Source organism: Paenibacillus terreus, from assembly GCF_042138595.1.
In the GTDB taxonomy this organism is placed as follows: domain Bacteria; phylum Bacillota; class Bacilli; order Paenibacillales; family Paenibacillaceae; genus Paenibacillus; species Paenibacillus terreus.
In genome coordinates this window covers 1-57671 of record NZ_JBHIRX010000030.1, presented here as the reverse complement: position 1 = coordinate 57671, position 57671 = coordinate 1, and the positions used below count along the sequence as shown (strand labels likewise).

The 57671-nt window shown below is 50.8% G+C and carries 58 protein-coding genes and 1 riboswitch (1 of these 59 running past the window's edge); of the genes, 56 read left to right on the top strand and 2 right to left on the bottom strand.

All coding sequences use genetic code 11. From position 1 onward, the window contains the following. From ACE5KN_RS30245 to rsmI, 9 genes are all read left to right on the top strand, one after another. Window positions 1-562: the end of an aminotransferase class I/II-fold pyridoxal phosphate-dependent enzyme gene (locus ACE5KN_RS30245; RefSeq protein ID WP_375528205.1), read on the top strand. The gene continues 947 nt to the left of window position 1, outside the view; 562 of the gene's 1509 nt are visible here — the last part of the coding sequence; the start codon falls outside the window, past its left edge; its stop codon occupies window positions 560-562. A 199-nt stretch (window positions 563-761) separates the two neighbouring features. Beyond that, entirely contained in the window at window positions 762-1403 is a 642-nt protein-coding gene (gene tmk / locus ACE5KN_RS30240; RefSeq protein WP_375528200.1) for a dTMP kinase, read from the top strand. An 83-nt stretch (window positions 1404-1486) separates the two neighbouring features. Beyond that, window positions 1487-1816 carry a cyclic di-AMP receptor DarA gene (darA, locus tag ACE5KN_RS30235; RefSeq protein ID WP_355325804.1) on the top strand — a complete coding sequence of 110 codons (330 nt, stop codon included), beginning with the start codon at window positions 1487-1489 and terminating at the stop codon, window positions 1814-1816. A gap of 274 nt (window positions 1817-2090) precedes the next feature. Continuing rightward, window positions 2091-2534 carry a YaaR family protein gene (locus ACE5KN_RS30230; RefSeq protein WP_375528199.1) on the top strand — a complete coding sequence of 148 codons (444 nt, stop codon included), beginning with the start codon at window positions 2091-2093 and terminating at the stop codon, window positions 2532-2534. Window positions 2535-2671: 137 nt separating this feature from the next. After that, on the top strand, window positions 2672-3667 hold the full coding sequence (gene holB, locus ACE5KN_RS30225; protein ID WP_375528198.1) for a DNA polymerase III subunit delta': 996 nt from the start codon (window positions 2672-2674) through the stop codon (window positions 3665-3667). A gap of 118 nt (window positions 3668-3785) precedes the next feature. Further along, window positions 3786-4586, top strand: coding sequence for a PSP1 domain-containing protein (locus tag ACE5KN_RS30220; protein ID WP_375528197.1), 801 nt, complete (start codon window positions 3786-3788; stop codon window positions 4584-4586). 66 nt (window positions 4587-4652) lie between these two features. After that, window positions 4653-4997, top strand: coding sequence for an initiation-control protein YabA (locus ACE5KN_RS30215; RefSeq protein WP_375528196.1), 345 nt, complete (start codon window positions 4653-4655; stop codon window positions 4995-4997). 292 nt (window positions 4998-5289) lie between these two features. Further along, a complete protein-coding gene (locus ACE5KN_RS30210; RefSeq protein WP_375528195.1) occupies window positions 5290-6075 on the top strand; it encodes a tRNA1(Val) (adenine(37)-N6)-methyltransferase in 786 nt (261 codons plus the stop codon). 45 nt (window positions 6076-6120) lie between these two features. After that, the gene (gene rsmI / locus ACE5KN_RS30205; RefSeq protein WP_375528194.1) at window positions 6121-7014 is read left to right on the top strand and encodes a 16S rRNA (cytidine(1402)-2'-O)-methyltransferase; all 894 of its coding nucleotides are present in this window, start codon (window positions 6121-6123) and stop codon (window positions 7012-7014) included. Window positions 7015-7144: 130 nt separating this feature from the next. Here rsmI and ACE5KN_RS30200 read toward each other — a convergent pair whose 3' ends face one another. After that, window positions 7145-7399, bottom strand: coding sequence for an AbrB/MazE/SpoVT family DNA-binding domain-containing protein (locus ACE5KN_RS30200; RefSeq protein ID WP_018888060.1), 255 nt, complete (start codon window positions 7397-7399; stop codon window positions 7145-7147). A gap of 326 nt (window positions 7400-7725) precedes the next feature. Between ACE5KN_RS30200 and ACE5KN_RS30195 the strand changes: the two genes are divergently transcribed. The 13 genes from ACE5KN_RS30195 to ACE5KN_RS30135 all read left to right on the top strand — a co-directional run bounded on the left by ACE5KN_RS30195 (window position 7726) and on the right by ACE5KN_RS30135 (window position 20454). After that, window positions 7726-9006 carry an HD domain-containing protein gene (locus ACE5KN_RS30195; RefSeq protein ID WP_375528204.1) on the top strand — a complete coding sequence of 427 codons (1281 nt, stop codon included), beginning with the start codon at window positions 7726-7728 and terminating at the stop codon, window positions 9004-9006. Between the two features lie 114 nt (window positions 9007-9120). Further along, the gene (locus ACE5KN_RS30190) at window positions 9121-9912 is read left to right on the top strand and encodes a TatD family hydrolase (protein ID WP_375528193.1); all 792 of its coding nucleotides are present in this window, start codon (window positions 9121-9123) and stop codon (window positions 9910-9912) included. Window positions 9913-10098: 186 nt separating this feature from the next. Next, window positions 10099-10357, top strand: a riboswitch (cyclic di-AMP (ydaO/yuaA leader). A gap of 281 nt (window positions 10358-10638) precedes the next feature. Beyond that, window positions 10639-11778 carry a resuscitation-promoting factor gene (locus tag ACE5KN_RS30185; RefSeq protein ID WP_375528192.1) on the top strand — a complete coding sequence of 380 codons (1140 nt, stop codon included), beginning with the start codon at window positions 10639-10641 and terminating at the stop codon, window positions 11776-11778. Window positions 11779-11905: 127 nt separating this feature from the next. After that, a complete protein-coding gene (rnmV, locus tag ACE5KN_RS30180; protein ID WP_375528191.1) occupies window positions 11906-12451 on the top strand; it encodes a ribonuclease M5 in 546 nt (181 codons plus the stop codon). A 5-nt stretch (window positions 12452-12456) separates the two neighbouring features. Beyond that, window positions 12457-13341 carry a 16S rRNA (adenine(1518)-N(6)/adenine(1519)-N(6))-dimethyltransferase RsmA gene (gene rsmA, locus ACE5KN_RS30175; protein ID WP_375528190.1) on the top strand — a complete coding sequence of 295 codons (885 nt, stop codon included), beginning with the start codon at window positions 12457-12459 and terminating at the stop codon, window positions 13339-13341. 86 nt (window positions 13342-13427) lie between these two features. After that, window positions 13428-14318 carry a sporulation peptidase YabG gene (gene yabG / locus ACE5KN_RS30170; RefSeq protein ID WP_375528203.1) on the top strand — a complete coding sequence of 297 codons (891 nt, stop codon included), beginning with the start codon at window positions 13428-13430 and terminating at the stop codon, window positions 14316-14318. A 252-nt stretch (window positions 14319-14570) separates the two neighbouring features. Then, on the top strand, window positions 14571-14840 hold the full coding sequence (gene veg, locus ACE5KN_RS30165) for a biofilm formation stimulator Veg (RefSeq protein ID WP_355325838.1): 270 nt from the start codon (window positions 14571-14573) through the stop codon (window positions 14838-14840). 153 nt (window positions 14841-14993) lie between these two features. Further along, window positions 14994-15179, top strand: a complete 186-nt coding sequence (locus ACE5KN_RS30160) for a small, acid-soluble spore protein, alpha/beta type (protein WP_355325841.1) — start codon at window positions 14994-14996, stop codon at window positions 15177-15179. A 142-nt stretch (window positions 15180-15321) separates the two neighbouring features. Further along, window positions 15322-16176, top strand: a complete 855-nt coding sequence (gene ispE / locus ACE5KN_RS30155; RefSeq protein ID WP_375528189.1) for a 4-(cytidine 5'-diphospho)-2-C-methyl-D-erythritol kinase — start codon at window positions 15322-15324, stop codon at window positions 16174-16176. A gap of 229 nt (window positions 16177-16405) precedes the next feature. Beyond that, on the top strand, window positions 16406-17230 hold the full coding sequence (gene purR / locus ACE5KN_RS30150) for a pur operon repressor (RefSeq protein WP_375528188.1): 825 nt from the start codon (window positions 16406-16408) through the stop codon (window positions 17228-17230). A gap of 167 nt (window positions 17231-17397) precedes the next feature. Continuing rightward, complete coding sequence (spoVG, locus tag ACE5KN_RS30145) at window positions 17398-17682, top strand: septation regulator SpoVG (protein ID WP_305756792.1); 285 nt, start codon at window positions 17398-17400, stop codon at window positions 17680-17682. Window positions 17683-17991: 309 nt separating this feature from the next. Then, window positions 17992-19389: a bifunctional UDP-N-acetylglucosamine diphosphorylase/glucosamine-1-phosphate N-acetyltransferase GlmU gene (gene glmU, locus ACE5KN_RS30140; RefSeq protein ID WP_375528187.1), complete on the top strand. Its 1398-nt coding sequence runs from the start codon at window positions 17992-17994 to the stop codon at window positions 19387-19389. A gap of 111 nt (window positions 19390-19500) precedes the next feature. After that, window positions 19501-20454, top strand: a complete 954-nt coding sequence (locus tag ACE5KN_RS30135) for a ribose-phosphate diphosphokinase (protein ID WP_355325854.1) — start codon at window positions 19501-19503, stop codon at window positions 20452-20454. 78 nt (window positions 20455-20532) lie between these two features. On the opposite strand, the gene ACE5KN_RS30130 is transcribed toward ACE5KN_RS30135, so the two are convergent. Further along, window positions 20533-20736 (bottom strand): hypothetical protein, encoded by a 204-nt coding sequence (locus tag ACE5KN_RS30130; protein WP_375528186.1) that lies wholly within the window; start codon window positions 20734-20736, stop codon window positions 20533-20535. Window positions 20737-20844: 108 nt separating this feature from the next. On the opposite strand from ACE5KN_RS30130, the gene pth reads away from it, so the two are divergent. The 34 genes from pth (at window position 20845) to ACE5KN_RS29960 (ending at window position 57297) form a co-directional block, all read left to right on the top strand. Next, window positions 20845-21405, top strand: coding sequence for an aminoacyl-tRNA hydrolase (gene pth, locus ACE5KN_RS30125; RefSeq protein WP_375528185.1), 561 nt, complete (start codon window positions 20845-20847; stop codon window positions 21403-21405). 96 nt (window positions 21406-21501) lie between these two features. Beyond that, a complete protein-coding gene (gene fin / locus ACE5KN_RS30120) occupies window positions 21502-21732 on the top strand; it encodes an anti-sigma-F factor Fin (protein ID WP_375528184.1) in 231 nt (76 codons plus the stop codon). A 120-nt stretch (window positions 21733-21852) separates the two neighbouring features. Continuing rightward, window positions 21853-25377 carry a transcription-repair coupling factor gene (mfd, locus tag ACE5KN_RS30115; RefSeq protein ID WP_375528183.1) on the top strand — a complete coding sequence of 1175 codons (3525 nt, stop codon included), beginning with the start codon at window positions 21853-21855 and terminating at the stop codon, window positions 25375-25377. Further along, on the top strand, window positions 25364-26512 hold the full coding sequence (locus tag ACE5KN_RS30110) for a peptidylprolyl isomerase (protein WP_375528182.1): 1149 nt from the start codon (window positions 25364-25366) through the stop codon (window positions 26510-26512). Before mfd ends, ACE5KN_RS30110 begins: the two co-directional genes overlap by 14 nt. Before the next feature lie 458 nt (window positions 26513-26970). After that, window positions 26971-27513, top strand: a complete 543-nt coding sequence (spoVT, locus tag ACE5KN_RS30105; RefSeq protein ID WP_355325872.1) for a stage V sporulation protein T — start codon at window positions 26971-26973, stop codon at window positions 27511-27513. A 149-nt stretch (window positions 27514-27662) separates the two neighbouring features. Next, window positions 27663-29423: a putative polysaccharide biosynthesis protein gene (locus ACE5KN_RS30100; protein WP_375528181.1), complete on the top strand. Its 1761-nt coding sequence runs from the start codon at window positions 27663-27665 to the stop codon at window positions 29421-29423. A 105-nt stretch (window positions 29424-29528) separates the two neighbouring features. Then, on the top strand, window positions 29529-31028 hold the full coding sequence (gene yabN, locus ACE5KN_RS30095) for a bifunctional methyltransferase/pyrophosphohydrolase YabN (protein ID WP_375528180.1): 1500 nt from the start codon (window positions 29529-29531) through the stop codon (window positions 31026-31028). Window positions 31029-31517: 489 nt separating this feature from the next. Further along, a complete protein-coding gene (locus ACE5KN_RS30090; RefSeq protein WP_355325878.1) occupies window positions 31518-31790 on the top strand; it encodes an HU family DNA-binding protein in 273 nt (90 codons plus the stop codon). Next, on the top strand, window positions 31790-32068 hold the full coding sequence (locus ACE5KN_RS30085; protein WP_375528179.1) for an RNA-binding S4 domain-containing protein: 279 nt from the start codon (window positions 31790-31792) through the stop codon (window positions 32066-32068). Before ACE5KN_RS30090 ends, ACE5KN_RS30085 begins: the two co-directional genes overlap by 1 nt. A 188-nt stretch (window positions 32069-32256) precedes the next feature. Beyond that, on the top strand, window positions 32257-32541 hold the full coding sequence (yabP, locus tag ACE5KN_RS30080) for a sporulation protein YabP (RefSeq protein ID WP_355325881.1): 285 nt from the start codon (window positions 32257-32259) through the stop codon (window positions 32539-32541). Continuing rightward, window positions 32538-33116: a spore cortex biosynthesis protein YabQ gene (gene yabQ, locus ACE5KN_RS30075; protein WP_375528178.1), complete on the top strand. Its 579-nt coding sequence runs from the start codon at window positions 32538-32540 to the stop codon at window positions 33114-33116. Before yabP ends, yabQ begins: the two co-directional genes overlap by 4 nt. Window positions 33117-33119: 3 nt before the next feature. Further along, window positions 33120-33452: an FtsB family cell division protein gene (locus ACE5KN_RS30070; RefSeq protein WP_375528177.1), complete on the top strand. Its 333-nt coding sequence runs from the start codon at window positions 33120-33122 to the stop codon at window positions 33450-33452. Window positions 33453-33574: 122 nt separating this feature from the next. Beyond that, window positions 33575-34066: a S1 domain-containing RNA-binding protein gene (locus ACE5KN_RS30065; RefSeq protein ID WP_375528176.1), complete on the top strand. Its 492-nt coding sequence runs from the start codon at window positions 33575-33577 to the stop codon at window positions 34064-34066. Window positions 34067-34448: 382 nt separating this feature from the next. Continuing rightward, window positions 34449-36950: a stage II sporulation protein E gene (spoIIE, locus tag ACE5KN_RS30060; protein ID WP_375528175.1), complete on the top strand. Its 2502-nt coding sequence runs from the start codon at window positions 34449-34451 to the stop codon at window positions 36948-36950. Between the two features lie 140 nt (window positions 36951-37090). Then, window positions 37091-37840: a vWA domain-containing protein gene (locus tag ACE5KN_RS30055; RefSeq protein ID WP_375528174.1), complete on the top strand. Its 750-nt coding sequence runs from the start codon at window positions 37091-37093 to the stop codon at window positions 37838-37840. Continuing rightward, the gene (locus ACE5KN_RS30050; RefSeq protein WP_375528173.1) at window positions 37824-38762 is read left to right on the top strand and encodes a serine/threonine protein kinase; all 939 of its coding nucleotides are present in this window, start codon (window positions 37824-37826) and stop codon (window positions 38760-38762) included. The genes ACE5KN_RS30055 and ACE5KN_RS30050 overlap by 17 nt, the downstream gene beginning before the upstream one ends. 44 nt (window positions 38763-38806) lie before the next feature. Beyond that, window positions 38807-40273 carry a tRNA lysidine(34) synthetase TilS gene (gene tilS, locus ACE5KN_RS30045; protein ID WP_375528172.1) on the top strand — a complete coding sequence of 489 codons (1467 nt, stop codon included), beginning with the start codon at window positions 38807-38809 and terminating at the stop codon, window positions 40271-40273. Window positions 40274-40317: 44 nt separating this feature from the next. Next, the gene (hpt, locus tag ACE5KN_RS30040) at window positions 40318-40857 is read left to right on the top strand and encodes a hypoxanthine phosphoribosyltransferase (RefSeq protein WP_355325902.1); all 540 of its coding nucleotides are present in this window, start codon (window positions 40318-40320) and stop codon (window positions 40855-40857) included. 97 nt (window positions 40858-40954) lie between these two features. Further along, window positions 40955-42988, top strand: coding sequence for an ATP-dependent zinc metalloprotease FtsH (ftsH, locus tag ACE5KN_RS30035; protein WP_375528171.1), 2034 nt, complete (start codon window positions 40955-40957; stop codon window positions 42986-42988). 245 nt (window positions 42989-43233) lie between these two features. After that, complete coding sequence (locus ACE5KN_RS30030) at window positions 43234-44001, top strand: type III pantothenate kinase (RefSeq protein ID WP_375528170.1); 768 nt, start codon at window positions 43234-43236, stop codon at window positions 43999-44001. A 148-nt stretch (window positions 44002-44149) separates the two neighbouring features. Next, entirely contained in the window at window positions 44150-45034 is an 885-nt protein-coding gene (gene hslO / locus ACE5KN_RS30025; protein WP_375528169.1) for an Hsp33 family molecular chaperone HslO, read from the top strand. Between the two features lie 61 nt (window positions 45035-45095). Next, a complete protein-coding gene (locus ACE5KN_RS30020) occupies window positions 45096-46022 on the top strand; it encodes a peptidylprolyl isomerase (RefSeq protein ID WP_375533316.1) in 927 nt (308 codons plus the stop codon). Window positions 46023-46181: 159 nt separating this feature from the next. Further along, on the top strand, window positions 46182-47120 hold the full coding sequence (cysK, locus tag ACE5KN_RS30015) for a cysteine synthase A (protein WP_375528167.1): 939 nt from the start codon (window positions 46182-46184) through the stop codon (window positions 47118-47120). A gap of 113 nt (window positions 47121-47233) precedes the next feature. Then, window positions 47234-48781 carry an anthranilate synthase component I family protein gene (locus ACE5KN_RS30010; RefSeq protein ID WP_375528166.1) on the top strand — a complete coding sequence of 516 codons (1548 nt, stop codon included), beginning with the start codon at window positions 47234-47236 and terminating at the stop codon, window positions 48779-48781. A gap of 26 nt (window positions 48782-48807) precedes the next feature. Then, window positions 48808-49383 carry an aminodeoxychorismate/anthranilate synthase component II gene (pabA, locus tag ACE5KN_RS30005; protein ID WP_375528165.1) on the top strand — a complete coding sequence of 192 codons (576 nt, stop codon included), beginning with the start codon at window positions 48808-48810 and terminating at the stop codon, window positions 49381-49383. Beyond that, complete coding sequence (locus ACE5KN_RS30000) at window positions 49384-50271, top strand: aminotransferase class IV (protein ID WP_375528164.1); 888 nt, start codon at window positions 49384-49386, stop codon at window positions 50269-50271. Then, the gene (gene folP / locus ACE5KN_RS29995; protein ID WP_375528163.1) at window positions 50268-51125 is read left to right on the top strand and encodes a dihydropteroate synthase; all 858 of its coding nucleotides are present in this window, start codon (window positions 50268-50270) and stop codon (window positions 51123-51125) included. The genes ACE5KN_RS30000 and folP overlap by 4 nt, the downstream gene beginning before the upstream one ends. A 75-nt stretch (window positions 51126-51200) precedes the next feature. After that, window positions 51201-51563, top strand: a complete 363-nt coding sequence (folB, locus tag ACE5KN_RS29990) for a dihydroneopterin aldolase (RefSeq protein ID WP_375528162.1) — start codon at window positions 51201-51203, stop codon at window positions 51561-51563. An 11-nt stretch (window positions 51564-51574) separates the two neighbouring features. Further along, window positions 51575-52123, top strand: a complete 549-nt coding sequence (gene folK, locus ACE5KN_RS29985; RefSeq protein WP_375528161.1) for a 2-amino-4-hydroxy-6-hydroxymethyldihydropteridine diphosphokinase — start codon at window positions 51575-51577, stop codon at window positions 52121-52123. Then, window positions 52075-52305 carry a helix-turn-helix domain-containing protein gene (locus tag ACE5KN_RS29980; protein ID WP_375528160.1) on the top strand — a complete coding sequence of 77 codons (231 nt, stop codon included), beginning with the start codon at window positions 52075-52077 and terminating at the stop codon, window positions 52303-52305. The genes folK and ACE5KN_RS29980 overlap by 49 nt, the downstream gene beginning before the upstream one ends. A 3-nt stretch (window positions 52306-52308) precedes the next feature. Beyond that, window positions 52309-53301: a tRNA dihydrouridine synthase DusB gene (dusB, locus tag ACE5KN_RS29975; RefSeq protein WP_375528159.1), complete on the top strand. Its 993-nt coding sequence runs from the start codon at window positions 52309-52311 to the stop codon at window positions 53299-53301. A gap of 275 nt (window positions 53302-53576) precedes the next feature. Further along, entirely contained in the window at window positions 53577-54053 is a 477-nt protein-coding gene (greA, locus tag ACE5KN_RS29970; protein ID WP_375528158.1) for a transcription elongation factor GreA, read from the top strand. 105 nt (window positions 54054-54158) lie between these two features. Next, window positions 54159-55685, top strand: coding sequence for a lysine--tRNA ligase (gene lysS / locus ACE5KN_RS29965; RefSeq protein WP_375528157.1), 1527 nt, complete (start codon window positions 54159-54161; stop codon window positions 55683-55685). A 274-nt stretch (window positions 55686-55959) separates the two neighbouring features. Beyond that, entirely contained in the window at window positions 55960-57297 is a 1338-nt protein-coding gene (locus tag ACE5KN_RS29960) for a TrkH family potassium uptake protein (protein ID WP_375528156.1), read from the top strand. The last annotated feature ends 374 nt before the right edge of the window (window positions 57298-57671 follow it).

Below are 57671 nucleotides of genomic sequence, written 5' to 3'. Positions count from 1 at the left end.
ACCGAATAACGAAGGTTATGCCCTGCAGGATCCGTTTAAGGTTGTGGTTTGGGACAGCTATGGCTGCTTGAGCGGATATGAGCTGCAGCGAAGGCTTGAGGAGCAAGATTGCGTTCCGGAGATGAGTGATGAGCGTTATGTTGTTCTTTTATTCACACTGGGCACTACTCAAGCGGACGCTAATCACCTGGTGCAGGCATTTGTGCATATACATAAGCAAGATAAAAATCCGCCAATACCTAGTGCCTTTCCGGAAATACATTCTTATGACAGGAATGTTTCCACGTGGAACAATACACCCGCATGTATGGTCTCCAAACCGGTATCGTTTCGTTTAACCCCTGTATCCCCGGAAAAAATGAAAACAGTTCCCATCGAGGCCAGTGCCGGATATATATCTGCAGAAATGATCATCCCATACCCTCCAGGCATTCCGCTTCTCTACCCAGGCGAAAAGATTGGCAAAGAGACGGCCGCACGGCTTCAACTGCTTCGTGATCTGGGGGCGAAATGTCAGGGAGCTGCCGATGAGAAGCTTAACACGATTCGGGTATATCTTTGATGTAAGACGGGACAAATGTATACTATAATAAGAACAAGCATGTTGAGCTCTCTCACCATTGAAGGTAGTGGGAGATTGCTCACGTAACGACAGCTTGGCTTCCGCTTTTCCACGCCGGAAGTCAGATAGTTGTATGATTTACGATGCTGTAAAGGATGAGAACTTTCTCACATCTAAAGATAAAGAAAGCAGGGAACGTATGAAGGGCAGAGGCAGATTTATCACATTGGAAGGGGGCGAGGGTTCCGGAAAAACAACGATGATCGGGCAGCTTGCCAAGTACCTGGATAGCCGGGGCTTGCCTTATATGTCGACCAGGGAGCCGGGTGGCATTGAAATAGCAGAGAAAATCCGGTCTGTAATTCTCGACAGAGCGCACACCAATATGGATGCCCGTACCGAGGCTCTGCTGTATGCAGCGGCCCGCCGCCAGCATCTGGTGGAGAAGGTCGCACCTGCCGTTGAATCCGGGATGCTCGTGCTGTGCGATCGCTTTGTAGACAGCAGCCTGGTTTATCAAGGCTACGCACGTGGACTGGGCATGGAGGAGGTAGGCTCCATTAACCGTTTTGCCGTAGATTCCTGGCAGCCTGATCTCACCTTCTATCTGGATATTGAACCGGAGGTTGGACTGGCCAGAATAGCTGCTCACCGGGAAAGTGAAGTGAACCGGCTCGATTTGGAGGATATATCATTCCACCATAAAGTCAGAGAAGGTTATCTGCATCTCGTCGATCAGTATCCGGAACGCATCGTTGTTATTGACGCAGCACAGCAGCCTGAACAGGTTTTGCAGCAGATGACAGAGGTCCTTGCCAAGCGGGTCTTGGAGGATTATTAAGCATCTTTGTTTAATTATATAAGTATAAGGGACAAAATGCGGTTGATTCGTTCCTTGTAACGAATTTAAGGAGGGAAAACAGGATGAAACTGATCATTGCGATTGTACAGGATAAAGACAGCAACAGACTGTCCAGTGGACTGGTTAAGGCGAACTTCCGCGCGACGAAGCTTGCCAGTACAGGCGGTTTTCTGCGGGCCGGGAATACTACATTCATGATCGGGGTAGATGACAGCCAGGTTGAAGCTGTAATGGAGGTCATCCGCAGCAGCTGTAAGGTACGGGAACAGCTGGTCACACCGGTCACCCCGATGAGCGGAACCACCGACTCCTATCTGCCGCTTCCTGTAGAAGTTCAGGTCGGAGGAGCTACTGTGTTCGTCATGCCTGTCGACCGTTTCGAACATTTCTAATCTATAAATGGATGTTCAAAAAGTCAGGTTTTCAGCACCGAAGCCTATGCTGAAGGCCCGGCTGAATTCAAGATTCGATGTCGAGTCCGCTTCCTGACTTCCTTCGTGATCAAAAGATGACTTTTTGAACTACCTCTATAAAATTTACTGCTGTTATGCCGATATCTTAGGCATACAGCGTAATATGCATCCCCAAAGCTGTTTATGCGGCCTGATTTCCAATTCACGCTGTTGCTGCCGCATGAATGAAGCAGGAGAAAGCAGGTCAATTGTTATGAAAATCAATCCAGGTTACCGCCCGCTGCAAAGCAGCCTGTCATCCAGCGACTCGACTTCCAAGCCTGTTCAGAGTAAAAGCTTCTCCGATATTATGCACAAGAATGGAGAGCAGGCTACTCAGGAAGAACTGAACCGTCGCTTCAAGGAAATACAAATGCAGGGAGACAGGCTGGCCCGATCCATGACAATTCGTGAGCTGAAGGCGTATAAAATGCTCGTCAAGCGTTTTCTGGAGGATACGGTTCGGCGTGGAGTAACAATGAAGGATACGCGTGGATGGGACCGGCGGGGACGGAGCAAGCGCTACAAATTGATTGACGAAGTTGACTCCATTTTATTGCGTATGGCCGAGGAATTATTAGAGACAGAGCAGGGAAAAATTGAACTATTGCAGGGAGTCGGAGAAATTCGCGGTCTGCTGATCAATCTTGCTTTCTAGAATTTCCCTCTTATATTTTGTTTAACGGTCGGCTTTGACCCGTTACCAGTACAATCTGCTTGCCTGTCGGGTCGGCAGATTATTTTTTGCCGAGCATATCGGATCACTGATCCGTTCGCGGAAAGCGAGGATATAGAATGTCTTTTCAACAAATTGTCGGACAGGAAGTGCCCAAGCGGTTGCTGCAAAATGCGCTCCGTACCGGAAGGGTAAGTCATGCCTACCTGTTTAGCGGCCCGCCGGGAAGCGGGCAGATGCAGATGGCGGTTACTTTTGCCCAGGCTTTATTTTGTCGGGAGCTCAAGGATGATGCCTGCGGGCAATGTCTGGAGTGCAGAAAAATTGAGCACGGCAACCATCCTGATCTTTTTGTTATAGAACCGGATGGAGCAAGCATAAAAATAGATCAGATACGAGAGCTGCAGCGGCTTTTTTCTTACCGTGCCGGAGCCGAAAATCCAAAAGTCTATATAATCAGTCAAGCGGATACGATGACTGTTCAGGCAGCCAACAGTCTGCTGAAATTTCTGGAAGAACCCCAGGTGCCGGCAGTCGGCATTTTGATCTCGGATAATGGACAGGCTCTTCTTCCCACGATTCAATCGAGAACGCAGCGTGTTCCATTTTCACCGTTGTCACCTGAAATGTTGATGCAGGAGCTGATTAGGGAGGGACATCCTGCTGCGTTGGTACGCTGCGCCGTTCATTTGGCTTCAGGACTGGACTCCTGCAGAGAAATTATCCAGCAGAATTGGTTTGCAGAAATTAGAAATGTAGTGTTACAATTAGTGAAGGAGTCCATGAGCAGAGGAAATTCATCTATTATACTTGCTCAACAGAAGATTTTTAAAACAGGACTCTCCGAGCATCTGGACGCTTTTTTTCAGGTGTTTCATTTGCTGTTCAAGGATATGCTGCACTTCCGGTACGGAAGGCAAGAAAGCATTGTTTTCATAGATCACTTGGAGAGCATCTCCAAGCTGGCAATCACCCGCAGCACCGAACAATGGGTCTCGTATATGGATTTGGCGGCGGAATGCAGGAAGAAGCTCCGCTACAATGTCAACGGTCAGCTGTGTGTGGAGCAGCTTCTGATCGGGATGTCGGATTCAGGCGGTACAATTACCGCCTAAAGACAGCGGACTCTTCGTATGTGACGGAGCTGGTAATAAGGCAACGTTAAACTTTCCATGGCGGCCATTACGTTACGACTTCAGTTAAGGTACCAGTGGCATACAAGGAGGTTTATTTTTGTATAGTGTAGTGGGTGTCCGCTTTAAAAAAGCGGGTAAGACGTATTATTTCGATCCGCTCGAGCTTCCTTTGGAGAAGGATAACTGCGTGATCGTAGAGACGGCGCGCGGCATCGAATATGGCAAAGTGGTTGTAGGCAAGAAGGAAGTAAATGATTCGGACGTCGTACTGCCCCTGAAGAAAGTAATTCGTATTGCCGGAGAAGCGGATGCGCTGGTTGTTGAAGAGAACAAACGAGCGGCACAGGAAGCATTCGGTATTTGTTTAAATAAAATTAAAGACCATGGCCTTAAAATGAAGCTTGTTGACGTTGAGTTTACATTTGACCGCAATAAGATCATCTTTTACTTTACGGCCGAGGGAAGAGTTGATTTCCGCGAGCTTGTAAAGGATTTAGCCAGCATTTTCCGTACGCGTATTGAGCTGAGACAGATCGGTGTTCGGGATGAAGCCAAGATGCTTGGAGGCATAGGGCCCTGCGGACGCGTGTTGTGCTGTTCATCATGGCTGGGTGATTTTGAACCCGTGTCCATCAAGATGGCCAAGGACCAAAGTTTGTCCCTGAATCCGACCAAAATTTCCGGTCTGTGCGGCAGATTAATGTGCTGCCTCAAGTTCGAGCATGATAACTATGAGAGTGCCAAGGAAGAGCTGCCACAGGTTGGCAAGCTGGTCATTACTTCTCTTGGAGAGGGCAAGGTTGTCGGTATAAATGCAGAACATCGTACGGTGCATGTACAGCTATTCGAGATCAGCAAGGTCAAGGAACTTCCAATGGACGACGTCGTCGTCAAGTAAACCATTAGGTTGCTTCGGGGTGGAATCTTGGATAAAAAACTAAATGTTTTTGCGCGTATTCACGAAATGGAAACACAAATGGGACAGATGCATAATGACCTGGGTGAGCTGAAGCTTGCAGTGAAGGAACTGCTGGAAGAGAACCAGCGGCTTACGATTGAAAACGAACAGCTGCGCAAAATGCTCATGCGCGATAACGTAAGAGCGGAAGAGCCGGAAACGGAGCAGCCTGTACCCCTTTCCGCGGAGGACGCGGAGACTGAAGAGTCCGGGTCGGGAGAGGTTGTGGGTGAAGGCTATGATAATTTGGCAAGGCTGTATCATGAAGGATTCCATATATGCAATGTGTATTACGGACATTTACGGACAGAGGGTGACTGCCTGTTCTGCTTGTCATTTTTGAATAAATAAATACAAAGCCGTAGGGCACGTGCCTGCGGCTTTTTCTTTAGCCATATTGTTAAAAGTGTGAGTTCAAAAAGTCAGGTTTTCAGCACCGAGAAGATTGGATGAAGCAGGGACTGAGGAGCGGAGCGTACTTGGGGTACGTGAGCACCTGAAATGTTTCCGCAGGAAACATGCTTCGTAAGCATCCGCTTAGTCCCGGCTGAATTCAAGATTCGATGCCGAGTCCGCTCCCTGATTTTCTTCGTGATCAAAAGATGACTTTTTGAACAACCTCTAAAAGGATGGATAAACCGGAATGATGGAAGAAAAGAATAAATCCGAAAGGATTGACGATCTGTTAACTCATAATTTGCGCATTATCCAAAGTGATGAAGTGTTCAGCTTTTCCATGGATGCTGTGCTGCTGGCCAGATTTGCGGGTATACCCGTGCATGGAAAAATACTCGATTTGTGTACAGGCAACGGCGTGGTGCCTCTTCTGCTGACAACAAGAACGAAGGCAGCCATCGAAGGGATTGAAATTCAGCCCCGTCTGGCGGATATGGCGCGCCGCAGCGTAGCCATGAACGGATTGCAGGGCAGGATTACGATCCGTGAGGGGGATTTGAGAACCCTGTTTGAAGTAACAGGACACGGGGTATATGATGCGATAACGGTCAATCCGCCCTATATGCCGCTGAATGGCAGCGATATCAAACTGAACCCCCATCAGGCCATTGCAAGGCATGAGCTGAACTGCACGCTGGAGGAAGTGATTTTGGCCTGTACCCGTTTGATCCGGACCGGGGGCAAGATCTCCATGGTGCATCGTCCGCAGCGGCTTGGTGAGATTATATCTCTTATGCGTATACACAGACTGGAGCCCAAACGTATCCGCTTCGTGCATCCACGAGCTCATCTGGAAGCCAATATGGTGCTTATTGAGGCCATGCGGGACGCCAAGCCGGATGTACGCCTGCTGCCGCCGCTGATCGTGTACGAAGGCAACGGGCGCAATCAATACACAGCTGAAATGCAGGAAATATACTTTGGCAAGGATTCAGGAACACAAGCGGAAAGCAAACCTGACATTGAAGGGTAGGCTGCATAAATAAAACTCCAAGGAGACATAGGGAGACATATGGACATGAAATTAGCAGTACAAAAAAGCTACTCAAATCGCCCTGCGGGATATGGAACATTATTTCTGGTAGGTACGCCGATTGGCAATCTGGAGGATATGACATTCCGCGCTGTAAGGACACTGCAGGAGTGCAGCATCATTGCAGCTGAGGATACGAGGCAAACCCGCAAATTGCTTACTCATTTCGACATCATTCCGGAGAAGCTGTTCAGCTACCATGAGCATAATAAGACGGCAAGCGGGCCCGAACTGATACGCTATATAATGGAAGGAAAAAATTTGGCGCTGGTCAGCGATGCCGGCCTGCCGGCGATTTCGGACCCGGGGGCCGATCTCGTCCGGCTTGCACTGGATGCGGGGATTGCCGTTGTCCCGATACCGGGGGCCAATGCCGCTCTGTCGGCACTTATTGCCTCCGGATTGAATACGGAACGGTTTACTTTTGCCGGATTTCCGCCACGGGAACGGAAGGAACTGCTCTCCCTTCTGGAAACATTTGAAGCTTCCCATGGCACGTTGTTGTTTTATGAGTCGCCGCATCGGATTGTCAAGACGCTTGCCACCATTCAGGAGGCATATGGGAACCGTCAAGTCGTGCTTGCCAGAGAGCTTACAAAACTTCATGAGGAATGGGTGAGAGGGACTGCCGGGGATTGTCTGGCCTGGCTGGAGGAGCATCCGCCTCTGGGGGAATACTGTTTGGTTGTTGAAGGAAAGAGCGCACAGGAAGAAGCTGAGGAGAAACAAGCATGGTGGAAAGAGCTAACACTGCAGGAGCATGTACAGCATTATGAGTCTGAGGGAATCAACAGGAAAGAGGCCATGAAACGAACGGCCGCAGATCGCTCCCTTTCAAAAAGGGATGTGTATAATGCACTGCTGTCTTCCGGGGAATAAATGAATTTTAGCTATATTATATGCAAAAAAGAACCTTCCGACGGCAGGGATCAACCGCGGAAGGCAGCAAGGAGATATGAAAAGGTTAGAATTAACAGTTGTTTGTTGTTTTTATTATATACTATAAATCTTATTTTGTCACAGGTGTTGGGATTTCGGAAATACATTCGTTGCAAACAATTTTGCCTTTGAAATAAGTAACATTTTCAGCATTGCCGCAGAAGATGCACGCAGGCTCGTATTTTTTGAGCATAATACGCTCGCCGTCAACGTAAATTTCCAGAGCGTCCTTCTCACCGATGCCCAGTGTACGGCGCAGCTCGATTGGAATAACAACACGTCCAAGCTCATCAACTTTTCTTACAATACCAGTAGATTTCATCATAATAAATCAGGCTCCTCTCGCCATATAAAAAATTTCAATTGTCATCATTCGACATAATTTTCTGTTTTCTGATTTTAACTATACCAACGATTCCCAAATCAGTCAACCTAAAAGTTAGGCATGAAACCTAAATTTTCAAAATCAAACCTGCTAATATGACTAGAAATCAACAATTAATATCATTAAATGAGTTTAAATGAATTTGTCGATTTGGAAATCAAAATCAGCATAAATACGACGTAATTCGACATTTATGTCGAATTGTATGTGATCCAGTCCGCTTTACATATACAATATTTTGAAGGAGCTGAGGCCAAATGAATTTCATGCAGCAGCCGCTTACGGAAGAGAAGGTATTTAAAGATCCGGTCCACAATTACATTCATGTTCAGGATGTTGTCATCTGGCGGTTAATTAATACTCCCGAATTTCAAAGGCTGCGCCGTATTCGCCAGCTGGGAACTTCCTATTTGACCTTTCATGGAGCTGAACACAGTCGTTTCTCCCATTCTCTGGGTGTATACGAGATTACGCGGCGCATTATTTCCCAATTTGAACGCGGTGAGTATTCAGACTGGCCCAAGGAAGAAAAACTGGTCACCCTGTGTGCCGCGCTGCTGCATGATGTAGGGCATGGGCCGTTCTCCCATTCCATTGAAGAAGCTTTCGGCATGAATCATGAGGATTGGACCTGCCGCATCATTTTGGGGGACACGGAGATCAATACAGTCCTCCGCCAGGTGGAACCCGGGTTTCCGGAGAAGGTTGCAGCCGTGATCTCAAAAACCTACGACAAACCGATTGTAGTCAACCTCGTAACGAGTCCGCTTGATGCGGACAGAATGGATTATCTGCTGCGGGATGCTTACCAGACTGGCGTAAATTACGGTACCATCGACCTTGACCGCATTCTGCGCTTGCTCCGCCCTCATAAGGGCCGGATTGTCGTCAAGGATTCAGGAATGCATGCCGTGGAGGACTACCTGATGTCCCGCTACCAGATGTACTGGCAAATTTATTTTCATCCGGTAACCCGCAGCTCGGAAATCATACTGCGGCTAATTTTCCGGAGGGCCAAGGAACTTATGGACCAGGGCTATACGTTCGGATTTCTGCTTGATCCTCTTCCGGATTTAATCCGTGGCGATCTGACAGTCAGCCAGTACCTGCTGCTGGATGAATCCCTGATACAAACCGTATTCAATCTATGGAAGAAAGAAGAGGACCCTGTCCTGAGCGACCTGTGCTCGCGTTTTATAGATCGTAGACTATATAAATATGTACAAATTGATTCCATGGATATGGGCATGATTGATGAATTGCGGAACGCTCTGGCGAAGGCCGGGCTGCACCCTGAATATGACCTGGAAATTGATTTTCCGACAGACCTTCCTTATGATGTATTCCGGAAGGACGGATCGACAGAGAACCAGATTTTGCTGCTTGATCGGGAGGGCGGTATACGCGAAATTTCCGAAGTATCGGATATTGTCCGCTCGATCAGCGGTATTCACCGGGGGAAATACCATCTGTATTACCCGCAGAATAAATTGGAGCAAATCAGGGATACTCTGCCGCCGGATGTTCAGAAGTTGTTTGTAAAATAATCTTCAAGTCATTTGTTTTAGCCTTAAGCATCATGATATAAAAGGTTGCAAAAATAGAAAATTGCCAAAGAAAGAAATTAATCTAAATTAAATCCAATTAAGGAGGAACAATCCTTGGAATTATTTGATACACACACTCATCTAGATTCGCCACAATTTAATGAAGACAGAGAGCAGATCATATCAAATGCCGTCGAAGCGGGAGTTACGCGAATGATCAATGTCGGTTTTAATAGAGAGACTATTCCCAGTACAATGAAGCTTGCCGAAACGTATGATTTTATTTATGCGGCTGTCGGATGGCATCCTGTGGATGCCATCACCATGCAGGATGGAGATTTGGAATGGATTGCATCGCTTTGCGAGCATGAGAAGGTCGTGGCCATTGGAGAAATTGGGTTGGATTACCATTGGGATACTTCTCCAAAGGATGTTCAGCAGCGAGTATTGCGCCAACAAATCGGACTTGCCCGGGAACTGGGAATGCCTATTGTCATTCACAATCGGGATGCGCACGAGGATATCGTGAAAATTTTGCGTGAGGAGAAAGCGCATGAGGTTGGAGGAGTAATGCATTCGTTCTCCGGCAGCTGGGAAATTGCTAAATTATGTCTGAATATGGGATTTCATTTGTCGTTTGGCGGACCGATTACGTTCAAAAATGCGCGTCAGCCGAAAGAGGTTTTGGCGCAGGTGCCGATGGACCGTTTATTGATTGAGACCGATTCCCCTTACTTGACACCACACCCCTTCAGAGGCAAACGAAATGAGTCGGCTTATGTGAAATTGGTGGCTGAAGCGGCTGCCCAAATTAAGGGAATTTCCGTGGAGGAATTGGCGGCTGTCACGACCCAAAATGGGCTGGAACGATTTTACATCAAGAGGAAACGTGAGATAAACCGTTAAAAAAGTAAGACAGACGGAGTTAATCATAAAAATGTTTCAGGAAAACGGCGATTATTACAATATTTTAACCGATTATTTAGAGAAAAACACTTGAAACCTGCTTTACAACATGCATATAAACAGGATATCATCGTTTCAGTGAATTATTGAGGCCGTGTAAAGGGGCAAATCAATAGTTCATTTCATGGACCAGTCTCGCTTAGTCTCCGTCATGGAGAACGGGGGAACCGATATGATGGCAGGCCGAAAGGGAGCTGCAGCGGAAGCTTACAGACATAGACACGCCGCTGTGCGCTGTTCCTTTGCTGACATCATAGTTCGATTTCTTTTCTGGGTCTTAGGGGTGAATGTGAAGGCAGCCGCCATGAGCGGGTGACTGGAACTAGGGCGACTCTCTACGTCCGAACCCGACAGCTAACCCCGTAAGCGTATCAAGAGAGAAGCTGCCTCGTGCATGGATTTTCCGCGTAATCATTGACGGAAGCCGCGAAAGAGCTCTCTTAACTCTTTCCTGGCTTTTTTAGTTTATGAATATGGGAGAACTTGCCCACATACTGTTACATAACGAAGTTATGAACCAGTAAAGGGGGGCGCCATGCTGCGAAGACGGGAACATGATGCAGGGCAGGCTGCAGTCAGGCTTGTCTTGTAGAAAATCTGGTATAGTCGCGTCAATTTCAATCATGCATTACTCTAGACGGCGAGGCTATGAAGGAGGACGGAGAAGTGGGAATTTTCCAGCAAGGGGATGCCCATGAGTCACGCTCATCCAGCATGTCTTACGCGTTGCGATGGAAGCATGAAAAATTGCGCCACGCATCACTGGTCGCTATTTTTCTAATCGCACTAACAATCATGATCTCTATTCTGGTGTACACACAGACAAAGAAGCAAGTGGTTCTGGTCATCGATGGCCAGACAAGAGCGGTGGAAACCCGCGGAGAAAGTTTGCAGGATGTTCTGGAGGAGCATTCCATTACACTGGCACCCCATGACAAGATTTCCATGTCGGTGAACGGAGCTATCCAGGATGGCGACCGTGTAGTCATTAAACGGGCTACCCAAGTGAATGTATCCGCAGGTTATGAAACCAAGAAGCTGTACACCACCGAAAATACAGTAAAAGACGCTGTTCAAACCTTAGGCTATAATTTGTCACCTGAAGATAAGGTTTCCCCTTCGCTCGACACCAAAGTCTCTTCTAACATGGATATAAAAATCGTCCGTGTAACGAAGCAGCAGGTTCAGCAAAAGGCCGAAATCCCTCACAGAGTCGTCAAGACGGCTGATCCAAGCTTGTACAAGGGAGATAACCGTGTTCTGGTGAGCGGTAAAGACGGGGTCATGATTCAGAATATCGAGAAGGTGTATCATGACGGGAAACTGGTTTCAAAGCGCATGGTCAGCAAAGAGGTCGGTACGAAGCGTGTTGATAAGGTTATTGCAGTAGGCACAAAGAAGAAGCCTGTTGTACTCGCGGCATCAACCGGGCCTTCCGATTCCGCAAGCACGGCCAGCGCCAATACGACTAGCCGGGCAGGAATAGAATTTAAGTATACAAAAGTGTTAAACGATGTATCCATGACAGCTTACTCCGCACAGGAACCTGGCATTGGCACCCGGACATCCTCCGGTACGCGCGTAACCGAAGGCCGGACCATTGCTGTGGATCCCGACGTGATTCCAATCGGCTGGTGGGTATATATTGAAGGCCTCGGCTTCCGCCGTGCGGAGGATACTGGCGGCGCCATCAAAGGCAATAAAATCGATGTGTATTATGAGAGTTTAAACAAAGCGTTGAACTTTGGCCGTAAAAGCGGGATGACGGTATATGTCATCGGGCCGGTCAAGCCGGAATTGAATTAACCATCGGCAGATTGAAGGTTGTATTTCAATCGATGATTAGGATAGTATTAAGATCATAAAGATGCCATGCTAAGAAGAGGATGATCATCCTCTTCTTATTTTTTGTTCAGGAAGGAAGAAAGAAGCAATGATCAAGGAAGTCATCGTCGTGGAAGGCCGTGATGATACGGTTGCCGTTAAAAGGGCGGTTGAAGCCGACACCATTGAAACCGGCGGCTCTGCCATCAATGCCATGACCATTCGCAAAATTGCCATGGCCCAGAAGCGGCGCGGTGTCATTATACTGACCGATCCCGATCATGCCGGGGAACGGATACGGAAGATTATCGCCTCCAAGGTGCCGGGCTGTAAGCAGGCCTTTATTCCGGAGGCGGAAGCGACCCGAAAAGGGGATATCGGGGTGGAGAATGCTTCCCCGGAAGCAATCCGCCATGCGCTCGCCAGGGTTCACACGACGGTGGAGGGTGCCAGCCCCCTGATCGATTGGGAAGACCTTATCGACGCAGGCCTGATCACGCATCCAAGGGCAGCCTCCCGCCGGATGGCTTTGGGTAATATACTGGGCATCGGTTACTGCAACGGGAAGCAGCTTCACAAGCGTCTGACGATGTTCCAGATCAGCCGCGAGGAATTCGCGGAAGCATTACAGCAAATTGAAAATGAAGGATTGTGATGGGCATGAAGGGGTTTGAAGATATTGCGACTCCCCGCCGGACCAAGGAGATCATTCAACGGCACGGTTTTTCGTTTAAGAAGAGCCTGGGCCAGAATTTTCTGATTGATCAGAATATACTGCAAAAAATCGTAGATGCCGCCGGTCTGGATGAGACGAAGGGAGCGCTTGAAATCGGTCCGGGGATTGGAGCGCTGACGGAGCGGCTGGCCCGTTCCGCCAAATGCGTAACGGCTGTGGAGATCGATCAGCGGCTATTACCCATTCTGGACGAAGTTTTGGCCCCGTACGACCGCGTGCGTGTGCGTCATGGGGATGTGCTGAAGCTGGACCTTAAAGAGGTGTTTGAAGAGGACTTTGCGGATGTGGACAAGGTTAGTGTGGTGGCCAATCTGCCTTATTACGTTACAACTCCCATCCTGATGAAGCTGCTGGAGGACAAGCTGCCTCTGGAGAATATCGTCGTCATGATTCAAAAGGAGGTGGCTGAGCGAATGGCCGCTTCCCCGGGCTCCAAGGATTATGGCAGCTTGAGCATAGCGGTGCAGTATTACAGTGAGCCGGAGCTGGTATGTATTGTGCCGCACACGGTATTCATTCCGCAGCCCAATGTGGAATCGGCAGTCATCCGCCTGCGTGTAAGACCGGAGCCGCCGGTCCTTGTGCCTGACGAGAAGCATTTTTTCGAGGTCGTGCATGCTGCCTTTGCCCAGAGACGCAAAACGATTGCCAATAACCTGAAGAGCCGCTTCTTCACAAAAGAGAATAAGGACGCGTTAGAGCCGCTGCTGCAGTCTGCAGGCATTGAACCCTCCAGAAGGGGAGAGACGCTCAGTATCGGGGAATTCGCGCGTCTGAGCACGCTGCTGCTGGAAGCAGGCTATAGATAACCACCGACCCCGCCCCGCCTGATTTCAGACGACCGGAACCAAAGCGGGGTATTGCCCATACGATGGAGCAGGGGTGATACACATTGATGATCATTGGAGACTTGGTCGTTCGTAAATCGTACGGCGGGGACGTGACGTTCCGCGTAGAGGAAGTCTGGCGCAATAATGCCGTTATTAAAGGGACAGAGTTCCGGCTGCTGGCAGACTCTCCTATGAGCGATCTGGTCAAAGTGCCGGCCGATCCGATGAACGGCATAACCAAGCAGGCGCAAATTAAAGCTCACCAATCCCTCTCTTCCCTGAAGCAGGAACGGCTGCAGCAGGCGGAGCGGGGGCATGAGCTGCTGAGCCAAAGTCAGACTGCGAATGCATCCTATTTTGAAATGCCCGGCAAGGTACTCCATTTGGACGGGGATGCCAATTATCTGCATAAAAGCATGAGGCTGTATGAGCAGCTCAGGGTTCCGGCCGAGGGGTATCATGTGCATGAGTCCGCCATGGCGGACGCTCTGCTGAAGCTGCTGCCGCGCTCGCGCCCCGATATTGTCGTCATCACCGGGCATGACGGTGTGCTCAAAAAGCGTCAGCCTTATGATTTGTACAGTCTGTCCAGCTATAAAAATTCACAGAACTTCGTATCCGCCATTCAGGTGGCAAGACAGTACGACAGGAATCTGGACTCGCTTACGATTGTAGCAGGGGCATGCCAATCCCATTTTGAGGCGCTGCTCCGGGCAGGAGCGAATTTTGCCAGCTCCCCGGGCCGTATCCTGATCCATGCCTTGGATCCGGTATACGTTGCGGCCAAGGCTTCCTTTACATCGATAAAGGACACGGTCAATATGGGGGATATATTTAACCATACGATCAGTGGAAGCCAGGGAGTGGGGGGAGTGGAGACGCGGGGAAGCTACCGGATGGGACTGCCGCGCCTGGAAAACCTGTCGACATTGAAGGTGACTCCTTCCGCAATATAAGTGCGAGTTCAAAAAGTCAGGTTTTCAGCACCGAAGCCTATGCTTCCGAAGTGCGTTTTTTCCTCTATAAGATGTATAGGGCTTGAAACCGGCATGTGCCGCACCCCTGCTTGCAGGGGCTTTTTTGTGTATTATTTTTCAAAAAAAATTAAATTGACAATACATTTTGTCTGCTGTTATAATTAATTCCTTTGGTTTGACAATGACCGCCAAATCCATTATAATGGGCTAGGAAAGAGGTGGTCGTTAACAATGGCTAAAAATGCGCTATTGGATATCAAACGCAGTCTCGATGCACATGTAGGGCAAAAGATTTTGCTGAAGGCTAACGGCGGTCGCCGCAAGACCGTTGAACGAACTGGTGTATTGGAAGAAACGTACCCTTCTGTTTTTATTGTGAAGCTTGACCAAGAGCAGCAAAGCTGTAAGCGCGTTTCTTACAGTTATGCGGACATCCTTACAGAATCCGTGGAAGTTACCATTTACGATGCCGATGGACCGATGGTCGTCGAGTTTCGCTAATGCAGCTTACCATTTATCACAAACAAGCGGCGTGGCTTATGGCTTCGCCGTTTTTTGCTGTCTGATGCATGCTCAGGATAGGATATCGCCGCAGGGTGCATACTATGAACGGGAATATTCACCCTGTTTCCATTTTCAAGGAGGCGGTTACGAATGAGCCGAAGAAAAAGAGGAATCATGTCAGAGGAGCTGAAGTACGAGCTCGCCAAGGATTTGGGGTTTTACGATACCGTGCGTGAGGAAGGCTGGGGCGGTATTAAAGCCAAGGATGCCGGCAATATGGTGAAAAGAGCGATCCAGCTTGCAGAACAAGCTGCTTCACGCAATCCGCGGCAGTAACAAAGCAGTATGCTCCTGAAGCGGGGGGATTTGGCAGGGTGCCGGATTCCCCCGCTTTTTACCTGTTCCTATGCTTGACACGCTCGGTTTGATATAATATGTTAAATTGTCTTGAGCGAAACAGTAAGGATGGGTGAACTCCTTGAGAATATACGAGAAGGCTCCGGCTAAAATCAATTTAATGCTTGATGTGCTGCGTAAACGCCCCGACGGATACCACGAAGTGGAAATGATCATGACCATGGTTGATCTTGCGGACAGGCTGGAAATGTCCGAGCTGCAGCGCGACACCATTATCATATCAAGCCAGGCCGGTTACATACCGCTGGATGAGAAGAACCTGGCCTTTCAGGCAGCAAGGCTAATTAAGGACAGATATAACGTAAATAAAGGTGTTTATATTCACCTAGATAAAAAGATACCCGTCGCCGCAGGCCTTGCAGGAGGCAGCAGCGATGCGGCCGCCACGCTGCGCGGACTGAACCGTTTATGGAAGCTTGGCATATCCGATGAAGAGCTGTGTGTGCTTGGCGCCGAGCTGGGATCGGATGTGCCCTTCTGCGTAACCGGAGGCACAGCGCTTGCGACTGGCCGCGGAGAGGTGCTCACCCCGCTGCCTAATCCGCCGCAATGCTGGGTTGTATTGGCAAAGCCGCCGATCAATGTATCCACCGCGGATGTCTATGGAAGAATTCGGGCTGATCGGATACAGCATCATCCTTCCGCCACGAGAATGGAACAGGCGATACGTGGGAATTCGTTTGCGGCTGTCTGCAGAGAGCTCGGCAATGTGCTCGAGGATGTGACCCTGAAGCTGTACCCGGAAGTACAACAGTTGAAAGAATCCATGATCCGGTTTGGGGCTGATGGTGTACTGATGTCGGGCAGCGGTCCAACGGTTTTCGGCCTGGTCTCGAAGGAGGCCAAAATCCCACGAATCTATAACGGGCTGCGGGGCTTTTGCAAAGAAGTGTACGCAGTACGGCTTTTAACATAATCATAGGGTGGATTTAAAGGATTTTTCTGGATTAACCTTGTGTATATACGTACAAAAATGGTATATTTTAATGAGAATATTCGGTTTTATGAAGATTCCAAAAAGTACGAACTTCTTGGAATAAGCTTCCTGGAATCGCAAGAAAAACTACTGCTAAACGCGGTCTGTCTTCTGTGAATGTACGTCGATAGATGTTTTTCTTAACAATCGCAGATAGCGAGGAATTGCTGTGAAAAAATTAAAACGAAGCGCACGCCTGGTTGAGATGACTCAATTTTTATTGGCAAGGCCGCATACACTTGTGCCCCTTACTTATTTTGCAGACCGTTATGGGGCTGCCAAGTCGTCCATCAGCGAGGATTTGGCCATTATCAAAGAAGTCTTCGAGGAAGACGGAACTGGAGAGCTGCAGACGTTGGCGGGAGCGGCTGGCGGGGTAAAGCTGATTCCCAGACTGTCCAGAGAGCATGCGCTGGCATTTGCCGAATCGCTTTGCAAGCAGCTGGAGCAGCCTGACCGGATTTTGCCGGGTGGGTATTTGTATATGTCCGATTTGCTTGGACAGCCTGCCACGATGAATGAAGCGGGTAAAATCTTTGCCACCGCCTTTGCGGATCGTGCCATTGATGTGGTCATGACGGTGGAAACGAAAGGGATTCCGCTCGCATACGCAACAGCTGCACAGCTGAACCTTCCCGTTGTTCTTGTACGCCGCGACCATCAGGTGACCGAGGGCTCGGCTGTGAGCATTAACTATGTGTCGGGATCTCAGAAGAGCCTTCATACGATGTCCCTTTCGAGAAGAGCGCTCCCTGAGAAGTCAAGAGTTCTGATCGTGGATGATTTCATGAAAGCGGGTGGAACCGTTCAGGGAATGGTCGATTTGCTGGTGGAATTTAATGCTACGGTATCAGGAGTAGGGGTGCTTGTAGAATCAGGTGAAGTCGATACAGAAGAAAGGCTTTTGCATGATTATGTATCGCTCGCGAATCTAACAGCGGTCGACTCCAAAAGCAAACAGATAAAAGTGAAACTTGGGAACTACTTCTGCTGACAATAAGTTAACATATTTGAAAAAACCGCATGAATTCAATAAAAATTTAGTGTATTGAAAAAATTACCTTAATCCAGGATACAAATTGTACAAAAAAAGAAGGATTTTGATTCGTTGTGTGGAATTATACACCAAGTCCTCAATGGAAAAAGGTGGTGAATACACACATGCAAATTACGGATGTCAGACTCCGCCGAGTAAACTCCGAAGGGAGAATGAAAGCGATAGCCTCCATCACCATTGATAACGAGTTTGTCGTACATGACATACGGGTTATCGACGGAAACAATGGGATGTTCGTTGCGATGCCAAGCAAACGGACTCCGGATGGAGAGTTTCGCGACATTGCTCATCCGATTTCTTCAGGCACACGCGAGAAAATTCAGGATGCCGTGCTCGCCGAGTACGAACGCGCTGCCGTCGAGGAAGAAGTGATTGAAGAAGGCGCTTAAGGGTAACTTGAGACGCGATTGGGGTTTTAAAGAAAAGAGAGCCACTAACTGTGGCTCTCTTTTCTTTTTCTCTAGAATAAGATATATTCTTAATGGAGTTGTAAACTCTATGCAAATTTCAATAATGCCGCAAGGCAGTGACGACATAGTTTGCCGCCGGCATCGAATGACGCGGGCGGAAATGACAGCAGTCCGGCACAATCAATGTGGTTTCTTATTTAGCAGGAGGTCCAGCACAAAGCTGGTCTGAAAACCAGGCGACGCTGAACAAGAGATGCCGGTTGTTTTCAGAATAGGAGGGTAATTCTTTTGAAAAGGTTGGCTGTAATCCTTGCCGCAGGGCAGGGAAAGCGTATGAAATCCAAACTTTATAAGGTGCTGCATCCGGTATGCGGCAAACCGATGGTTGGCCATGTCAGCGATACAATTCGTCAAGTAGGCGTCTCCCGCAGCATTGCCGTTGTCGGTCATGGGGCGGAAGCCGTTAAAGCTTATTTGGGCGATGCGGCTGAATATGTTTTGCAATCGGAGCAGTTGGGGACCGGTCATGCGGTGAAAATGGCAAAGGAACTGCTGGCACAGGAGAACGGAACGACGATTGTCATTTGCGGAGACACACCGCTTGTGACGGCGGAAACGCTGGAGAGCCTGATCCGGCTGCATGAAGAGCGGGGGGCCGCGGCCACGATTTTGACCGCACACCTCGATCAGCCTCATGGATATGGACGAGTGATCCGGGATGCGTCCGGTTCGGTTGCCAAAATTGTGGAACAAAAGGACTGCTCGCCTGAAGAAGACCGCGTTCAAGAGATCAACACGGGAACGTACTGCTTTGACAATGCCAAGTTGTTCAGCGCCTTAGATCGAATTACCAACCAAAATGCACAGCAGGAATACTATCTGACGGATGTCGTTGGCATCATGCGCGGTGATGGAGATAATATCGAAGCTTATATGACGAATGATCCCGCAGAATCCATTGGTGTGAACGACCGGGTTGCCCTTTCCGAAGCAGAGCGATTAATGAGGGAACGCATCGTACGCCGCCATATGTTGAATGGGGTGACCGTAATTGATCCGTCGTCGACATATATCGGGAGCGATGTGGTGATCGGTTCGGATACAGTCCTATATCCGGGTACTGTTTTATCAGGCGGCACCCAAATTGCCGAAGATTGCAAAATTGGACCGAATGCCGAACTGACGGACACCATCGTTCATAGCGGAGCCGAGATCAAATATTCAGTGCTGTCAGAGGCTGAAGTCGGTGAAAATACCTCCGTTGGTCCATATGCTTACTTGCGTCCGGGAGCCAAGCTCGGAAATGATGTAAAAATCGGCGATTTTGTAGAAGTGAAGAACGCCACGATTGACGATCATTCGAAGGTTTCTCATTTGAGCTATATCGGCGATGCCAGAGTGGGTAAACATGTAAATATAGGATGTGGAGCAATAACGGTCAATTATGATGGTTATAATAAATCCATTACCGAAATCGAAGATCATGCGTTTGTAGGCAGCAATGTGAATCTCATTGCACCGGTCAAAATCGGGCAAGGAGCGTACGTGGTTGCAGGCTCAACCATTACGAAGGATGTTCCTGACAATGATATGGCGATTGCCAGACCACGCCAGGAGAACAAGACGGGCTATGCCGACAAACTCAGGGCACGGGCCAAGGCGAAGAAAGACAGGCTGAACGGTTAGCAGGCGTAACATTCATCTTATCCATATTATTGCCCCGGATTTCCCGGATATGCCGTCGACGAAGCGGTAATAAGGTTCCCATGGACGAACCAGCACGGAGGGTTTCTATTAATGACTTATTGTGATTCCAAACTTAAGATTTTTACCTGTAACTCCAATCCGAAATTAGCCCACCAGATCGCGGACTATATCGGAATCCCTATGGGGGAATCCCATACGACGTCCTTCAGCGACGGTGAAATTCAGGTTAAACTGTCAGAGAGTGTGCGGGGCTGTCACGTATACATTATTCAGTCCACCTGCCTTCCGGTGAACGACAACCTGATGGAGCTTCTGGTTATGGTGGATGCACTCAAACGGGCATCAGCCAAAAGCATAAACGTAGTCATCCCGTACTACGGATACGCGCGGCAGGACCGTAAAGCACGCAGCCGTGACCCGATCACAGCCAAACTGGTGGCGAACCTGATCGAGACAGCAGGAGCCCACCGGGTCATTACAATGGATTTGCATGCCATGCAGATTCAAGGCTTTTTCGATATTCCAGTGGATCATCTGCTGGGTGTTCCCATTCTGGCTCAGTATTTCCGTTCCAAGCAGATCGAGAATCCTGTTATTGTGTCCCCTGACCACGGTGGTGTGGTACGCGCGCGGAAGCTTGCTGATTTCCTGAATGCTCCCCTGGCTATTATCGATAAGCGCCGTCCGGAGCCGAATGTCAGCGAAGTGATGAACATCATCGGTAACATTGAGGGCAAAACAGCGATCATTATTGATGATATTATCGATACGGCGGGAACCATCGTGCTGGGGGCCAACGCATTAAAGGAAGGCGGCGTGAAAGAAGTATACGCATGCTGTACGCATCCGGTATTGTCCGGACCGGCTATGGAGCGTCTGGAGAACGCGCCGTTGAAGGAAGTCGTTGTTACCGATACCATCCCTATTGTACATCCTAACCCTACAAGCAAGCTGAAAGTGCTGTCCGTAGCACCTTTGATGGGTGAGGCTATTATTCGCGTCCATGAAGAACTGTCTATCAGCAAGCTGTTCGAAATAGAATAACCTGTCGGCAAAAACATAGAGGGGTTACCTTTTCCATACGGAAAAAGTAACCCCTGTCGGCATGTCCGGCCTGTTTCTTCAGTACCCCGGACGTGACACAAAGGTGAAGCGCAGCCGGTTGTACAAGGTATTGTCAATTTCGACGAAATGCTCATTAAAACGGGCGACAAGCCCAATACCGACGTGCGCACCAGTCTGATCGTATACCTGTACAGGAACGGTCTGTTTTAAGTGGTACAGAAAATGGCTGTCGTAAATTAGAACATCTCCCTGATCACGCATAGATCGGTTTCACCTTCCTCATTTCAGAACAGCGCAATGGTTAGGGATTTTTATATTATCCATTATTTTAACAAAAAAATGAAAACTGCACAGAGAGGTGAAGCCGCGATGAAATGGATTGTCGGTCTCGGCAACCCGGGTCCCCAATACGAGAAAACGAGACATAATGTCGGTTTTATGGCTCTCGATCAGCTGGCTGCACGGCACGGGATAACCATAAATCAGAGCAAATGCAAGGCTTTGATCGGTGAAGGCATAATTGACGGTGTGAAAACGGTGCTGATCAAGCCTATGACCTATATGAATTTATCAGGTGAATCGGTGCGCGCCTATATGGATTATTATAAGGCCGATTTAAATGATTTAATCGTCGTTTATGATGATCTGGATACCGAGGTCGGGAAAATCCGTCTCCGCTATCAGGGCAGCGCAGGCGGCCACAACGGGATCAAATCGCTTATTCAGCATACGGGAACCCAGCAGTTCAACCGGATTCGCATGGGCATATCGCGGCCTGAGCCCGGATACGCGATCGTGGATTATGTGCTGGGCGTTTTCCCGAAAAAAGAGAAGGAAGCTCTGGAGGGCATGATCAGCGAAACATGCGATGCTTTGGAGTACAGCCTGAACAATACGTTTGAAAGAACGATGGCCAAGTTTAATAAATAATAGACGGCCTCCCGGCAGAATTTCCCTGTATCAGGGCTAAATGAAGCCTGACGGGGACATACTGAGAGGAATAGACCACTTTCGGGAGGCATATAGATGGCAGTAAACTATGTATGCAGGCATTGCCGGACCTTCATTGGCCGGATTGAGTCGGATCATATCAGTGAGGAAAAGCTGGGCTTTCATTTCTTGACCCCCGACGAGCGGCGGGATATAATAGCCTATAATTCAGGCGGAGAGATTACGGTCCGGATTACCTGCGATTATTGCACAGAGGCGCTGAAGTCCCACCCGGAGCTCAGCCTGCTGGGAAATCCGCTGCAGTGATATAGGCTGTTAACAGCTTTATAATTGGCCTTGTGGAGCCTTGGCACGTTGCTGAGGCTTCTTTTGCAGTTTACACATAGAATGGATTTTGAAATCAAGAACGCAAAAGGGGTGCCTTTTTTGTTACAAGCACTTATTCAGGAAATTTCCAAGGACGCGGATTTCGGCTCGATCACAGCCGGAATCGCATCGGGTATGAAGGAGCAGCTGATTTCAGGCTTGTCCGGTTCGGCGCGTCAAATATTGATGGCTGCGATCGCAGAGCAGACGCAGCGGCCCCTTCTGGTGTTAACACATAATATGTTCGCTGCCCAGAAAATCGCGGATGATTTACAGGAAGCGCTTACTTCAGACCGGGTGCTGCTCTATCCGGCTAATGAGCTGGTAGCGGCGGAAGCTGCAGTGTCCAGCCCTGAAACGGTGTCCCAGCGTATCGAGGTGCTGATCAAATGCGCACAGGGCTTTCGCGGCATTGTGGTTGCGCCTTTTTCGGGTGTGCGCCGTTATTTGCCCGACCCTCGGGTTTTTGCAGATGGTCAGATTCATCTGGAAACTGGCAAAACCATGGAGGTCGAGCCGTTTCTGCTGCGTATGATTGAACTCGGCTATGAACGGGTGGAGCGGGTCGAGTCCAGGGGAGAAATGAGTGTACGGGGCGGAATTATCGACTTCTACCCGATGACAACAGATCTGGCTTGCCGTGTGGAGCTGTTTGATGACGAAATTGATTCGATCCGTACCTTTGATCCTGCGGATCAGCGCTCGGTTGAGAAGATTAAAGAAATTACGGTAACTCCATGCAGAGAGCTGATTGCCGCCAGCAGCCGTATGGATAAGGCGGCCGACGCAGCGGTCCAGCTGCTGGAGGAGCAAATCGCGAAAACGACGGACCGGCAGGCGAAACTGCGGCTGAAGGAGGAAATTCAGCGCGAAATCGAAATGCTGCGTGAGCATGTCTATTTTGATGAAATCTATAAATATATCGGACTTTTATATCCTGAATGCACAACGCTTATGAACTATATGGCAGAGGATACGATCCTGTTCATTGATGAACCTGCGCGGATGCTGGAGACGGCCAAGCAGCTTGAACGGGACGAATCGGAGTGGAATCTGCATCTTCTGCAGAACGGGAAGACATTGCCCCAACTCGTGCTGTCGGCCGATTCGGAGAGTATTTTGCACCAGCGTTCTTTCCAGACGCTGTTTATGTCTCTGTTTTTGCGTCAGGTTCCCCATACCCAGCCGCAAAATATTCTGAACTTCATCAGCAGAGGGATGCAGGATTTCCATGGCCAAATGAATGTGTTGAAATCGGAGATGGAGAGATGGACTAAAGCGGGTACCAGAGTCATCATGCTGGCGGGCGGAGAAGACCGGCTTGACCGGATGCGGAGAGTTTTGCAGGACTACGACATTCCCGAGCCGACGATGATGATCGGCAGCCTGCAGGGCGGCTTTGAGCTGCCTTCCATTCATCTTGCCGTCATTACCGAAGGGGAAATGTTCTCGCAGAAGCAGCGCAGAGTCCGCAAGCAGGGACGGAACATGGACAATGCGGAACGGATCAAAAGCTATACGGAGCTTAAAGTCGGCGATTATGTCGTGCATCAGAATCATGGTATCGGCAAATACATGGGCATCGGCACGCTGGAAGTGGCGGGAATCCACAAGGATTATATGCACATTATGTACGCGGGCGGCGACAAGCTGTCTGTGCCGATCGAGCAAATTGATCTGATTCAGAAATATGTGGGCTCGGAAGAGAAAGAGCCGAAAATTTACAAGCTGGGCGGCAACGAGTGGACGAGGGTAAAGAACAAGGTCCGCAGCTCGGTGCAGGATATTGCCGACGATTTGATCAAGCTCTATGCCGAACGCCAGTCAACGCCTGGATACAAATTTGAAAAAGATACGCCTGAGCAGCAGGAATTCGAAGCCATGTTTCCTTATGAGGAGACAAGGGACCAGATCCGGGCCATTGAAGAAATCAAGAAGGATATGGAAATGGCCCGTCCCATGGACCGGCTTCTGTGCGGCGACGTAGGCTACGGCAAGACGGAGGTGGCGATCCGGGCGGCGTTTAAATCGGCGATTGAGGGCAAGCAGGTAGCTGTGCTCGTTCCGACCACCATCCTGGCCCAGCAGCATTATGAGACGTTCCGCGAGCGGTTTGCCGGCTATCCGTTCAACATTCAGGTGTTAAGCCGTTTCCGCTCTCGCAAGGAGCAAAATGAGACCACAAAAGGACTCAAGCTGGGGACAGTCGATATCGTGATCGGCACCCATCGTCTGCTGTCGCAGGACCTGGTGTTCAAGGACCTCGGGCTGCTGATTGTGGATGAAGAGCAGCGCTTCGGTGTAACCCATAAGGAAAAGCTGAAAAGGCTGAAAACGAATGTGGATGTGCTCACCCTGACGGCAACTCCGATTCCGCGTACGCTGCATATGTCCATGCTGGGGGTCCGCGACCTGTCGGTCATCGAGACACCGCCGGAAAACCGTTTTCCTGTGCAGACCTATGTTGTGGAGCACAGTCAGGCTCTCGTCAGAGAGGCTATCGAGCGCGAAATGGCCCGTGGGGGACAGGTATACTATCTATATAACCGGGTGCAGGGGATTCAGGAAATGGCTGCCGAAATCAACGCGCTTGTCCCTGATGCGAAAGTAGGAATCGGGCACGGGCAGATGTCGGAATCCGAGCTGGAGAAAACGATCCTTGATTTCCTGGATGGCGAATATGATGTGCTGGTCAGCACGAGCATTATCGAAACTGGCGTGGATATTCCGAACGTGAACACGCTGATCGTCCATGACGCGGATAAAATGGGTCTTTCCCAGCTGTACCAGCTGCGCGGAAGGGTTGGGCGTTCCAACCGTATCGCATACGCCTATTTTACCTATCAGCGGGATAAGGTATTGACCGAGGTGGCCGAAAAGCGTCTGCAATCCATCAAGGAGTTTACGGAGCTGGGCTCCGGCTTCAAGATCGCGATGCGCGACTTGTCCATCCGGGGGGCGGGCAACCTGCTTGGCGCCGAGCAGCACGGGTTCATCGCTTCTGTAGGATTCGATCTGTATTCGCAAATGCTGGCCGAGGAGATCAACAAACGGAAAATTACGATGTTTGGCGAGGGAGCAGTTCCGGCAGAGCACTGGAAGACGTCCATCGATATTAATTTTGATGCTTATCTTCCAGCAGACTACATTTATGACAGCATCCAGAAAATTGAGATTTATAAGAAAGTAGCTGCGATCGGCTCTTTTGAAGAAGCAGCGGAGCTTGAGGAGGAGCTTGTTGACCGCTTTGGCGATCTGCCGGAGGCGGTGAGCAATCTGATGGCAGTGGCCCGTATGAAGGTGTACGGCAAAATGTATGGAATCGAGTCCATTACCAAGCGCAAGGATGAGGTGATCGTCCGCTTCTACGAAGGGCAGGAGCAGTCGGTGCAAACTTCCAAACTGGCGCAGGTTGGCAATCGGTTCGAAAGACGTGTACAATTTGAACAAGGGACGCCAATAACAGCCCGTATTCAGGGCCGGGGTCTCGAGGATGCTCAGCTTGTAGGACTGCTCGAGCAATTTCTGGAAGCATTGAAAGATGCTTTTAAATCGAAGGAGGAACTTCAGGATGTTGCCAAATAAGGCCGGCTCTTGGAAAACACTGCTGCTGAGCTTGGCAGTTGTACTGACTGTATCTCTGCTCGCGGCATGCGGCAAGAGCGGCGGACAGTCTGCGGACGAGAAGCAAAAGGACACCAGCAAGGTGGTCGCTACTTATAAGGGCGGGGAAATTACAGAGAAAGAATTCGATCGGGAGATCGGTATGATGAAGCTGCTGTATCCTGGCTATGAACAAGCGCTGGATACGGATGAAATGAGACAAAACATTGTCAAACAGGAAATTGCATATGAATATTTGGCAACCCAGGCTAACGACGCTGCCAAGACGGCTGGCGCGAAGAGCGGACAAGAGCAATTTGACCAGTTCAAGAGCTCGGTGGGGGCAGACCAGTTCAAAACGATGCTGGATAAGCAAAAGCTGACGGAAAATGACGTTAAGGATTACCTGACCAACATCATGACCGTTACGGAAAGCGAAAAGGCCAAAGTGACGGACGAGCAGTTGAAGGCCGAATTCGAGAAAAACAAGGATCAGTTTACAACGGCTACCGTCCGCCATGTCCTGATCAACTTTACGGACCCGAAAACCAATAAAAAACGGACCAAGGAAGAGACTCTGAAGCTGGCTAAGGAAGTGGAGGCCAAGCTGAAGAATGGAGCCGATTTTGCCGAGATTGCCAAGAAATACTCGGAGGATCCGGGTTCCGCATCGGAGGGCGGGCTGTATAAGGATACGCCTGTCGGCCAGTGGGTTGATGCATTCAAAGAGGCTGCCAAGACCCAGCCGATCAATGAAATTGGCAATCCGGTGGAAACCGAATACGGGTATCATATCATTAAAGTGGAATCCCGTACGATGGCTGATTACGCGAAGCTGACAGCTGCGCAGAAGGACAGTCTCATGAATTCAATCGTCTCCGGGAATGTTTCGAATTTCATGTCTAAAGACCTGGATGCCCTGATTACGAAAATCGATCTTCCTGCTGTACCTGCGGCTGAAAAGGGTACGAATGGGACCAAAGAAGGAACACCTTCCCAGGAAGCACCTGCAGCAGACAATAAAGGAGCAGATGCGGGTACGGGCTCATCGAGCGGATCGGCAGACCAGAAATCCAACAGTTCTGAAGGCGGCAGCGCTGCTACGGACGGCAAATAAACGCGATACTGGAACCAGGGAAAAGACGCTGAACTCAGCGTCTTTTTCTATATTTTATTATAATTGTATATTTTCGGATAAAGTGGTCAATTCTATAGCTCCCGGGAAAATATTTGTTAAAAATTAGGACTGGTGTCACACCCGCTGCTTGTATTGTTCCTGGACCTGCCCTGCTGTGAATAAGAAACTGGGAGCCGATGAATACTATGGTCAGAAATCACAACGATGGTCTTGAGCAATACGTCCTTTCCTCCGTAGGAGGGCGGAACCATACTTCTTACCGGCGATTATGGTAAAATTGTACTCGCCGTTTACGGTATATGGATGAAGCGGGTCCCTTTTTTAACGCTGATATGCATAGGCCGACTGGGCGCTTTAAAGAGCTTCAGGAAGGATGTTATGGCCGCAGAATCAGTAGTTTTAACAAATCTTCTAGAGAAAGTGGGGCAACTTGTGAAATGAAAGCTACTGGTATTGTCCGCCGTATTGACGATCTTGGACGCGTGGTTATCCCTAAGGAAATTCGCCGTACATTACGAATCCGTGAGGGAGATCCGCTGGAGATTTTTGTGGACCGGGATGGCGAAGTGATCTTGAAGAAATATTCGCCTATCGGGGAATTGGGTGATTTTGCGAAGGAATATGCAGAATCCTTATACGAAGGCACAGGCCATACAACGTTGATTTCTGACCGCGATACCTTCATTGCGGTGGCTGGAGGCTCCAAAAAGGAATACCTCGACAAATCGATCGGCTCCATTATTGAGAGCTGCATGGACAACCGTAAAACGGTACTGGAAACAAACAGCGGAAGTTATGAAATTACAAAAGATCATGCCGAAGCAGTCTCGTCCTTTGTTGCAGCGCCGATTATTTCGGGAGGGGACCCGATCGGTGCAGTAGTCCTCTTCAACAAGGATGATCAGGTAACCATGTCCGAAATGGAAACAAAAATGGCGGAAACCGCCGCAGCTTTCCTCGGAAAGCAGATGGAACAGTAGAAAAAATGTTACGCTCCCGAAGTATCTGCAAGGTGCTGAAAGCACGCGGATGCCCGGGAGTTTTTTTTGCTGCGGAAGACCGGGTATAATGAGGGGAGATTAATTATCGGGCGATCCGGAAGCGAATGGATGCATTTTCGGGTCGGTACATGGATGATGGAAATCAGGTGGTTATCATAAAAGACAGGGAAACGGCAGGCAGATTGCTGAAGGGCGCATTGATTTTAAGCGCGGCGGCAATCATCTCCAAGCTGATCGGCACACTGCAGAAAATCCCGATGCAGAACATTGGGGGCGACGGTGTATTTGGCATATACAATACGGTGTACCCTTTTTATACGATACTTATTACCATTGCGGCAGCCGGCTTCCCCGTAGCGATCTCCAAATTCGTAGCGGAATATGAAGCTGCAGGGGACAGGGAGACAGGTCAGCGGGTCATCAGACTGTCCTCGCTGCTGCTTGGAGGCTTCGGTCTGCTGATCGGTCTGCTCACCTACACAGGAGCTCCGCTGCTGGGAAGGCTGATCGATAATGCGCATGTCATTCCGTCCATCCGGGCGGCTGCTGCCGCTTTTCTGTTTGTTCCGGTCATGTCGGCGCTGCGCGGTTATTTTCAGGGGCTGCAAAATATGGTACCGACGGCTGTCTCCCAGGTGACGGAGCAGACCATTAGGGTGGCGGTAATGATCGTTCTGCTGCTCGTGATGGTCAGGCAGGGATGGGGGCCCGAATGGATTGCAGCGGGAGCCATCCTCGGCTCGGCGGCCGGGGGGGCGGCCGGTCTGGGTGTGATGCTGCTTTACTGGAGAGCGCACAACAGAAGACGGGGAAGAATGGCTGCCAAGAGTCATCATACAGCCGCTTCCGGAGAAGGGACCGCAGCCGTGATGTCGGCAGAAGAGGTGGCTGCGCGGGCGGAGATCAGCGCGGGACAAGTTGAATCCGGTACGCGTTCGCGTCCGGCAGGCAACAGGGAGCTTGCCGCCGCGCTGCTTCGTTATGCGCTTCCGGTTTGTCTTGGCGCGCTGGCGGTGCCTTTGATCAATCTGGTCGATACCTTTACCGTTCCACGTCTTCTGAAGAGGGAAGGGCTGGATGAGGCCGGTGTCATGGTTTCATTCGGCATTTATAACAGGGGCCTGCCGCTTGTGCAGCTGATCATGATGTTTGCTACGACGCTGTCGGCGCTCTTTATTCCTTCGCTGGCGGAAGCAAGGCTCAAGGGGGAACATGAGCTGGTCCGGAAGCAATGCGAGCTGTCGCTGCGCTGGTTCTGGCTGCTGGGACTGGCGTCCGCGGCAGGGCTTGCCGTACTGGCCGAGCCCATTAATATCATGCTCTACACCGACAACAGCGGCAGCACGGTGATGAGCTGGATGGCGCTGACCGCGGCCGGCGGCTCGGTCAGCATCATCTCGGCGGCGCTCCTGCAGGGGCTGGGCGCTGTACGTGCGCCGGCCGTGCACATGCTCGCCGCCGCAGCGGCGAAAGCGGCGCTCAACTGGCTGCTCGTGCCAGCGCTTGGCACGACCGGCGCCGCCATCGCGGGTGCAGCCGCCTATCTGCTGGCGGCTGCACTCAACATCGCGCTGCTCGCCCGCCTGGCGGGGCTGCGCCTGACCTGGAGCGCCGTCGTGCTGAAGCCGGCGCTCGCCCTCGCCGTCATGGCTGTGGCGGCGGCGGGCACGGCCTGGGGTGCCGGTGCTGTGCTCGGCACCCTGGGGGTTGCGGACGGCGCGCGTACGTCCGCGGCGGCGGCCAGCCTGCTCGGCGTGCTCGCAGGCGCCGCCGTGTTCATGCTCGCCGCCGTCAGGCTGCGGCTGCTCACGGAGGGGGAGCTGGCGGCCCTGCCGAAGCTCGGGCCGCCGCTGGTGCACCTGCTGCGCAATGCGCGGCTGCTGGGATAGAGCGGGCTGCCGAAGCAGCGCGGGATTCGTGTAAACAGCTCCAATGTGTTATAGTAGAGCCGATGACAAGGCGGACGATAACTGCCGCGAAACGGAGGGTTCAGGATGAGTGCATCCCTGACGGTGGTCGGTCTCGGATCGGGAGATCCGGACCAGCTTACAGTCGGTATTTTAAATAAACTGCGGAAGGCGGATGCCCTGTATTTGCGCACGAAAGAGCACCCGGTGCTGGCTGCTCTTGAGGAGTACGGCGTGCAGGCTGAATCCTTCGATGAAGTCTACGAGGCCAAGGATTCCTTTCCTGAAGTGTATCGGGAAATCGCTGAACGTCTCGTGGCCAAGGCTGCGGCTGGACAACCGGGGCAGGAAATAGTCTATGCCGTGCCGGGGCACCCGATGGTGGCTGAAGCCACCGTGGGGCTGCTCAAGCAGCAGTGCGGCGAGCAGGGCATTCCCTTGACCATTCTGGGTGGGGAAAGCTTTCTGGATGAAGCGTTCGTCCGGCTCGGATTTGATCCCATTGAAGGCTTTCAGCTGCTGGATGCCGGAAATCTGAAGCCAGACTGGCTGCAGCCGCAGCTTCACACCCTGATCGGGCAGGTCTACGACAGCTTTACCGCCTCGGATGTAAAGCTCTGCCTGATGGAGCGATATCCTGATGATTATGAGGTCATTGTGGGCCATGCACTGGGCGTAGCCGGCGAGGAAGCCATACATAAGGTGCCGCTGTTCGAGCTGGATCGGGTAAAAGGTTATGGCAACCTCTCTCTGGTTTACGTGCCGCGGAGCGAGGACGAGCGGCTGCGCAGGCATTCATTTGACCGCCTGCATGAGATCGTGGCGATTCTCCGCAGCCCTGAGGGTTGCCCGTGGGACCGTGAGCAGACGCATCAGTCCATCCGTAAAAATCTGATCGAAGAGACCTACGAGGTGCTCGAAACGATTGATGACGACGATCCGGATCACATGAAGGAAGAGCTCGGGGATTTGCTTCTGCAAATTCTGCTCCATGCCCAGATGGAGGAGGAGCTTGGCACGTTCACGGTGTACGATGTCCTGGCGGGGCTGAATGACAAGCTCATTTTCCGCCATCCTCATGTTTTCGGGGACCGGCAAGCCGGAGATGCGGAAGCGGCCCTGCAAAATTGGGAGCAGATGAAGGCGGAGGAAAAGCGTCTCAAGGGTGTTGAGCCTGCGCGCCAATCGGCGCTGGACGGTGTTCCGCGTGATCTGCCGGCCCTCATGAAGGCGTACAAGCTGCAGAAGAAAGCGGCCAAGACAGGCTTTGACTGGGACAGCATTGACGGCGTGTTTGATAAGATCCGTGAGGAGCTGGATGAGCTGCAGGAGGCGGTCCGGGAAGGACATTCCGCCGAGGAGCAGACTTTGGAGCTGGGAGATCTGCTGTTTGCTTCAGTCAATGCATCCCGCTTTATCGGCGCTGATCCCGAAGAAGCGCTGACGTTGACCAACCGCAAATTTGCGGAAAGATTCCGTTACATCGAAGACCGCCTGCGGGAGCAGGGGCGGGAGCTGAAGGACAGCAATCTCGATGAAATGGAGCTGTACTGGCAGGAAGCCAAGAAGTCATTGAGGAATGACTAAAAGTGCGTGTTCAAAAAGTCAGGTTTTCAGCACCGAGAAGGTTGAATGAAGTAGGGACTGAGGAGCGGAGCGTACTTAGGGTACGTGAGCACCGGAAGGCCCGGCTGAATTCAAGATTCGATGTCGAGTCCGCTTCCTGATTTACTTCGTGATCAAAAGATGACTTTTTGAACAACTTCTAAAAATATTTTCTCTATCATACGTTTGGGAATATTTACAACTGTCCATGCTGTTGATAAGAGAAAAGGGCTGCTTTTACCCGCAAATTGCAAAAAAAGTACGGTGTTTAGCAGGATTTTCTTCAAGACAGCAAGAATACAAGATTAATGGTTTTGAATCATGCCTCTATGTTGTATTAGTATAAGGGGTATGGCTCTGATCATTATTTCTTAGCTGCAGTGCCAAAAATGAGCGCCGCGGCAGCACGGGTTGACGGTGCATGTCGATTGCGCAAACCTTATTTTTTGAATTCTAGGAGGCTTTTAATTTATGAACAAGACGGATCTGATCAACAACATTTCCAACAAGAGCGGTCTGAGCAAGCGTGACGTGGAGAACGTACTGAACGGCTTTATCGGCGAAATCACCGAGGCTCTGGCTAGCGGAGACAAGGTTCAGCTGATCGGCTTTGGCACATTCGAAACTCGCAAGCGCTCCAGCCGTACGGGACGCAACCCGCAGACAGGCAACACCATCGAGATTCCTGAATCCACAGTGCCTGCGTTCAAAGCCGGCAACAAGCTTAAAGAAGCCGTTAATTAATGCGTCTAGATAAATTTCTGAAAGTATCACGGCTGATTAAACGGCGTACGGTGGCCAAGGATGTTTCCGAACAGGGAAGAGTCGTGGTCAACGGCCGTGAAGCCAAACCAAGCAGTACGGTTAAAGTGGGCGATGAGATTACCGTCCAGTTTGGTCAGAAGCTGGTAACGGTCCGGGTCGAGAAGCTTGCGGATACGACACGGAAAGATGAGGCTGCAGGCATGTATACCTTGATCAGGGAGGAGCCGATTCCCAAGGACAACGGACTTGGGTGGTAAGGCCCCGTATCCTCAGCTTATGACTCCAAGAAGGAGCATTTCTTCATTCCGGTGAAGGAATGCTCCTTTCTCATTATTAAGGAGCCCTTCATAATTTGCCTGGTTCAGCCGACATAACAAAATAAAAATATGTACTAATTTGTTCCTCTCTCTTCATAAGCTATCTAACAGAAGGAGGGGTACATGCCATGACGGACTATGGGAAGCCGAAGCAGCATGATCTGCGGATGCAAAACCGGAAACAGCTCGACCTTACCGGAGTTTTAAACGTTGAAAGCTTCGACAGCGAGGAGTTTCTGCTGCAAACCGAGCTCGGTCATCTGACGATCCGCGGACAGAACCTGCATATCAAAAATCTTAATCTGGAAGAGGGACTGCTCTCCATTGAAGGCTTGATCAGCTCTCTTGCTTATCTGGATCCCGGATCCCAGACCAAAAGCGGCAAAGGTCTTCTGGGCAAGCTGTTTAAATGAGTCCCTACAGCCAGTGGCTTACACTGATGTATATGCTGTTCTCCGGAGCGGCTATGGGGGCGGTGTTTGACAGTTACCGGGTGCTGTCGTACCGTTTTCGGTTAACCCGCTGGTCCATCCATTTCATCGATCTGCTGTACTGGGTACTTTCGGCATTGTTCATTTTCCGTATGCTGTATGCGAGCAATCACGGCGAGTTGCGGTTTTATGTATTTTTAGGGCTGATTTTGGGAGCATTGCTCTATTTTTGGACTCTAAGTGCTATAGTACAGCTAATTGTGGTAAAGTTAATAGAGATCATACGCAAGTTAGCAGCTATTGTTTATCATATATTCAGGGTTTTGGTCCTGCTGCCGCTGTTTGGGCTTTACCGGTTCACTTTGGCCTGCCTGATCGGAATGGGAACATTCCTTTTGTTTCTGGGGAAAATGCTTCTCATTCTGTTAAGGCCCTTCGGCAGGTTGCTTCTGTGGATGTTGAGGCCCGTTACTTCCCGTTGGAAGACACCCGACTGGCTTAACCGTGCAGGCGGGTTTGTAAAAGGAATTATAGAACGCTTTTTCGTTAGGAGGTAAATCATGCGATACTCGTCTGCAAGCAACTCATCGGCCTCTTCATCGTCTAATCCGCAAGCCGGCGGGCGGAGACGGGTCATGATTTGGCTTATTGTCGTGCTGCTGTTCGCCATCTGGGCGATCATCACCTTTTTCACCCAGGCTGTCAGCATGGCGGAACAGAATAAGGTGCTTGCGCAGAAGGAAAAGGAACGGCAAGCGGCAGATGCCTCTCATAAGCAGCTGCAATATGAGGTCAACCGCCTGCAGGACCCTGAATACATCGGCGAGATGGCCCGCAGCAAATACGGTCTCTATCTTCCGGAAGAAACACCTATTATTAACGGTGATGAATAAGCGGAATAAGGCATTTGCTTAGTTGACCTTATTTGCGCCTTTCTGTATAATCAAATCACCACAACGGGATTTTTTTGCGAAAAATCGGGTTGTATATTTTTAAGGGAGGATCATTTTATTCTATGGCAATTGAAGTGGGCACCAAGTTAGAGGGCAAAGTGACAGGCATCACGCATTTTGGAGCATTTGTGGATTTGTCTGGAGGTGTCACGGGTCTCGTTCACATCTCGGAAATCGCCGATAACTACGTTAAAGATGTTAACGACCACCTGAAGATCAATGATGTTGTAACGGTTAAGGTCATTAATGTCGACAAGGACGGCAAGATCGGTCTTTCGATTAAGCAGGCTGTAGACAGACCGGCCTCGGAGGCTCCTGCACCGAGAGCTCCGCGACCGGATCGCGGTGGAGACCGGTTTGGCGGCGGAGGTCCCGGCCAAGGACGCGGCGGATTTAACCGTGATCGTGGAGGCAGACCATTTAAGCCTGCAGCAAGTAAAACTTCATTTGAGGATAAAATGTCCCGCTTCCTGAAAGATAGTGAGGAACGTATTTCTTCACTGAAGAAGAATACGGAAGGCAAGCGTGGCGGCAGAGGTGCCAAACGCGTCTAAACCCTTGATTGTCTTCTGTAACTAGGTGTCCCGATGAATATATAGCGAAGAACCGCAGCGCCGAAAGGCGACTGCGGTTTTTTTGTCGTGCTGTCAGAACCGTCCGACAACTTCCAACTCAATTCCGGTAAACATGGGGCCAATCGCTAGCATGAATAGTTTAAGAGAGTCAGAGGAAGGCGGCTGCCATTTTTGTTTTTGCACATGCTCAGGAGCGATGAACGCGGTGGGGGCAATGCTTCGCCATGCTTTCCTCCTTGATTCGCGGACTCTGCTTTTTTGTCGGAATATTTTTACTTGCGGCCGCGGCTTTCTGACAAACTTTCCCGGAAAGGCAGGGTAAGATAGGAAGCATCAAATTTATGAATGGGGTGCCTGACAAATGAATAAGTGGAATGTCGTACAATTTCCTGGAACCAAATCGGACAAGCGTAAAGCCGGAACTCGCACAAGCTGGCTGAACAAATTATCAGAACGCATACAATCCAATAAAGCCATCCAGGCAGTGTACGCACAAAGATGGATTCTCATGTTCTCTGCAATGGGATTTCTGCTTGGCAGAGCGACCATTTTGAATGAACTGGCCCCTTTTGCCGCCGCTTATTTTGCCGTCATATCATTTTTGCGCCGTGATCTCATGCTTCCTGTCGCAGCTTCCGTGCTGCTTGGCAGCTTGTTTGCTCCTTCTCAAGCCTTCTTAGTCATTGGAGGGGAGCTGCTGCTCTTTTTCCTCATCCATCGAGGGTTTAGCGCATACGGCAGGCTTGATCTGTCCTTTACCCCGCTTATGGTTTTTGTCTCCGTGTTTATGGTGAACTTGTTCCGTGTCGTGATTGGCCCGTCTTTTACCTGGTATTCTGTGCTGATGATGACTACGGATGCTATATTAAGCTTTATGCTTACCCTGGTGTTCATTCAGGCCATTCCGCTGCTTACGCATTCGAAGCGGACAGGCCAGCTGAAGAATGAAGAGATTCTGTGTCTTATCATCCTGCTCGCCTCGATGATGACAGGGGCCGTGGGCTGGAGCCTGCAGGGCCTGTCGGTGGATCATATTCTGTCACGCTATCTGATTCTAGTATTTGCGTTGGTAGGAGGTGCGCCGCTTGGGGCGTCTGTTGGTGTCATTACAGGGCTTATTTTAAGCCTTGCCGACATGGGGGCCGTGCTGCAGATGAGTCTGCTCGGCTTTTCCGGATTGCTGGCAGGCATGCTGCGCGACGGGCGCAAGCCTGCGGTGGCGCTCGGCATGCTGCTTGGCTCCTCCATACTTTCCGTATACATGGACGGAAGCGGAGACGTCATGCGCTCAACCTGGGAAAGCTGTGCGGCCATTCTTCTGTTTCTGCTGACCCCCAAAAGCCTGTATCTGCGTATTGGAAGGTATGTTCCCGGAACGCAGGAGCATGCCCGCTCCCAGCATGAATATGCGAAGCGGATTCGTGACCTTACAGCGGAGCGTGTCAGCCAGTTCTCGGAAGTATTCCGTCAGCTGGCGCGCAGCTTTCAGCAGGTGTCAGCCCGGGAGGGCACCGCAGGGGACGGGGAAATGGGGCATTTTATGAACGCTGTAGCCGAGAGCACCTGTGCCTCCTGCTTCAAACGAGAGCAGTGCTGGGACAAAAAATTTATGCAAACCTATCAATATATGACTGAAATGATGAGCTCCATCGAAGAGAACCCTGACCTCCAGCCGCAGGACATGCCTGCGCATTGGAGCAGAACCTGTGCCAAGACTGATGCAGTGCTGCATGTCATGAAACAGCAGTACGGACTGCATCAGCATAATATACAGTGGAAGCGCCAGATTTATGACAGCAGGCTGCTGGTTGCGGAGCAGCTGTCGGGTGTCTCCCAGGTGATGGACGACCTGGCCAAGGAAATCAAACGGGAGAACCGCGCCTTGCACCGTCAGGAGGACCAGATCCGTGAAGCGCTTGAGCAGCTTGGACTTTCCATTTGCGGCATTGAAATTGTCAGCCTTGATGCCGGGCAGGTAGAAATTGAGATTATTCACGCATACACGAAGGGATATGATGAATGCCGAAAAATTATAGCTCCACTGCTTTCGGATATTCTGGATGAGCATATTACCGTTCTGCAGGAGGCGCCTGCCCACGCAAAACAGGGGCTTACGACGGTAACGTTCGGTTCCGCCAAGACATACGAAGTAAGTACGGGAGCGTCTTATACAGCCAAAGGGGGGGATCTGCTGTCCGGGGACAGCTTCAGTTCGCTAGAGCTTGGAAACGGTACCTTTGCCGTGTCGCTCAGCGACGGCATGGGCAATGGAGAACGGGCCCGGCAGGAAAGCAGTACCGCGCTTAATATATTGGAGCAGCTGCTCCAGTCCGGAATGGATGAGCGGCTTGCGGTCAAATCCGTCAATTCCGTGCTGATGCTGCGTTCACCGGAAGAAATGTACGCCACTGTAGATATGGCTTTAATAGACCAGTATTCCGCAAAAACTACATTTATGAAAATTGGCTCCACGCCAAGCTTCATCAAGCGGGGAAAAGAGGTGATACCGATATCGGCCAGCAACCTTCCAATCGGGATTATTCAGGATATCGATATTGATTTAATTACCGTTCAGCTGCAGGCAGGGGATATTCTGATTATGATGACTGACGGTGTATATGATGCCCCTGGCCATGCTGTAAATAAAGAGCTCTGGATGAAGCGGCTCATTCTGGAGCTGGAGGATGACACCCCTCAGGAGATGGCCGATGCCTTGCTGGACAAGGTGCTGCGGGAGCAGCAGCACCAGATTCACGACGATATGACTGTTGTGGTCAGCCAGATCCATCATTTTCTGCCGGAGTGGTCAACCCTTCATATGCCTGGTCTGCAGCGTATGGAAAGACCGCGGACAGTAAGCTGACTGCTCCTGTCATATTGTGCCATTACCCGGGAAATGGCGAGCCAACGTATAAATAAAGGCATTCTCGTTTGAAATCGATTCAACCAGGCAATGCTAGAGTTATAGAGGAAGAATCGAGTTCAAACGGGAGGCTGATCTGTATGAAACAGATGCTAATCATTACTGACGGATGTTCCAATGTCGGTCCGAGTCCGGTGACAGCGGCGGCTCAAGCCCTTCAGCAAGGCATCACAGTTAATGTGGCCGGTGTTATTGACTACGGAACGATCGGCGAATGGGGGAGCCGGGAGATTGAGGACATCGCCAGAGCGGGAGGTGGCTTCAGCCGCATTGTCGGTACACGCCAGCTGGCGCACACGATGCAGATGATGACACGGAAAACCGTGGTGCAAACGATCCAGCAGGCAGTAAACAGAGAGTTGAAGAACATTCTTGGCAGCGGAAGCACGGGCACACTCGAAGAGCTGCCTCCCGATGACCGGGCACGAGTGGTGGAAGTAGTTGACCAGTTATCCGAGACCAGCGAGCTGGATGTGGCGCTTGTCATCGATGCCAGTGCAAGCATGAAGCCAAAGCTGCCCGCGGTTGAGGAGGCAATCCGGGATTTGATGCTCAGCCTGCAGGCCAGAACGGGACCGAGCCGCATCGCAGTTTTTCACTTTCCTGGCTCGCCATATGGAGATGGCGCAATTTGTGATGTGGAGTGGACGGATGACGTATCAAAAATAAAATCTATGTTCGGACGGCTTCCAATGAGAGGGGCTACGCCAACAGGGCCTGCGATTTTGGAAGTGATTGATTATTTCCGATATGTTACACTAGAAAAAGAACAAAGATTGGCAGAAACTTACGGCAAAGGAGAAGGGATATCCGGTGACTACGTCGTCTGATCCCGGTCTGGCACCCGGCACAGTCATCATGGGCAAATGGAAGCGGGGAAGCTATGTGATTCAGCGGATGCTGGGACGCGGAGCAAACGGAACCGTATACCTGGTAAGGGATGCCAAACAAGGCCGCCAGTATGCGCTTAAGCTGGGAAAGGATGCGCTTGATCTTCAGTCTGAAATCAATGTGCTGACGACTCTGCAAAACCAGGGGAAACAGGCTGCTCTTCAAACTAACGGAGTACCGTCCTATCTTTACGAGGTTGACGATTTCAGATTGAAGGACAGGGATGTTCCTTTTTATGTAATGAAATATGTCAAAGGGGAACCGCTGCATCTTTTCATCGCTCGCAAAGGCGCCCAGTGGTATGGCGTGGCCGGACTCGGCGTTCTGAACCGGCTGGCGGAGCTGCATGAGAGCGGCTGGGTGTTCGGGGATTTGAAGCCGCAAAATATTATGGTGGCTTCCTTCGGTGAAACCGAGCTGATTGACTACGGTGGAGTTACCAGAACAGGAAACAGTGTAAAGCAGTTTACGGAGTGGTACGATCGCGGGTATTGGAATGCGGGGGGCCGCAGCGCCGACCCGGAGTACGATTTATTCTCCTTTGCCCTGCTCACGATTCATATTCTTGAAGGAGAAGCATTGAAGGCTGCAGCCGCCAGGCTGCCGCAGCTGCGCAGCATCTCGGAGCTGACGGGCATCATTGCCCGCAGCCGCACCTTGCGCCCCTACGCCGGCTGGCTGAACACAGCCCTGCGCGGTGAGCACAAGAATAGCAGGAGGGCTGCCCTTGCCTGGTCGCAGCTGACCGGAGCCGGGGGACGAAAAGCCGCAGGGCGCAAAGGCAAGCCGAACTGGCTTGGCTTTGCATTCGCAGCATCTCTGATATTGCTCGCCGGAGCAATCTGGATGGCGCTGCGCTGACAGCGCTGAATACATAACCGATTGGCAGAAATGAGGATTTGGGAATGGAAGGACGATCGTGGCACGGCATCATCGAACATGTGCTGAACACCTCAGCAGAGCATATGATGTGGGCTCCTGGGGACAGCATTGTAGTCGCAGTTTCCGGGGGACCGGATTCTGTGGCTCTTTTGCATGCCATGGAGGAAATTTCGAGGCTGCATATGCCGCTGCGCCTCATCTGCGCCCATGTCCATCACGGCTTCAGACCTGAGGAATCTGATAGGGAGGCTGACCTGGTCCGGGACCTGGCGGGCAAGCTGAACATTCCGTTCGAGATGGCGCGAGTGGATGTTCCCCGATATATGGAGGATACGGGCAAAGGACCGCAGGAGGCTGCGCGGGAGCTAAGATACCGCTTTTTGCACGAGACCGCGGCGCGCCACGGGGCGCACAGCATTGCCCTCGCGCATCATGCCGATGATCAGGCGGAAACCGTCATCCTGCATCTGCTGCGGGGAAGCGGGCCGGGCGGATTGTCCGGGATGCGTTTTGTACGCCATGAAAAAAAGGTGCAACTCATCCGGCCGCTGCTTCGTATGTACAAGACGGATTTGATCCGGGTCTGCGAAGAGAAGGGATTCACTTATGCCATTGACAGCACCAACGAGCAGCGAAAATACAAGCGCAATGCCATTCGTTTGGATGTGCTGCCTTTTTTGGGGCAATATAATGAACAGCTGGTGCCTTCCCTGAACCGTATGGCTGAAATCATGAGTGCTGAGGACGAACATATGGATACTGAAGCCCATCGGACCTATCAAGCGCTTGTTCACAATGAGGGAGGCCGTTCTGAGATAAAGGTGTCCGCATTCCGGGAGTTAACCGTCGCTTTACAACGGAGGTTGATTAAACTAATATTAAACTACCTGCCTTCGGACAGTGAAAATGTGGATTTTCACAAAATTGAAGCGGTGAGGCGCGGGATGATCCAAAATCATCCGACGACATGGAGCCTTGATTTGGGTGGCACGACCGTAGCAATACGGGAATATGATACGGCGAGTTTTTTTACCCGCGAGCGGAAGCAGGGATCAACGGCTTCGGCTGTATACCATCATGAAATCCATGGTTCTCAGGACAGCGGTTTCATTCGGCTTCCCGAGGCCAGGGGTGCGATTTCCTGGAAGAGGCTTGCAGATTCGTCTGAATTCCGTATTCCCATGGGGCCTAACGAGGCCATGCTGGATGAAGGATTTCTGACCTTTCCGCTGATTATACGAACGCGCGCGCCGGGGGACACGATGCAATTGATGGGATTAAACGGCAGTAAAAAGGTGAAAGATATTTTTATCGACGACAAGATACCTCCTTCCCTGAGGCCGTTTATTCCCTTGGTGTGTGACGGTTCCGGCGCCGTATTGTGGATTCCAGGCATCCGGCGTTCGCCTCATGCCGCCGTGCAAGCAAATACATCTTCGGTTATTTATATGTCTTGGCAACCCGAAGGTGGGACGGTGACCGGTGATTGAGCGGTTGCGGATAACATAAGTATACATTTAGGAGGTTCTCTCAGTTGCACAATGATATTCAGGAAGTTTTAATCAGCGAGGAAGAAATACAAAATAAAATCAAGGAGTTGGGCGCTGAACTCAGCAAACGCTACGAGGGCAAAAACCCTCTGGTCATTTGCGTGCTTAAAGGCGCGTTTATATTTATGGCGGATTTGGTTAAAACCATTACTGTACCCCTTGAACTTGATTTTATGGCAGTTTCCAGCTACGGGGCCTCGACGAAATCGTCGGGTGTCGTCAAAATCATCAAGGACCTGGATCAATCCGTTGAAGGACGCGATGTCCTGATTGTTGAAGATATTATTGACAGCGGGCTGACACTCAGCCACTTGATCGAGCTGCTCAAGAACCGCAATGCCAGCTCGGTGACGGTGGTCACATTGTTTGACAAACCGGCCCGCCGGACTGTCAATCTGGAAGCTGACTTTACCGGCTTCACCCTTCCGGATGCGTTTGTGGTCGGCTATGGGCTGGACTACAGCGAGCATTACCGCAACCTGCCCTTTATTGGAATTTTGAAACCGGAGATCTATTCCAGCTAACCCAGCCTGAGGTCCTAGGACCGGCAGAGGAGCGTTTGTTGAGAAGCCCTGACAGGCTATGGTAAAATAACTTGAGCGTCTTGAGAGGAGGTAGGGGATGAATCGGTTCATCCGGAATTCTGGTTTTTATTTGATTCTTTTTTTAGTCGTGGTGGGCATCGTACATTTTGTCAGCAATGGTAACGAAGCTGCCGATCTCCCTAGATATGATGAACTGCGGCAAGAAATAAAAGATAACAATATCAAAAGTGTCACAGTTCAATTTGACGGCAATGCCTATCTCGTAACCGGTACGTATAAACAAAAGCCGGCTGATGCTACTTCCGATAATTTTTCGGTGTATATTCCTCCTACCGATGCGGCAGTCAACGAAATTATTAGTTTGAGTGAGCAGAACGACTTTAGTTTTGTGATGAAGCCGATGGAAGGACAGAGTATCTGGCTGACCTTTTTGACATCTATCATACCGCTTATCATTATGTTTATTCTCTTCTTCTTCCTGTTTAACCAGGCTCAGGGCGGCGGCGGCAAGGTCATGAATTTCGGCAAGAGCCGTGCGCGTCTGTATAACGAAGAGAAGAAAAAGATAACGTTCGAAGATGTTGCCGGAGCAGACGAAGAGAAGCAGGAACTGGTCGAAGTGGTTGAGTTTCTGAAGGATCCGCGCAAATTTGCGGCGGTGGGCGCGCGCATTCCGAAAGGTGTCCTGCTTGTAGGCCCTCCGGGTACCGGTAAAACGCTCCTTGCCAGAGCTGTTGCCGGCGAAGCGGGCGTGCCATTCTTCAGCATTTCGGGCTCCGACTTTGTTGAAATGTTTGTCGGTGTCGGTGCTTCACGTGTGCGTGACCTGTTTGAGAACGCCAAGAAGAACGCGCCTTGTATCATTTTTATTGACGAGATTGACGCTGTCGGACGCCAGCGGGGCGCAGGCCTTGGCGGCGGGCATGACGAGCGCGAACAGACGCTGAACCAATTGCTTGTTGAAATGGATGGATTCGGAGCGAACGAAGGCATCATCATCGTCGCAGCCACCAACCGCCCTGACATTCTGGACCCTGCCTTGCTTCGTCCGGGACGTTTTGACCGTCAAATTACGGTAGATCGTCCGGATGTTAAAGGACGCGAAGCGGTACTGAAGGTTCATGCGCGCAACAAACCGCTGACCAAGGACGTCAAGCTTGATGTTATTGCGAAGCGCACGACCGGTTTTACCGGAGCGGATCTGGAGAACCTGCTTAACGAGGCCGCGCTGCTTGCAGCACGCCGCAACCGCAAGGATATCTCCATGATCGAAGTGGATGAAGCCATTGACCGTGTTATTGTTGGTACGGAAAAACGCAGCCGCGTAATCAGCGACCGCGAGAAGCGGATTGTCGCTTACCATGAAGCGGGCCACACCATTGTCGGTTACTTCCTTGAGCATGCGGATATGGTGCATAAAGTGACGATCATTCCACGCGGGCGTGCCGGAGGATATGTAATCATGCTTCCGAAGGAAGACCGCATGCTGACTACGAAGCAGGAGCTGCTGGATAAGGTTACCGGTCTCCTTGGCGGCCGTGTATCGGAAGAACTGTTCATCGGTGAAATCGGAACAGGCGCTTACAGCGACTTCCAGCAGGCAACCGGCATTGTACGCAGCATGATTGTGGAATATGGTATGAGTGAGAAGCTCGGCCCAATGCAGTTCGGCACATCTCAAGGCCAGGTCTTCCTGGGCCGCGATATCGGCCATGAGCAAAACTACAGTGATCAGATCGCTTACGAGATCGATCAGGAAATGAACCGTTTCATTACGGAATCTTATGAACGCGCCAAAGAATTGCTGACCAAGCATTCCAAAGAAGTTCATTTGATTGCCCAAACCTTGCTTGAGCAAGAGACACTGGAATTGGATCAAATCAAGCAGCTGATTGAAACGGGTTCTCTGGATGGAAGCGGAGAAGAGGGTGGAAAGCCTGAGAACGGGCAGCCTACCATCGACAACATCGGAGATGTTCGCGTACGGATTCAAGGCCAGGATGATAAGGCCGGAGGAAATACGAACGACATTCCGAATGATCTGCCTAACCGCCAGGATCCTGGCAACAATGGCAATTCGGGCGGCGGAACACCGCCAACCAACGCATAAACCCGGGAATGTCTGGGTGCACGAGGAGTCCCAAAAGGTCCATTGACCTGGGGCTCCTTTTTAATGTACTAAGGCACACCAAGAAAGAAGCATTTCTCCTATTGCTGTTGTCGCCAAGTTTCAAATTGTTTTTTAGCGGGAGTGGCACCTCCGAAGAAATTGACAGACTGCGTAACGTTGTGTACATTTGAAGGATGTTTAGGTTTACTGTTGGTTAGAACGGGAAGAAAGAAGGGTGATCCCTATTGATTCTTGCAGTTGACGTAGGAAATACCAATATCGTATTGGGTGTGTACCGCGGCCGTGAGCTGCTTCATCATTACCGGATCAGTACGTCCAGGCAGGCAACGGAGGACGAGTACGGGGTGCTGATCTATAATCTGTTCCACATGAAGGACATCTCCGTCAACCAGATCGAAGGCGTAATTATTTCTTCCGTTGTGCCTCCGCTCGTGAGGGTGCTGGAACAAATGTGCGCAAAATATATAGGGAAGAAACCGCTGGTGGTGGGTCCCGGCATTAAGTCAGGTCTGAACCTCAAGTATGAAAATCCGCGCGAGATAGGCGCTGACCGGATAGTCAACGCAGTGGCGGCGGTGGATCAGTTCAAGGGACCGCTGGTGGTTGTTGATTTCGGCACGGCCACAACTTTTGACTGCATTGATGCCCACAACAATTATTTGGGCGGGGTCATTGTGCCCGGGATTGGAATTTCCACCGAGGCGCTGTACCAGCGTGCCTCCAAGCTGCCGCGCATCGAGCTGGAGAAGCCGAAGAAGGTGATCGGCCGTAATACCGTAAATGCGATGCAAGCCGGGATTATTTTTGGTTATGCCGGCCAAGTGGATGGAATTGTGGAGCGGATCAGACAGGAAATGGGGGCCGAGCTGAAGGTCATTGCTACTGGCGGGCTTGCGGAGCTTATCGCAGGAGAAACGAAGTCCATACAGGAGGTTTGTCCGCTGTTAACCCTGGAAGGACTGCGAATCATCTACGAACGGAATCAGGATTAGTGCGCATAATGGAAAATTTGATGCCGCTCAAACCTGCCGGCCTGTGCCCGGTTTGGATTGGCGGCGTTTTTCGTCTATAATTGGAAAAAGAATAACAATCCGTAAAAGCCTGAAACGGCTTTTTACATAAAAGGAGCTGTCACACATAATGGAGAAACTACAGGACCGGTTAATCCGGGGAACGGCGCTGGATGGCCGTGTCAGAGCATTCGCTATCCGCACGACAGAGCTGGTTGAAGAGCTGCGCCGCAGGCACGATACCTACCCTACAGCGACTGCTGCGCTGGGCAGGACGGTAACGGCCGCCGCCATGATGGGAGCAATGTTGAAAGGCGAAGAGAAGCTGACGGTACAGGTCAAAGGCGACGGCCCCATCGGCCAGATCGTGGCGGATGCCAATGCCAAAGGAGAGGTTCGCGGATACGTTGCGGAGCCTCATGTGCACCTGCCCAGCAACAGTATGGGCAAGCTGGATGTGGCAGGGGCTGTAGGTACAAGCGGCTTCATCCATATCACGAAGGATCTGGGGCTGAAAGAACCTTACCGTGGCAGCATTCCTATCATTTCGGGCGAGCTGGGGGAAGATTTCACCTATTATTTTGCTAAATCGGAACAAACCCCGTCTGCCGTAGGATTGGGCGTTCTGGTCGATACCGACAATTCCGTGATTGTTGCGGGCGGATTTATCATTCAGCTGCTGCCTGGGCTGAGCGATGACGAAATTACGGCAATTGAGAACGCAGTAGGCGCTCTTCCGCCGGTAACCTCGCTGCTCGACCAGGGCTTGGACCTGGAAGAAATGCTGCGCTGGATGCTGCCTGATGTTCAGGTGATGGACAGCATGAATATTCGTTTTCAATGCCAGTGTTCTGAGGAACGGGTAGAGAAGACGCTGATCAGCCTGGGTCAGCATGAACTGGAACAGCTGATTGCCGAAGAAGGACAGGCGGAGGTCGTTTGCCATTTTTGCAATGAGGCCTACCATTTTGATAAGGATCATTTGCAGCAGCTTTTGGATCAAGCCAAAGCGTAAAGAAGTACAATAACTCGGGGAAGAGTGAGCGATTGGGATGACAAGACAGGAGAAGGGTTTATTGGCGGCTGTCGTTGTCTTGACCATCAGCGTTCTGGTGTTGGGCGGTTTAATAGGTTACAGAGGACTGCAGCCCGCGCGGGATAACGGGGAGACTGATGCGGATCTCAAGGATGAGGGATCACACGCTGCTGCCATCATCGGTGACGACACGATATCTGAACAGAAATGGGTAGAAGAGCTGAAAAAGCGGTATGGGAAAAATATGCTTCTGGAGATGCTAAACCGTAAGGCAATCGCTCTGGAAGCCAAATCGCAAGGAATTCAGGTTACACAGGAAGAAATTCAGGAAAGATTGAAGAAGCAGATGGAAGGATACGTGTCGGAAGAAGCCTATTATGAAGAAATGCAAAACCAGTTCGGCCTTTCCCGAGACGATTTAGTCCTTGAAGTTATGTACAGGATCAGCCTGGAGAAGATTGCGACTCTGGGAATTCATATTGATGATCAACAGGTGAACAGCTATATCCGGGAGCATCCGGATGAATACAACTCTCATAAACAATTGGATCTGGCCTGGATCACTGTTGACAAGCAGGACGAGGCGGAAAAAATATTGGACCGTCTGGATAAAGGCGAGGATTTTGCGGAGCTCGCTCGCTCTTATTCTACAGATCAATTTTCCAAGGATAACGGCGGCTCATTGGGGTGGACAGACGAGGATGATCCCTTCCTCCCAGAGACCGTCATGAAGACGGCCAGAGGGATAAACCCCGGAGAAAGCGCCGGGCCGCTAAAGGTGCCTAATGGATATGCTATTGTGTATGTTAAGGATATCCGAACAGAGGATACCGAGCCTCCGCAGGAAATCCGCCAGGAGGTCCGCCAGGAGCTGGCGCTGCAGCAGGCCGGACCGCTTGATGAGCTGGAAAAGAATCTCCGCTCGAAGTATGGCGCAAGAATCACAGCTGATTTCCCTTCTTCTTGATGATACAAGCTGTCCCGGTTTTATCCCGGTTGGAGCATGTTTTTTCAAGAAGCATGGTTGACAAATCCGGGCTGGATTGATATGATTACTAGTAAAACCTACCTATTTACTCGGAAATCAGAAGTGAAAATATAGCCATCTGCCAAGGAGGTACTTAGTATGCCTAAAGTCGTCAATAACGTTACAGAACTTATCGGAGGAACACCGCTTGTCCGTCTGAACCGCATCGTGCCGGAAGACAGTGCGGAAATCTATGTGAAACTGGAATATCAGAATCCTGGATCCAGTGTAAAGGACCGCATCGCTCTCAGTATGGTCGATGAAGCGGAGAAGGAAGGTGTTCTTAAGCCGGGCGGAACGATTATTGAGGCAACGAGCGGCAATACGGGCATCGGCCTGGCGATGGTAGCGGCAGCCAGAGGTTACAAAGCCATTATTGTTATGCCTGAAACGATGAGCTTGGAGCGCCGCAATCTGCTGCGCGCTTACGGAGCGGAGCTTGTGCTGACACCGGGCTCTGAAGGCATGAACGGCGCGGTTAAGAAAATGGAAGAGCTTCTGAACGAAAATCCGGAATACTTTGCTGCTGAGCAATTCAAGAACAAGGCTAACGTGAAAATTCACCGTGAAACTACAGGTCCGGAAATTGTGGAAGCCATCCAATCCATTGGCGGCTCGCTGGATGCTTTTGTGGCAGGGATCGGAACAGGTGGTACGATCAGTGGCGCCGGAGAAGTGCTGAAGCAGGAATACCCTGATATTAAAATCGTAGCAGTTGAACCTGCAGCTTCCCCGATTCTGGCGGGCGGTAAACCGGGCCCTCATAAAATCCAAGGCATCGGAGCGAACTTCATCCCTGAGATTTTGAATCAGGATATCTATCATGAGATCATTCATGTTGAGAATGAGGAAGCCTTTGAAACGGCCCGCAAGGTTGCCAAAGAGGAAGGCATCCTGTCTGGTATCTCCTCGGGAGCAGCTATTTACGCAGGCTTGAAGGTAGCCAAAGAATTGGGCAAAGGCAAACGTGTGGTTGTCATTGTTCCAAGTAACGGGGAGCGCTACCTCAGTACTCCTTTATACAATTTTGAAGCATAATTGTCATATAATGATGAATCCCTCACTCCTGCAGGGCAGGGGCGGGGGATTTTTTTGGATACTCAAAGCGGACAATATTACAAGAAGCAGCACAGAACAGGGGATTTATCTGAATGACAAAAAAGATGGCCATACCGATCACCGATTGGCAAGCATGGCTGCAGGAAGGCTGGACCGTGCTGCCGTTGATTGCAGAAACTGATTGGCAGGAAGGGCTTCCTGCCGAATGGGCGGAGGCCTGGCAGGCGGCTTCCCCCTATTCTTTTGTGATGGAGAGCGGGAAAGAGGGGCGTTATACCTATTTGGGATTAAGACCTGCGGCGGTTCTGACCGGCAAGGATGAGGAAGCGGAGTGGGTCGATCTGGACAACGGGAAGGAAGGCGGACTAACCGGCCGGCCCCTGCAGGTCCTGGAGGCATGGACAGCCCCTTTCAAAGCACCGCGTCTGGAACAGCTTCCGTTTTTCCACGGCGGCTTTGCAGGCTTTCTTGCTTATGATGTAGCCCGTTCCTTGGAGCGCCTCCCTATATCGGCTGTGGATGATACAGGATTGCCGGATTATGTGTGGATGCGGATGGACGAGGTATGGATTTATGATCATCAGGAGCGGAAGCTTTACTGTGCCGTTCACATCCACATCCCGACCACCCTGCCGGAGGCTCAACTGCCAGAGCTGTACAATGAAGCGGAACAGCGAACAGAACGGATGCTGAGCTTATGGGTGAAGCTGTTCAAGAATGTGAGCGGGAACCTGCGCAGGGAGGCTCGTCTGAGCCGAATCAGCGCGGACCCGGACGCTGGGGGCCATGGCGGGCTGGAGGATTGGGAAGCGGCCTTTCCGCAGGACAAATTTGAACAGGCGGTAGAGCGCATCCGGGAGTATATAGGTCAGGGCGATGTGTTCCAGGTCAATCTGTCGCTCCGCCAGCAGCGCAGGCTGACTTCCATGCCTGAGGACATCTATGAGTGGTTGCGTCTGCTGAACCCGTCTCCCTATATGGGAATGCTGAGAACACCCGATTTCACCCTGGCCAGCGGCTCGCCCGAGCTGCTGGTGAAGCTGGACGGTGGTCGGGTGGCTGCCCGGCCGATCGCGGGAACTAGGCGGCGCGGGCGGACGCCTGCCGAGGATGCGGCGATGGCGAAGGAACTGCTGAGCAGTGAGAAGGAGCGGGCCGAGCATATTATGCTCGTTGATCTGGAGCGTAATGATATTGGCCGGATCGCCGAATATGGCACCGTTCACGTTCCGGAACTGATGACAGTAGAATACTATTCGCATGTCATGCATCTCGTTTCGCAGGTGGAAGGGCGGCTGGCCAAGGGCCGAAATGCTATCAACGTCATCGCGGCGATGTTCCCTGGCGGAACAATTACTGGTGCGCCCAAAGTCCGAACGATGGAAATTATCGAGGAACTGGAGCCCGTCCGCCGTGGCCCGTATACCGGATCCATGGGGTGGATTGACTATAACGGCGATATGGAATTAAATATTATTATTAGAACGCTCGCCGTCAAGGACGGCATGTCATATATACAGGCTGGTGCGGGCATTGTCATCGATTCCGATCCATACCGGGAATACAGGGAATCGCGCAATAAAGCCAAAGCCGTCATGAAGGCCGTACAGTACAGTGAAGAAGAATCCGCTTTAAACTAGCGAACCGAACAGGGGGATGACGGAACATGATACTGGTGATCGATAATTATGATTCCTTTACGTATAACCTGGTGCAGTATCTGGGTGAACTGGGCGAGGAAGTTACGGTCAAACGCAATGACGAAATTGATTTGCAGGGGATTGAGGACATGGCTCCTGATCATATCCTGCTCTCGCCGGGGCCTTGCACCCCCAACGAGGCGGGAATTACGCTGGATGTCATCTCGCATTTTAAGGGCAAAATTCCGATTTTCGGCGTATGTCTCGGACACCAGGCCATCGGACAGGCATTCGGCGGCAATGTCATCCGGGCGGAGCGGCTTATGCATGGCAAGACATCACCGATTTTGCATCATGGCAGCTCGGTCTTTGAAGGGCTTCCGTCTCCGTTTACGGCTACCCGCTATCATTCACTGCTGGTGGAGAGAAGCAGTCTTCCGGATTGCCTGGAGATCACTGCCGAAACGGCGGAAGGCGAAATTATGGGCCTGCGGCACAAAGAATTCGATGTGGAAGGCGTGCAGTTCCATCCGGAGTCGATCATTACGGATCACGGTCATCAAATTCTGCGCAACTTCCTGAAGCGAAAAGTGGGCGCCTGAATGAAATATATCGGAATGAACGGTGCTTTGACCGATGCCGCCGCTGCCGTGATTCACGTAAGTGATCACGGCTTTTTGTACGGTATGGGCCTGTTCGAGACCTTTCGTACATATAATGGCCAGCCTTTTCTGCTCGACCGGCATTTGCGCAGAATGTCTGAGGGCTGCAGAATGCTTGATATCCCGTTTGAAGCGGATGAAAAGGGGCTGGCAGAGCTGATCAGCAGCTTAATGGAGGCCAACGAATTAGAGGACGCCTATATCAGATATACGGTTTCGGCGGGAGAGGAGGCGTTTGGCCTGCCCGCCGGGGGCTACAGCCGTCCGAATCACGTTTTATTCGCGCGTGCGTTGCCTGCGCTTTCTCCGAACCCGGCCCAGCGCAGCAAAGCGCTGTATCTGCTTCGTACCCGCCGCAGCACCCCGGAGAGCGGGGTACGGTTGAAGTCGCTGCACTATATGAACAATATTATGGCCAAACGGGAGCTGGCCGAATATGAGGGGGCTGTACCCCTTCCGGCGGAGGGTTTGATGCTGACGGCTGACGGTTTTTTATGCGAAGGAATTGTAAGCAACGTCTTTTTAGTCAAGGATGAGGTATTGTACACTCCGGAACTGTCAACAGGAGCATTGGGTGGAATTACCCGCGAATTCGTTCTTGAACTGGTGCGCAGCAGTGGAATACATGCCTTGGAGGGATTGTACACCTGGAATGATCTTATTGAGGCGGATGAAGTGTTTTTGACAGGCTCGGTTCAGGAAATCAGCCCTGTAACGAGGCTGGTTGAACCGCACGGGGAGGTCAGGCAGATCGGGAACGGGAAGTACGGCCCGATTACATCGCTTCTTCTCAAGGCCTATCATCAGAAAGCAGGGGTTAATGTATGAATCCGATTATTTACAAGCGCAGCTATGGATGTGGGGATATTCAACTGTCATTGGGTGACTCGACACTCATTATGGGTATTCTCAATGTAACGCCGGACTCTTTTTCCGACGGGGGATACCACAATACAGTAGATCAGGCGGTTCGGCATGCCCTGCAGCTTATGGAAGACGGGGCGGATATTATCGATATCGGAGGCGAATCAACGCGTCCCGGACATGAACCGGTCAGCCTGGACGAGGAACTATCGCGCGTGATTCCCGTCGTGGAAGCGCTGCGCCGCGAAGCACCGCATATTCCGTTGTCCATTGACACCTACAAGGCGGAAGTGGCCCGGCAATCGCTTGAAGCAGGAGCCCATGTGATTAATGATGTATGGGGCTTCAAGGCTGATCCCGATATGGCGGGAGTGGCCGCCGCCCATGGCTGTCCGGTCATTCTGATGCACAATCGTACCAATCGCGATTACACGGATTTAATGGCGGACATACAGTCCGACCTGCTGGAGAGCGTCCGAATCGCTGAAGAGGCCGGCGTAAAGCCGGAGCAGATCATTCTCGACCCGGGCATAGGTTTTGCCAAAGATTTTCATGAGAATCTGCAGACGATGGCCTCTCTGCACAAGCTGGGCGGGCTGGGGTACCCGCTGCTGCTGGGGACGTCCCGCAAAAAATTTATCCGTACCGTGCTGGATCTTCCGGTTGATGACGTAGTGGAAGGCACGGCTGCCACGGTCGCCTTTGGTATTGCCCAGGGCTGTCAGATGGTGAGGGTGCATGATGTCCGGCCAATCCGGCGCACGGTCCGGATGTGTGATGCCATGCTGTATGCATCTCCCGATCTGCAGAGAAGATAGATCTAGAAATTATGTATTAATAAAAGATTAGTCGTGCAAAATAATCGAACCTTTAAAAGGCGGGGGAGTTAGGGTATGGATAAAATAATACTCCAGGGCATGGAATATTACGGTTATCACGGGGTGTTCCCCGAAGAGCGCAAGCTGGGCCAACGGTTTTATATTGATTTGGAGTTAAATCTGGACTTGCGGGAAGCCGGTGAACACGACGATTTGAACAAAACTGTGAACTATGCCGAAGTGCATGAGCTGGTCAAGGGGATTGTGGAAAAGCAATCGTTCCAATTAATTGAAGCCTTAGGAGAACGTATTGCATCTTCCCTACTGGACACTTATACTAGTGTCAATGCACTGACAGTTAAAGTCACGAAGCCGCATCCGCCTTTTGATATTCATTTCAAGGGTGTCACTGTGGAGCTCCATCGGACAAGAAAGTGAAGGTGGGCGACATGAATGCTCATACGACCTCTGAGCCATCAGAGGCTTATATTGCTTTAGGGGCTAATTTGGGGGACCGGGAGCATACCCTGCTCGAAGCGATCGGGCGTCTGGATGCTCATCCGGATATTCAGGTGCTGCGCTGCTCCGATCTCTATGAGACGGAACCGGTGGGGTATGTGGATCAGCCTTCTTTTATAAATATGGCTATTGCCGTAAAAACCACATTAAGCCCGCAGGAGCTGCTCCGCTGCATGCTGCATATTGAGCAGGAGCTTGGCCGTGTGCGCAGCATACGCTGGGGCCCCCGGACGGTTGATCTGGATTTGCTGTTTGTGGAGGGGGTTACGCTTCAGACCCCTGAGCTGGAGCTGCCTCATCCCAGAATGGAGGAGCGGGCCTTTGTCCTGATTCCTCTAGCGGATATTCTGATTGAAAACGATCTGTCTGGTTTAACAGATATCGTACAGTCAGCAATGAGAAAACTGGATGGAAAGGACGGCATACAGCGTTGGAAAACTTGCAGTTGGCGCAGCGCCTCCGCGCCTTCCGGAAGCTGAAGGGCTTCACCCAGCAGGAGCTGGCCGACAGAACAGGCATATCCCTCGCCGTGCTGGGATCCATCGAGCGCGGTAACCGGATGGCCGAACAAGATATATTAGATACGATTGCACAGGCTCTGGGAATAACGACTCAAGAGCTTCAACCTCATACGGAACATGTAAAAGGGAGTGAAAATTGAGTTATGCTGAAAATCGGCGATATCGAAATGAAAAACCAGGTTGTGCTCGCCCCGATGGCCGGTGTATGCAACCCGGCATTCCGCCTGATCGCCAAGGAATTCGGAGCCGGGCTTGTCTGCGCTGAGATGGTCAGCGACAAAGCCATCGTGCACGGCAATAAGCGCACCCGCGAGATGCTGTTCGTGGATGAGCGGGAAAAACCGCTCAGCCTGCAAATTTTCGGCGGTGACCGGGAATCGCTCGTGGAAGCTGCCAAAGTGGTTGACCAGGAGACCAATGCCGATATTATCGATATTAATATGGGCTGCCCTGTTCCCAAAGTCACCAAATGTGATGCGGGTGCACGATGGCTGCTGGACCCGAATAAAATTTACGAAATGGTGTCCGCTGTAGTGGACGCCGTCAATAAACCTGTTACGGTCAAAATGCGGATTGGCTGGGACAGCGAGCACATTTATGTGGTCGAGAACGCCAAAGCAGTGGAGCGTGCGGGCGGTAAGGCCGTCAGCGTTCATGGGCGTACCCGTGAGCAGCTTTATACCGGGCATGCGGATTGGAGCTATATCAAGCAGGTGAAGGAATCCGTTTCCATTCCCGTTATTGGCAACGGTGATGTCGTGACGCCAGAGGATGCCCGCCGTATGCTGGATGAAACGGGATGCGACGGTGTCATGATCGGACGGGGTGCGCTCGGCAATCCGTGGATGCTGTATCGCACGATTCAATACCTGGAGACCGGGGAGCTGCTGTCCGATCCTACAGCGGAAGAGAAAATCCGTGTGGCCATCCTGCATATGGACCGTCTCGTTGCTTTGAAGGGCGAAGCGGTAGCTGTGCGTGAAATGCGCAAGCATCTGGCTTGGTACCTTAAGGGGCTGAAAGGCTCGGCGCGTGTGAAAGACATGGTAATGGAAGAAACAAAGCGTGATGAAATGGTACGAATTTTGGAAAACTTCGTTGCTGAGATCGATAACCCGGCGACACTTGTTTCCTGATCCTGCGGTCGGATGGAGCAAGCTGTTTCATTTGGCTGGCGGTGAACATGTCTCCTTATAAATGCATAGGGGGTTATCATCTGGGTTTAATTGACTTTTCCATATGCTTGCCATATAATCTTTCAGTATAAAATTCTGATTGAGCTGCTTTGTTGCAAGTATCACCCTTACAGCAGCAGGGAATGTTCTCATTCTCCCAGATCGGCATATAGTGTGTAAACAGCGTGCATCCTTATGCACATTTAACTTTTTCCATGACAGGAGAATCGGTTGAGATGAGCGATAAAGAAGTCATTCTGACACAGGAAGGTCTCAAGAAGCTTGAAGACGAACTTGAGAACTTGAAGTCGGTTAAGCGCCGCGAAGTCGCGGAGCGGATCAAAATAGCCATCGGTTACGGTGATATCAGCGAGAACTCCGAGTACGAGGATGCCAAGAATGAGCAGGCGTTTATCGAAGGCCGTATTATTACGCTGGAGAAGATGCTGCGTAACGCCCGCATTATTAACAGCGATGAGATCGATACGGATACGGTAGGCATTGGTGCTATCGTTACGGTTGAAGATCTGGAGTTTGGAGATATCGTGGAATATACGATTGTCGGCACCGCCGAATCCAACCCGCTTCAAAATAAAATTTCCAATGAAAGTCCCGTTGGCAAAGCGATTTTGGGCAAGAAAAAGGGAACGATCGTTGACGTAAATGTACCTGCAGGCGTCATCCAATATAAAATTGTGGATATTAAGAAATAAGGCAACTGATTTTATTTAACAAAAAAGCTTCCTTAGGGAAGCTTTTTTCTCTAGGATATATAGCGGATAGCTCCGCTACTTAGAAGAAGGAGATGAAAGCTTACAATGTCGGATGAAAACATGAACCAGGAACCGCAGGAGAGCCGGGAGGAATTAAGTGAGCTGCTGCAGATCCGCCGTGCCAAATTGGACGAGCTGCGCTCGCTCGGGATTGACCCGTTCGGCCGCAAATACATCAGAACGGACGAAGCGGGAGCGCTTCTGGGCAAGTACGACGCTTTGACCAAGGAAGAGCTTGACGAAAAGAATATTGAAGTCAGCATCGCAGGCCGCATTATGGCCAAACGCGGTATGGGGAAAGCCAGCTTCGCCCATATTCAGGACCTGAGTGGACGCATTCAAATTTATGTTCGTCAGGACACCGTTGCCGAAGAAAAATATAAAGCGTTCACCATTTTGGACCTGGGTGACATTGTCGGTGTTAAAGGGGTTCTCTTTAAAACCAAAACAGGCGAAACAACCGTCAAGGTGCTGGATCTGGAGGTCCTTTCCAAGTCTTTGTATCCATTGCCGGAGAAATACCATGGCTTGAAGGATGTCGAGCTGCGCTACCGTCAGCGTTATGTGGATTTGATCATGAATCCGGAAGTACAGAAGACATTTATCACCCGCTCGCGGATCATTCAGTCCATGCGCCGTTATCTGGATTCCCTCGGATACTTGGAGGTAGAAACACCGACATTGCACGCGATTGCAGGCGGGGCGGCTGCCAAGCCGTTTATTACCCATCACAACGCACTGGACATGCAGTTGTATATGCGTATTGCCATTGAGCTGCACCTCAAACGTCTGATCGTAGGCGGTCTGGAGAAAGTATATGAAATCGGCCGTGTATACCGGAACGAAGGGATTTCCACCCGCCATAATCCGGAATTCACCATGATTGAGCTTTATGAGGCTTATGCAGACTACAAGGATATCATGGAGCTTACTGAAAATCTGATCGCTCACATTGCGAAAGAAGTGCTTGGATCGCATAAAATTATGTATCAAGGCCAGGAAGTCGATCTGACTCCGCAGTGGCGCCGGGTATCGATGGTTGACGCAGTTAAAGAAGTGACCGGTGTTGACTTTGGCGTTCACATGACCAATGAAGAGGCGCACAGACTGGCTAAAGAACACAAGGTTGGAGGCGTGGAGCCGCATATGACCTTCGGCCATATCCTGAATGCTTTCTTCGAGCAATTTGTAGAGGAAACGCTGATTCAGCCAACCTTTGTAACAGGGCATCCTGTTGAAATTTCTCCGCTTGCGAAGAAGAATGAGCAGGATCCGCGGTTTACGGACCGCTTTGAGCTGTTTATTGTAGCCCGTGAGCACGCTAATGCTTTCACAGAGCTGAATGATCCGATTGACCAGCGGCAGCGTTTCGAAGCGCAATTGCTCGAGAGAGAGCACGGAAATGACGAAGCCCATGAGATGGACGATGATTTCATTCGTGCTTTGGAATACGGAATGCCGCCAACAGGCGGACTGGGCATCGGCGTGGACCGCCTCGTTATGCTCTTGACGGATGCGGCGTCGATTCGGGATGTTCTGCTGTTCCCTCACATGCGTAATCGAACAGAATAATCGTCAGTACTATATAAAGTGCGAGTTCAAAAAGTCAGGTTTTCAGCACCGAGAAGGTTGGATGAAGCTAGGGACTGAGGAGCGGAGCGAACGTTTTGTGTACGTGAGCACCGGAAGGCCCGGCTGAATTCAAGATTCGATGTCGAGTCCGCTTCCTGACTTCCTTCGTGATCAAAAGATGACTTTTTGAACAACCTCTTAAAGTAAAAAGAGGAACAGCCGGAAATCCGTGCCTGCTCCTCTTTGTCTAAGATGCGATGGAGAGATGAATGACATGAGATTCAGCGTGAAAATGACGAAGATGGCATCTCCCCCTCTAATCCTGGTGGCGGGCCTGCTGGCCATTATTGCCGTTGGAACCCTGCTGCTGATGCTGCCGGCAGCATCTCACGGCGGACATTCCCTGCATTGGATTGATGCCTTGTTTACAGCGACCTCGGCTGCATGTGTCACCGGGCTGGTGGCAGTTGATGTGAATACTACATTTACTGTATTCGGTGAGACTGTCATCATGATTTTGATGCAGCTCGGCGGGCTGGGGTTCATGACCATGGCTACATTGTTTGCGCTGGTGCTTGGGCGGAAGCTTTCTCTAAAGGACAGATTGCTGCTCAAAGAAGCCATTAATGCGGACAGCATGGAAGGCATTGTGCGAATCATTCGTAAAGTGATGATCTTTTCCTTCACGATTGAGGGGATTGCAACCGTTATTCTTGCTTTGCGTTGGATGGCGGACATGCCCGTGGGCCAAGCTTTTTATTATGGGCTGTTTCATGCGGTATCGCTATTTAACAATGGAGGCTTTGATCTGTTTGGAAACAGCTTTGTCCAATACAGAGGGGATTGGCTGTTTAACCTGGTTGCTTCTGTCCTCGTTATATCAGGCGGATTGGGCTTTATCGTGCTCAGCGAGCTGTTTGATTTTCGTCGCACACGCAAATTGTCGCTTCATTCCAAGCTGGTGCTGTCGGTTTCAGGCGGATTGATTGTCATCGGTACTGTTGTTATTTTCGTGTTTGAATTTACGAATATGCGCACACTCGGGCCTTTGAATTTCGAGGAGAAATTATACGCGTCTTTTTTTCAGTCGGTATCGACGCGTTCTTCCGGCACAAGCACAGTTGATATTACTGGGCTGAGGCAAGCGACACAGTTTTTCATGATGCTGCTGATGTTTATTGGAGCTTCTCCCGGTTCAACGGGGGGAGGAATTAAAACGACCACATTCATCATCATGATGGGGGCTATCATCGCCATGGTGCGCGGGAGAAATGACATCGTCTTTTTTAAATACCGTGTACCCAAAGTAATGCTGATGAAGGCTTTAACGATTATTATCATTTCTTTGTTGATTTATATGCTCGTGGTAATGCTGCTCTTGACGACGGAGGACGCCCCGTTTCTTCCATTGGCCTTTGAGGCGTCGTCTGCGATCGGGACGGTAGGTTTATCGGTTGGAGTGACTCCGCATCTGACGGACATTGGCAAGCTGATCATATGCGCAACCATGTTCATTGGCCGGATTGGGCCGCTTACAATAGCGTACGCGCTCAGACCGAGGTCGGACAAGCAGCTGTACCGTCATCCGGAGGGGCATATTATTATTGGATAGATGAAAGGCGCCTGAATTGTCAGGCGTCTTTTTTTTAAAAAAAGGGTTGCATCATGTCGAGTGATGTGGTAAATTATAAATCCGGCCAAGAAAGCCTGAGTCTTTTAAAAAAATGGTTTCAAAAAAAGTTCTTGCTTAATTGGTTGGTGTGTGATATGATATAAAAGTTGCTGACGCGGTGAGCTGAAGCGACGACGAAGTTTGATCTTTGAAAACTGAACAACGAGTGAGTAGGTTTTACATCGTAAAACCGACCGCGAAGTCATTTGGTTCGTGTCTATGACAGGATAAATGATGGAGCGAAATGAGATATGATATCTCGTCAGATTCAAATGAGCTTAATCGCTCTTTCGATAGTGCTCACCGAATTTGAT

Bases quoted from the DNA above. Each gene is read 5' to 3' on its own strand.
- holB (WP_375528198.1), top strand. From the start codon at position 2,672: ATGTCTTTTCAACAAATTGTCGGACAGGAAGTGCCCAAGCGGTTGCTG.
- spoVG (WP_305756792.1), top strand. From the start codon at position 17,398: ATGCAAATTACGGATGTCAGACTCCGCCGAGTAAACTCCGAAGGGAGA.
- ACE5KN_RS30100 (WP_375528181.1), top strand. From the start codon at position 27,663: ATGGATGATGGAAATCAGGTGGTTATCATAAAAGACAGGGAAACGGCA.
- darA (WP_355325804.1), top strand. From the start codon at position 1,487: ATGAAACTGATCATTGCGATTGTACAGGATAAAGACAGCAACAGACTG.
- yabG (WP_375528203.1), top strand. From the start codon at position 13,428: ATGATCATTGGAGACTTGGTCGTTCGTAAATCGTACGGCGGGGACGTG.
- spoVT (WP_355325872.1), top strand. From the start codon at position 26,971: ATGAAAGCTACTGGTATTGTCCGCCGTATTGACGATCTTGGACGCGTG.
- pth (WP_375528185.1), top strand. From the start codon at position 20,845: ATGAAATGGATTGTCGGTCTCGGCAACCCGGGTCCCCAATACGAGAAA.
- ACE5KN_RS29960 (WP_375528156.1), top strand. From the start codon at position 55,960: ATGAGATTCAGCGTGAAAATGACGAAGATGGCATCTCCCCCTCTAATC.
- cysK (WP_375528167.1), top strand. From the start codon at position 46,182: ATGCCTAAAGTCGTCAATAACGTTACAGAACTTATCGGAGGAACACCG.
- ftsH (WP_375528171.1), top strand. From the start codon at position 40,955: ATGAATCGGTTCATCCGGAATTCTGGTTTTTATTTGATTCTTTTTTTA.
- ACE5KN_RS30135 (WP_355325854.1), top strand. From the start codon at position 19,501: ATGACTTATTGTGATTCCAAACTTAAGATTTTTACCTGTAACTCCAAT.
- yabN (WP_375528180.1), top strand. From the start codon at position 29,529: ATGAGTGCATCCCTGACGGTGGTCGGTCTCGGATCGGGAGATCCGGAC.
- hslO (WP_375528169.1), top strand. From the start codon at position 44,150: ATGGAGAAACTACAGGACCGGTTAATCCGGGGAACGGCGCTGGATGGC.
- rsmI (WP_375528194.1), top strand. From the start codon at position 6,121: ATGAAATTAGCAGTACAAAAAAGCTACTCAAATCGCCCTGCGGGATAT.
- tilS (WP_375528172.1), top strand. From the start codon at position 38,807: ATGGAAGGACGATCGTGGCACGGCATCATCGAACATGTGCTGAACACC.
- veg (WP_355325838.1), top strand. From the start codon at position 14,571: ATGGCTAAAAATGCGCTATTGGATATCAAACGCAGTCTCGATGCACAT.
- ACE5KN_RS30210 (WP_375528195.1), top strand. From the start codon at position 5,290: ATGATGGAAGAAAAGAATAAATCCGAAAGGATTGACGATCTGTTAACT.
- ACE5KN_RS30085 (WP_375528179.1), top strand. From the start codon at position 31,790: ATGCGTCTAGATAAATTTCTGAAAGTATCACGGCTGATTAAACGGCGT.
- ACE5KN_RS30055 (WP_375528174.1), top strand. From the start codon at position 37,091: ATGAAACAGATGCTAATCATTACTGACGGATGTTCCAATGTCGGTCCG.
- folB (WP_375528162.1), top strand. From the start codon at position 51,201: ATGGATAAAATAATACTCCAGGGCATGGAATATTACGGTTATCACGGG.
- folP (WP_375528163.1), top strand. From the start codon at position 50,268: ATGAATCCGATTATTTACAAGCGCAGCTATGGATGTGGGGATATTCAA.
- greA (WP_375528158.1), top strand. From the start codon at position 53,577: ATGAGCGATAAAGAAGTCATTCTGACACAGGAAGGTCTCAAGAAGCTT.
- folK (WP_375528161.1), top strand. From the start codon at position 51,575: ATGAATGCTCATACGACCTCTGAGCCATCAGAGGCTTATATTGCTTTA.
- dusB (WP_375528159.1), top strand. From the start codon at position 52,309: ATGCTGAAAATCGGCGATATCGAAATGAAAAACCAGGTTGTGCTCGCC.
- rnmV (WP_375528191.1), top strand. From the start codon at position 11,906: ATGATCAAGGAAGTCATCGTCGTGGAAGGCCGTGATGATACGGTTGCC.
- ACE5KN_RS30200 (WP_018888060.1), bottom strand. From the start codon at position 7,399: ATGATGAAATCTACTGGTATTGTAAGAAAAGTTGATGAGCTTGGACGT.
- yabQ (WP_375528178.1), top strand. From the start codon at position 32,538: ATGAGTCCCTACAGCCAGTGGCTTACACTGATGTATATGCTGTTCTCC.
- ACE5KN_RS30110 (WP_375528182.1), top strand. From the start codon at position 25,364: ATGTTGCCAAATAAGGCCGGCTCTTGGAAAACACTGCTGCTGAGCTTG.
- ACE5KN_RS30130 (WP_375528186.1), bottom strand. From the start codon at position 20,736: ATGCGTGATCAGGGAGATGTTCTAATTTACGACAGCCATTTTCTGTAC.
- pabA (WP_375528165.1), top strand. From the start codon at position 48,808: ATGATACTGGTGATCGATAATTATGATTCCTTTACGTATAACCTGGTG.
- ACE5KN_RS30070 (WP_375528177.1), top strand. From the start codon at position 33,120: ATGCGATACTCGTCTGCAAGCAACTCATCGGCCTCTTCATCGTCTAAT.
- spoIIE (WP_375528175.1), top strand. From the start codon at position 34,449: ATGAATAAGTGGAATGTCGTACAATTTCCTGGAACCAAATCGGACAAG.
- ACE5KN_RS30000 (WP_375528164.1), top strand. From the start codon at position 49,384: ATGAAATATATCGGAATGAACGGTGCTTTGACCGATGCCGCCGCTGCC.
- ACE5KN_RS30065 (WP_375528176.1), top strand. From the start codon at position 33,575: ATGGCAATTGAAGTGGGCACCAAGTTAGAGGGCAAAGTGACAGGCATC.
- ACE5KN_RS30215 (WP_375528196.1), top strand. From the start codon at position 4,653: ATGGAAACACAAATGGGACAGATGCATAATGACCTGGGTGAGCTGAAG.
- ACE5KN_RS30195 (WP_375528204.1), top strand. From the start codon at position 7,726: ATGCAGCAGCCGCTTACGGAAGAGAAGGTATTTAAAGATCCGGTCCAC.
- rsmA (WP_375528190.1), top strand. From the start codon at position 12,457: ATGAAGGGGTTTGAAGATATTGCGACTCCCCGCCGGACCAAGGAGATC.
- lysS (WP_375528157.1), top strand. From the start codon at position 54,159: ATGTCGGATGAAAACATGAACCAGGAACCGCAGGAGAGCCGGGAGGAA.
- yabP (WP_355325881.1), top strand. From the start codon at position 32,257: ATGACGGACTATGGGAAGCCGAAGCAGCATGATCTGCGGATGCAAAAC.
- ACE5KN_RS30230 (WP_375528199.1), top strand. From the start codon at position 2,091: ATGAAAATCAATCCAGGTTACCGCCCGCTGCAAAGCAGCCTGTCATCC.
- ACE5KN_RS30090 (WP_355325878.1), top strand. From the start codon at position 31,518: ATGAACAAGACGGATCTGATCAACAACATTTCCAACAAGAGCGGTCTG.
- ACE5KN_RS30010 (WP_375528166.1), top strand. From the start codon at position 47,234: ATGACAAAAAAGATGGCCATACCGATCACCGATTGGCAAGCATGGCTG.
- fin (WP_375528184.1), top strand. From the start codon at position 21,502: ATGGCAGTAAACTATGTATGCAGGCATTGCCGGACCTTCATTGGCCGG.
- tmk (WP_375528200.1), top strand. From the start codon at position 762: ATGAAGGGCAGAGGCAGATTTATCACATTGGAAGGGGGCGAGGGTTCC.
- ACE5KN_RS30160 (WP_355325841.1), top strand. From the start codon at position 14,994: ATGAGCCGAAGAAAAAGAGGAATCATGTCAGAGGAGCTGAAGTACGAG.